Source organism: Bacillus sp. J33, assembly GCF_000518885.1.
Taxonomy (GTDB): domain Bacteria; phylum Bacillota; class Bacilli; order Bacillales; family Cytobacillaceae; genus Cytobacillus.
Map to the genome: position 1 here is coordinate 1 of NZ_JAEL01000008.1, position 57,671 is coordinate 57,671.

General features: G+C 38.9%; 50 protein-coding genes and 3 pseudogenes (1 of these 53 running past the window's edge). 12 read left to right on the plus strand and 41 right to left on the minus strand.

Features of this window, described 5'->3' with window-relative positions; translation table 11 throughout:
* Positions 1 to 114: 114 nt before the first annotated feature.
* The 10 genes from L634_RS0103515 to L634_RS0103565 all read right to left on the minus strand — a co-directional run bounded on the left by L634_RS0103515 (position 115) and on the right by L634_RS0103565 (position 10,048).
* Positions 115 to 687, minus strand: coding sequence for a hypothetical protein (locus tag L634_RS0103515; RefSeq protein ID WP_026581254.1), 573 nt, complete (start codon positions 685 to 687; stop codon positions 115 to 117).
* 44 nt (positions 688 to 731) lie between these two features.
* A complete protein-coding gene (locus tag L634_RS0103520) occupies positions 732 to 1,223 on the minus strand; it encodes a MarR family winged helix-turn-helix transcriptional regulator (protein WP_026581255.1) in 492 nt (163 codons plus the stop codon).
* A gap of 108 nt (positions 1,224 to 1,331) precedes the next feature.
* The gene (locus L634_RS0103525) at positions 1,332 to 1,556 is read right to left on the minus strand and encodes a hypothetical protein (protein ID WP_232233695.1); all 225 of its coding nucleotides are present in this window, start codon (positions 1,554 to 1,556) and stop codon (positions 1,332 to 1,334) included.
* 852 nt (positions 1,557 to 2,408) lie between these two features.
* On the minus strand, positions 2,409 to 3,521 hold the full coding sequence (locus L634_RS0103530; protein ID WP_026581257.1) for a GerAB/ArcD/ProY family transporter: 1,113 nt from the start codon (positions 3,519 to 3,521) through the stop codon (positions 2,409 to 2,411).
* Positions 3,522 to 3,541: 20 nt separating this feature from the next.
* A complete protein-coding gene (locus L634_RS30515; protein ID WP_034261886.1) occupies positions 3,542 to 3,757 on the minus strand; it encodes a hypothetical protein in 216 nt (71 codons plus the stop codon).
* A 3-nt stretch (positions 3,758 to 3,760) separates the two neighbouring features.
* Positions 3,761 to 5,029 carry a Ger(x)C family spore germination protein gene (locus L634_RS0103540; protein ID WP_026581258.1) on the minus strand — a complete coding sequence of 423 codons (1,269 nt, stop codon included), beginning with the start codon at positions 5,027 to 5,029 and terminating at the stop codon, positions 3,761 to 3,763.
* A complete protein-coding gene (locus L634_RS30520) occupies positions 5,019 to 6,209 on the minus strand; it encodes a spore germination protein (RefSeq protein WP_051428195.1) in 1,191 nt (396 codons plus the stop codon). Before L634_RS30520 ends, L634_RS0103540 begins: the two co-directional genes overlap by 11 nt.
* Positions 6,196 to 6,579: a spore germination protein gene (locus L634_RS32175; RefSeq protein WP_051428197.1), complete on the minus strand. Its 384-nt coding sequence runs from the start codon at positions 6,577 to 6,579 to the stop codon at positions 6,196 to 6,198. Before L634_RS32175 ends, L634_RS30520 begins: the two co-directional genes overlap by 14 nt.
* 966 nt (positions 6,580 to 7,545) lie before the next feature.
* Complete coding sequence (locus L634_RS0103560) at positions 7,546 to 8,385, minus strand: STAS domain-containing protein (protein WP_026581259.1); 840 nt, start codon at positions 8,383 to 8,385, stop codon at positions 7,546 to 7,548.
* Between the two features lie 550 nt (positions 8,386 to 8,935).
* The gene (locus L634_RS0103565; protein ID WP_026581260.1) at positions 8,936 to 10,048 is read right to left on the minus strand and encodes a hypothetical protein; all 1,113 of its coding nucleotides are present in this window, start codon (positions 10,046 to 10,048) and stop codon (positions 8,936 to 8,938) included.
* Between the two features lie 927 nt (positions 10,049 to 10,975).
* Here L634_RS0103565 and L634_RS0103575 point away from each other — a divergent pair.
* Positions 10,976 to 12,724, plus strand: coding sequence for a helix-turn-helix domain-containing protein (locus L634_RS0103575; RefSeq protein ID WP_026581261.1), 1,749 nt, complete (start codon positions 10,976 to 10,978; stop codon positions 12,722 to 12,724).
* A gap of 87 nt (positions 12,725 to 12,811) precedes the next feature.
* On the opposite strand, the pseudogene L634_RS34150 reads toward L634_RS0103575, so the two are convergent.
* Positions 12,812 to 12,889, minus strand: a pseudogene (locus L634_RS34150) (NAD(P)H:quinone oxidoreductase, type IV); the annotation flags it as partial.
* Positions 12,890 to 13,078: 189 nt separating this feature from the next.
* On the opposite strand from L634_RS34150, the gene glpT reads away from it, so the two are divergent.
* Positions 13,079 to 14,446, plus strand: coding sequence for a glycerol-3-phosphate transporter (gene glpT, locus L634_RS0103580; protein ID WP_026581262.1), 1,368 nt, complete (start codon positions 13,079 to 13,081; stop codon positions 14,444 to 14,446).
* Between the two features lie 314 nt (positions 14,447 to 14,760).
* Here the strand turns inward: glpT and L634_RS0103585 are convergent, their stop codons facing one another.
* Complete coding sequence (locus L634_RS0103585; protein ID WP_051428198.1) at positions 14,761 to 15,783, minus strand: serine hydrolase domain-containing protein; 1,023 nt, start codon at positions 15,781 to 15,783, stop codon at positions 14,761 to 14,763.
* A gap of 338 nt (positions 15,784 to 16,121) precedes the next feature.
* On the opposite strand from L634_RS0103585, the gene L634_RS0103590 reads away from it, so the two are divergent.
* Positions 16,122 to 16,937, plus strand: coding sequence for an MBL fold metallo-hydrolase (locus L634_RS0103590; protein ID WP_034261901.1), 816 nt, complete (start codon positions 16,122 to 16,124; stop codon positions 16,935 to 16,937).
* Between the two features lie 230 nt (positions 16,938 to 17,167).
* Here the strand turns inward: L634_RS0103590 and L634_RS0103595 are convergent, their stop codons facing one another.
* The 8 genes and pseudogenes from L634_RS0103595 to L634_RS0103630 all read right to left on the minus strand — a co-directional run bounded on the left by L634_RS0103595 (position 17,168) and on the right by L634_RS0103630 (position 25,011).
* Positions 17,168 to 17,944 (minus strand): TerC family protein, encoded by a 777-nt coding sequence (locus tag L634_RS0103595; RefSeq protein WP_026581265.1) that lies wholly within the window; start codon positions 17,942 to 17,944, stop codon positions 17,168 to 17,170.
* Positions 17,945 to 18,341: 397 nt separating this feature from the next.
* Positions 18,342 to 18,809, minus strand: a complete 468-nt coding sequence (locus L634_RS0103600; RefSeq protein WP_026581266.1) for a UPF0158 family protein — start codon at positions 18,807 to 18,809, stop codon at positions 18,342 to 18,344.
* Between the two features lie 163 nt (positions 18,810 to 18,972).
* Positions 18,973 to 19,314, minus strand: coding sequence for a membrane lipoprotein lipid attachment site-containing protein (locus L634_RS0103605; protein WP_026581267.1), 342 nt, complete (start codon positions 19,312 to 19,314; stop codon positions 18,973 to 18,975).
* 456 nt (positions 19,315 to 19,770) lie between these two features.
* Positions 19,771 to 21,492, minus strand: a pseudogene (locus L634_RS30525) (CocE/NonD family hydrolase).
* A gap of 79 nt (positions 21,493 to 21,571) precedes the next feature.
* On the minus strand, positions 21,572 to 22,252 hold the full coding sequence (locus tag L634_RS0103615) for an ABC transporter permease (RefSeq protein ID WP_026581268.1): 681 nt from the start codon (positions 22,250 to 22,252) through the stop codon (positions 21,572 to 21,574).
* Positions 22,253 to 22,264: 12 nt separating this feature from the next.
* Complete coding sequence (locus tag L634_RS0103620; RefSeq protein WP_442852681.1) at positions 22,265 to 23,185, minus strand: osmoprotectant ABC transporter substrate-binding protein; 921 nt, start codon at positions 23,183 to 23,185, stop codon at positions 22,265 to 22,267.
* 19 nt (positions 23,186 to 23,204) lie between these two features.
* Entirely contained in the window at positions 23,205 to 23,858 is a 654-nt protein-coding gene (locus L634_RS0103625) for an ABC transporter permease (RefSeq protein WP_026581270.1), read from the minus strand.
* A gap of 22 nt (positions 23,859 to 23,880) precedes the next feature.
* Positions 23,881 to 25,011 (minus strand): betaine/proline/choline family ABC transporter ATP-binding protein, encoded by a 1,131-nt coding sequence (locus L634_RS0103630; RefSeq protein ID WP_026581271.1) that lies wholly within the window; start codon positions 25,009 to 25,011, stop codon positions 23,881 to 23,883.
* Between the two features lie 250 nt (positions 25,012 to 25,261).
* Between L634_RS0103630 and L634_RS0103635 the strand changes: the two genes are divergently transcribed.
* The 4 genes from L634_RS0103635 to L634_RS0103650 all read left to right on the plus strand — a co-directional run bounded on the left by L634_RS0103635 (position 25,262) and on the right by L634_RS0103650 (position 28,456).
* The gene (locus L634_RS0103635; protein ID WP_442852682.1) at positions 25,262 to 25,843 is read left to right on the plus strand and encodes a GbsR/MarR family transcriptional regulator; all 582 of its coding nucleotides are present in this window, start codon (positions 25,262 to 25,264) and stop codon (positions 25,841 to 25,843) included.
* 259 nt (positions 25,844 to 26,102) lie between these two features.
* Positions 26,103 to 26,996: a 3-keto-5-aminohexanoate cleavage protein gene (locus L634_RS0103640; RefSeq protein WP_026581273.1), complete on the plus strand. Its 894-nt coding sequence runs from the start codon at positions 26,103 to 26,105 to the stop codon at positions 26,994 to 26,996.
* Position 26,997: 1 nt separating this feature from the next.
* A complete protein-coding gene (locus tag L634_RS0103645) occupies positions 26,998 to 27,960 on the plus strand; it encodes an L-carnitine dehydrogenase (protein ID WP_026581274.1) in 963 nt (320 codons plus the stop codon).
* A 19-nt stretch (positions 27,961 to 27,979) separates the two neighbouring features.
* On the plus strand, positions 27,980 to 28,456 hold the full coding sequence (locus L634_RS0103650) for a thioesterase family protein (protein WP_026581275.1): 477 nt from the start codon (positions 27,980 to 27,982) through the stop codon (positions 28,454 to 28,456).
* 272 nt (positions 28,457 to 28,728) lie between these two features.
* Here the strand turns inward: L634_RS0103650 and L634_RS34850 are convergent, their stop codons facing one another.
* The 7 genes and pseudogenes from L634_RS34850 to L634_RS0103685 all read right to left on the minus strand — a co-directional run bounded on the left by L634_RS34850 (position 28,729) and on the right by L634_RS0103685 (position 36,749).
* Positions 28,729 to 29,244 carry an ATP-binding protein gene (locus L634_RS34850; RefSeq protein ID WP_442852683.1) on the minus strand — a complete coding sequence of 172 codons (516 nt, stop codon included), beginning with the start codon at positions 29,242 to 29,244 and terminating at the stop codon, positions 28,729 to 28,731.
* Positions 29,233 to 31,734: pseudogene (locus L634_RS33760) on the minus strand (PAS domain S-box protein); the annotation flags it as partial. The gene L634_RS34850 and the pseudogene L634_RS33760, both read right to left, overlap by 12 nt.
* Positions 31,735 to 31,931: 197 nt before the next feature.
* Positions 31,932 to 32,456 (minus strand): PepSY-associated TM helix domain-containing protein, encoded by a 525-nt coding sequence (locus L634_RS0103665; protein WP_026581276.1) that lies wholly within the window; start codon positions 32,454 to 32,456, stop codon positions 31,932 to 31,934.
* Between the two features lie 843 nt (positions 32,457 to 33,299).
* On the minus strand, positions 33,300 to 34,670 hold the full coding sequence (locus L634_RS30535) for an FAD-dependent oxidoreductase (protein ID WP_084028816.1): 1,371 nt from the start codon (positions 34,668 to 34,670) through the stop codon (positions 33,300 to 33,302).
* Between the two features lie 169 nt (positions 34,671 to 34,839).
* Positions 34,840 to 35,580 (minus strand): DinB family protein, encoded by a 741-nt coding sequence (locus L634_RS0103675; protein ID WP_232233696.1) that lies wholly within the window; start codon positions 35,578 to 35,580, stop codon positions 34,840 to 34,842.
* Between the two features lie 127 nt (positions 35,581 to 35,707).
* Positions 35,708 to 36,223, minus strand: coding sequence for a DinB family protein (locus L634_RS0103680; RefSeq protein ID WP_026581278.1), 516 nt, complete (start codon positions 36,221 to 36,223; stop codon positions 35,708 to 35,710).
* Positions 36,224 to 36,428: 205 nt separating this feature from the next.
* Positions 36,429 to 36,749: a MazG nucleotide pyrophosphohydrolase domain-containing protein gene (locus L634_RS0103685; protein WP_026581279.1), complete on the minus strand. Its 321-nt coding sequence runs from the start codon at positions 36,747 to 36,749 to the stop codon at positions 36,429 to 36,431.
* A 90-nt stretch (positions 36,750 to 36,839) separates the two neighbouring features.
* On the opposite strand from L634_RS0103685, the gene L634_RS0103690 reads away from it, so the two are divergent.
* The gene (locus tag L634_RS0103690; RefSeq protein WP_026581280.1) at positions 36,840 to 37,421 is read left to right on the plus strand and encodes a TIGR00730 family Rossman fold protein; all 582 of its coding nucleotides are present in this window, start codon (positions 36,840 to 36,842) and stop codon (positions 37,419 to 37,421) included.
* Between the two features lie 132 nt (positions 37,422 to 37,553).
* Here L634_RS0103690 and L634_RS0103695 read toward each other — a convergent pair whose 3' ends face one another.
* From L634_RS0103695 to L634_RS33265, 3 genes are all read right to left on the minus strand, one after another.
* Positions 37,554 to 37,880 carry a hypothetical protein gene (locus tag L634_RS0103695; RefSeq protein ID WP_026581281.1) on the minus strand — a complete coding sequence of 109 codons (327 nt, stop codon included), beginning with the start codon at positions 37,878 to 37,880 and terminating at the stop codon, positions 37,554 to 37,556.
* 416 nt (positions 37,881 to 38,296) lie between these two features.
* Positions 38,297 to 38,509 (minus strand): hypothetical protein, encoded by a 213-nt coding sequence (locus tag L634_RS0103700; RefSeq protein ID WP_026581282.1) that lies wholly within the window; start codon positions 38,507 to 38,509, stop codon positions 38,297 to 38,299.
* 151 nt (positions 38,510 to 38,660) lie between these two features.
* A complete protein-coding gene (locus tag L634_RS33265) occupies positions 38,661 to 38,813 on the minus strand; it encodes a hypothetical protein (RefSeq protein ID WP_157452341.1) in 153 nt (50 codons plus the stop codon).
* 123 nt (positions 38,814 to 38,936) lie between these two features.
* Between L634_RS33265 and L634_RS0103710 the strand changes: the two genes are divergently transcribed.
* From L634_RS0103710 to L634_RS0103725, 4 genes are read left to right on the plus strand one after another with little or no spacing between them, the layout of a single operon-like run.
* Positions 38,937 to 40,115, plus strand: a complete 1,179-nt coding sequence (locus tag L634_RS0103710) for a galactokinase (RefSeq protein WP_026581283.1) — start codon at positions 38,937 to 38,939, stop codon at positions 40,113 to 40,115.
* A gap of 5 nt (positions 40,116 to 40,120) precedes the next feature.
* Positions 40,121 to 41,122 (plus strand): UDP-glucose 4-epimerase GalE, encoded by a 1,002-nt coding sequence (galE, locus tag L634_RS0103715; RefSeq protein ID WP_026581284.1) that lies wholly within the window; start codon positions 40,121 to 40,123, stop codon positions 41,120 to 41,122.
* The gene (galT, locus tag L634_RS0103720; RefSeq protein WP_026581285.1) at positions 41,119 to 42,612 is read left to right on the plus strand and encodes a UDP-glucose--hexose-1-phosphate uridylyltransferase; all 1,494 of its coding nucleotides are present in this window, start codon (positions 41,119 to 41,121) and stop codon (positions 42,610 to 42,612) included. The genes galE and galT overlap by 4 nt, the downstream gene beginning before the upstream one ends.
* The gene (locus L634_RS0103725) at positions 42,609 to 43,646 is read left to right on the plus strand and encodes an aldose epimerase family protein (protein ID WP_026581286.1); all 1,038 of its coding nucleotides are present in this window, start codon (positions 42,609 to 42,611) and stop codon (positions 43,644 to 43,646) included. The genes galT and L634_RS0103725 overlap by 4 nt, the downstream gene beginning before the upstream one ends.
* Positions 43,647 to 43,676: 30 nt before the next feature.
* Here the strand turns inward: L634_RS0103725 and L634_RS0103730 are convergent, their stop codons facing one another.
* The 11 genes from L634_RS0103730 to L634_RS30545 all read right to left on the minus strand — a co-directional run.
* A complete protein-coding gene (locus L634_RS0103730) occupies positions 43,677 to 44,855 on the minus strand; it encodes an ROK family transcriptional regulator (RefSeq protein WP_026581287.1) in 1,179 nt (392 codons plus the stop codon).
* A gap of 465 nt (positions 44,856 to 45,320) precedes the next feature.
* Complete coding sequence (kduD, locus tag L634_RS0103735; protein WP_026581288.1) at positions 45,321 to 46,103, minus strand: 2-dehydro-3-deoxy-D-gluconate 5-dehydrogenase KduD; 783 nt, start codon at positions 46,101 to 46,103, stop codon at positions 45,321 to 45,323.
* Positions 46,104 to 46,133: 30 nt separating this feature from the next.
* Positions 46,134 to 46,964, minus strand: a complete 831-nt coding sequence (gene kduI / locus L634_RS0103740) for a 5-dehydro-4-deoxy-D-glucuronate isomerase (RefSeq protein WP_026581289.1) — start codon at positions 46,962 to 46,964, stop codon at positions 46,134 to 46,136.
* Positions 46,965 to 47,254: 290 nt separating this feature from the next.
* Entirely contained in the window at positions 47,255 to 48,268 is a 1,014-nt protein-coding gene (locus tag L634_RS0103745) for a sugar kinase (protein ID WP_026581290.1), read from the minus strand.
* Positions 48,265 to 48,918 (minus strand): bifunctional 4-hydroxy-2-oxoglutarate aldolase/2-dehydro-3-deoxy-phosphogluconate aldolase, encoded by a 654-nt coding sequence (locus L634_RS0103750; protein WP_026581291.1) that lies wholly within the window; start codon positions 48,916 to 48,918, stop codon positions 48,265 to 48,267. The genes L634_RS0103745 and L634_RS0103750 overlap by 4 nt, the downstream gene beginning before the upstream one ends.
* Before the next feature lie 79 nt (positions 48,919 to 48,997).
* Positions 48,998 to 51,586 carry a beta-galactosidase gene (locus tag L634_RS0103755; protein ID WP_026581292.1) on the minus strand — a complete coding sequence of 863 codons (2,589 nt, stop codon included), beginning with the start codon at positions 51,584 to 51,586 and terminating at the stop codon, positions 48,998 to 49,000.
* On the minus strand, positions 51,567 to 52,226 hold the full coding sequence (locus L634_RS0103760) for a YesL family protein (RefSeq protein WP_026581293.1): 660 nt from the start codon (positions 52,224 to 52,226) through the stop codon (positions 51,567 to 51,569). The genes L634_RS0103755 and L634_RS0103760 overlap by 20 nt, the downstream gene beginning before the upstream one ends.
* 48 nt (positions 52,227 to 52,274) lie before the next feature.
* A complete protein-coding gene (locus L634_RS32185) occupies positions 52,275 to 52,553 on the minus strand; it encodes a hypothetical protein (protein ID WP_026581294.1) in 279 nt (92 codons plus the stop codon).
* Positions 52,553 to 54,403, minus strand: coding sequence for an alginate lyase family protein (locus L634_RS30540; protein ID WP_084028817.1), 1,851 nt, complete (start codon positions 54,401 to 54,403; stop codon positions 52,553 to 52,555). Before L634_RS30540 ends, L634_RS32185 begins: the two co-directional genes overlap by 1 nt.
* A gap of 32 nt (positions 54,404 to 54,435) precedes the next feature.
* On the minus strand, positions 54,436 to 55,557 hold the full coding sequence (locus tag L634_RS0103775) for a glycoside hydrolase family 88 protein (protein ID WP_026581295.1): 1,122 nt from the start codon (positions 55,555 to 55,557) through the stop codon (positions 54,436 to 54,438).
* A gap of 195 nt (positions 55,558 to 55,752) precedes the next feature.
* Positions 55,753 to 57,671: the 3' portion of a polysaccharide lyase family 8 super-sandwich domain-containing protein gene (locus tag L634_RS30545; RefSeq protein ID WP_051428207.1), read on the minus strand. It continues 1,006 nt past the right edge of the window; 1,919 of the gene's 2,925 nt are visible here — the last part of the coding sequence; its start codon lies off the right edge, out of view — the gene reads right to left on this strand; it ends in the stop codon at positions 55,753 to 55,755.

The following is a 57,671-nucleotide window of genomic DNA, read 5'->3' on the forward strand; positions in this document are numbered from 1 at the left end:
TCAGTCGTTTCATCGAAATGACGTCTCTGTCGGATAAAGAAAAGAAGAGCGTTAGCTCAGCCAACACTCTATGCGACTGCCCGTCGCACAAAAAGCCGCCAGTCCGGCAGCAACCTACTCCTCGATCGGTTCATTGCTTCGCATTTTTTTAATGAATTTGGTGAAGAAATAGGCAGTATAAGTAATCACTATATCAATTAAGAATAAATACAATTGGTTCATGCCTTTATGAAATTCAAGCATTCCCATCATTGCTTCAATGCTTGCAATCCCAAATGCAAAAACGGCACTTAAGTACAGAGTGTATATCAGAAAATTCTTCCCCCGATTCAAACAATATTGGTACAGGAGCAAATAGCCGACAGGCAGCGCTGAAGCGGTCATGTTCAGTGCATTCGGGAAGATTGGTGAAAAAAAGTATGTGTGAACGAAAAAACTATAACGCTGCAGGGTTAGGTCCGTATAGGCCCATAGCAGATGAACCGTATAGCCAAAGAAAAACAATTCAAATATTCTTCTTCGGTCCACAGTAAAATAAACCAGAACCAGAGGAAGAATCAATAAGGAAATAACTACCCAAAACTGCCATGTTCCCATATGGGAATACTCATGCCAGTAAGAAGTAATCAAGGAATTCATATCATTATTCTGTTTGAAAATTTTATCCCAGTACTCTCTGTAGTTCATAAAATGACCTCCTCCTGCTCGACTGCTGGTTGTTCCAATGGCGGCTATGCATAATTATAGTTTTCTACACGCGCATCCATCAGCAGCTTTATAAATTGATCTCCTTTATTTAAACCAATAATCTTTTGGCCATATTCAAAAAAAGTGTTCATCTCTTCCTCTGTTAAACCGCTCAAATTAAAAGGAAATTGTTCCAGGTCTTTGACAGCATCCATAATTTTATTAAGGGTTTCGGTTCCCTTGGCGGTAATCGAAACTCTTTTATATCTTCGCTTCTCTTCATTAACACTTATTTTTATAAATCCCTTTTCAAGCAATGGCTTCAATAACCGGGTCACAGTTGAAATATGCCAGCATCCTAATTGACTAATTTGGGTTGGGCAAAGTTCATTCTTTTGTGTTGCCAGTAAAAATAAGATATGCTGCTGAGCTGTTGAAAGGCTGAAATCCCTCTCCAGTTCCGACCACTTCTTTTCCATGCAAAAGTACAGTGCCCTTACCACTAAAACCGTTTGCTGTTTAAGCAATATATCCAACAATCATCACCCTCACTTGCAAGTACAGTTGTATTTACAAGTATTTTTTGATTATCGGATTAATTTATGCAAAAAAAATAGAGGCGTATATCTCGCCTCTTTCTCCAGCTAAATTCGCTTTTTCACATCTTCCCTAATGGATTCAATCACTTGTTGGGATAAATTTGCCGGCAATGATGCTGCATCCTCAAACACCCAAGCATTGATAATCTCGAGGTCTGCTTTTTTAAACGTGATGCTGTAATGTTTATCTTGCTGCCTAAACTCGGCAGTCACATACTCTTCCCCGTCAAATTCATCATCAATAATCATGTTGGTTATTTCATAAGACACCACAGCTAATCTCCTTTATCAATCTTTTTTATATAGTTCACTTTATAAGGTCGTTTATTCATTTTCTAACTAAAGTTAGAGCAGCTTTATTTCCATCAGTATTAACATGCCGAACTGCCAACTGATAAAACTTCGATTGGCATGCTCTCCATCAAAAAGACCTGCAAGTGCTTATGATGTTACAACATTGCCCCGCGAAAGAAGCATCTTCTAAAAATATCCGACACTTCAAAGAAAAATATTCATGTGGCTATTTTATGTCGATCGTATCTTTGCGAATAAACTTGTACTTTTTTCTTTAAAAATTTTCCAATAGATGCTAATTTAAACTTAAGCTCTCAACCATGTTCTCAGGAGGTATTACCATTAAGATTGGGGCAAAGGTTGTTTATAAATCTGACATGTACACTGTTATTTGGGTATATGAAAGTGGTTTCTGTGAAATCAAAAAGGCTTTTAGAACAAAATTAGTTCAACAATCAGAACTTACCCTTCTATAAATTAGTCTTTTATCTATTGCATGGTTGAGAGCCATTTCAATAACGGCTTTTGGAGCTGCCTTCCTGATCTTTACTGCTCAAATTCCTACTAATATCAATAAAACTCAGCAAAATGGATCATACTTAATTTCCCCTGCTTGCCAGCTTATTAAGTGCTGAAATCAACAGGCAAATTTAACAGAGCAAAAAAAATAAAAGCCAATAGAAAAAAGACGTTCCAATAGGAATACGCCTTTACTTCAATAAAATATCTCCTCCCCTTTGTCAGCATTGCGACAGAAAATCAATATAGTGCCAATGTGTATGAAAATAGTGAGGAGCTGTAATATTGCAGGTGCCGATCTACTTAAGTCTATCCATTCACGTTTTGTTTTGGTTTCCCCAGCTTTTTAATTTTTATAATTCCCCAAATTACAAGTACTAGGGGGAGAATGGCACCCATTATTATATTTAGTGGAACATATGTCTCGAAGAGAAATTCATTTAACTCCTCATAATTCTTGGCAAATAGAATAGACCCCATCCCTATAAACCAAGCCAGCGGAATGACCAGGGGCTGATAGGTCGTTAATCTGAAAGCTTGAGCTGTACCTAAGCTTAATCCATAAAAAAATAATGAAATCCGAATCATTAAGCCGACGGTCCAAAAAAGAACGGCAATCACATCGAATCGATTAATCACCGCGCCGGCTTGGATGTAACGAACCTCTGAAAAAGTCGGAAATACCATTTTTGCAGCCTCTGCCGGTCCAAATAAAGCGATTGGCCCAGTGATGGGTCCAAGGAAAAAGACTAGAGTAATGATCGCTGCCCAAATACCCGTCTTCATAAGTTTTTTTGGACGCTGAACATATGGAAGGATCATTCCCAAAATGACAAATTCACCAAACCATCCCATCACGGATAGAGATCCTATACCAACTGGGGCAATTCCATTACCCAGAATTGGCAATAAGTTCGTGTAATCTTTATTTTCGCCCATTGTTAAGAAAACCACTGCGACTGCAATAATCACTAACACCGGCAACATGATTTGATTGACCCGTGCCAACGTTTCTAATCCTAAATAAACGATGAAAGTCGTCAGAAGAAGAATAATGGCGACGAATGCCCATTCTGGCGTTTCGACCATGATTCTTTTATACTCTTCTGCATATAATCTTACTGCCAAAATAACCATTACATAAAAATATAGCAGATAAAGAATTCCAATTATTTTCCCGATCCATGAGAAATGATTAAATAAAATTTCAATTAATGTTAGGCCTGGAAAGTGCTGAGATAGTTTTACCAATGAGATTATTCCAATTAGCCCCAATATGGTTCCAGCGATTCCGGCCAGCCATCCATCCTGTCGGCTTTGTGTAATAACTACTGTTAATATAATTAAGTGTCCCATAATCGTTAAGGACATGATCGCTAGCATGGCCGTCTGAATATTGCTGATTCGACCCTTTTCAATCATAATACGTACGTACCTCCGTTTCATTTTTCAAGGGGGCTTATCGTATTGAGTATTTTGGAAATAGATAGATACGAAAGGTCGGTAATGATTACGATTCCCGCAAGTATGGCCAAACCTGCGATCCCTATTTGGATCATTAATGTTTTAAAATCTTTCTTTCTCCAGACAAAATAGATATGCGTGCCTGCAGTAAGGACAACTAAAATAACTAATAGTAAACTCAATAATATTTTCATACGTTACCTCGAGTCATTTGCTTCGCTTTTTTCTTTTTGAAGACCATACCGGGAAATATTGGATTCAACATGCAGGTTTACATTCATCTTTTTCAAGTTTCCACTCCTCCATTCAGGAGCCAATTGGTCCCACTCCTTAGGGCTGTTCCGGTAAATCGATTCACCGAAACCGAAAATATCAGTTTCCCATTGTTTTTGTGCCTTCCCCAATACACTTAAAGAATCTTGTTTAATAAGGTCTTCAAGCTGTTTGTTTAATTGCTCAATTTCATCAGTATCTAACTGCAGATTGGAACAGGTGATTTCCCCAATGTCAGCTTCAACCTGAATATTAACATCCATTTTCAGGTTTTGGCCGGAAATGCGGGGGTTAAATTGGGATCGGGTATCCTTTATCATTAAACCAACCGTTCCATTATCATGGCCTCCACAATTTAACATGATAATTTCATTTTGGAGCTTACCCTGTATGGATAAAAGTCCACGGGTTTCCCGCTCATCCAGAAATCCTTTTAAATTTCCGCCTCTAAAGACAGCTGTTCCTTGCAGACTTAGAGCTTTGGGTGTTTCATTTCCATTTACACTCATATTGTCTGTGTCTTGTTTATCATCTTGAGATTCCCTTTTTTCACCTTCTGCCTCTATTCCCATATTATTTGCTGGGACTATTACTCCCGTGATTGGATCGGTTGTATTGCTTGATAGGTCTTTCAAAAATTGACTAAGATCATTAACCATTTTCGTAGCAGAGAATTGATCCGATGTAACCATGTCGTTGATTTCCAGTCCGAGAGTCGAGTTAAGTTCAGGTGAAGTTTTAATGATTTCGGATGCGAGGCCCTTTGTAACTAATAATAATAAGCCTGGCCGAGACTCATTATCTCTCCTAAAGAAGTCCAAAGAGGATTCCATCTTTTCACGTGCTGCCTTCTCTCCAAATATAACGACATTTGCATGCCCTAAATAAATTCGTTCAGAAATGGATTTTGATAACTTTCCCATGGCTTCAAATATGCTTTTCCCGGTGGCTGTCTGAATGAGAAATTTATTTGTTTCATTTCCTTGTCCTCCTGAATTAGCTTGAGTAAAAAGCGCATCCGGCTTTGCCAGTAAGGTTGAAACTTCTATTTCACCATTATCAGTTTGATCAATTCCTATAATATTTATAATGGCTAGGTCATTAACGTTCTTAGCACTCCAGCATCCCGTGAGAGAAAGGATTGCTAAAAACAAAATAAAAGTTCGCATCCATATAAAAAATCTATTCCTCATCACGACCCTCCTTATATACCGGAGGCTTAGCCATATTGCCTTTGTCAGCACGGCTCATATGATCGATGCCCAATCCAGGTGTTCTGGTCTCCATGGCCCACCATGGTGCCCGTATAAATACGTCCTTCCACCCTTCTTTTCTTGAAGGAGAAACAGGAGAAAAGTAAGGTACACCAAAAGAGCGTAAACTTACCAAGTGAGCTAAGCCAAACATGAGAACAATGAGTATCCCCATAAAACCAAAGAATCCTGATGCCAATAACAGCGGAATTCCGCAGAATCGTATAATTTGGTGAAAAGCGTAATTCGGTAAAATAAACGACGTCAGAGCTGTTACTGAGACAACAATCATTAATAGCGGCCCAATAATTCCAGCCTGAACGGCTGCCTGACCGATAAGGACAAGCCCTAAAATAGTAATAACGGCTCCACCAAATGTTTTGGGCATTCGTAAACCGGCTTCCCGGATTAGTTCAAATGTGATCAGCATAAATATAGCCTCCACCAAAACGGGATAAGGCAGGTCTTCACGGCCTGCGCCAAGACGCATTAATAATGGAGTTTGTAATAAATCCTGATGAAAGCTTGTCAACCCAACATAGAATGCAGGAAGTATTAATGTTACAAAAAGCCCTAAAAAACGTACCCAGCGTATTGTTGTGGCTACTAAAGAACCGTCATAATAATCCTCGGCAGAATGAAGAAATTCAACAAACATAGCCGGTACTGTTAATACAAAAGGGGTCCCGTCGACTAGAATAGCCACTTTTCCATCTAATAATGCGCCACAAACACGATCCGGCCGCTCTGTGCTGAATACCGTTGGAAAAGGAGACTTCGGGGAATCTTTTATCATTGATTCAATGTAATGGCTTTCTAAAATTCCATCAATTTTAATTCTGGACAACCGTTGTCGAACTTCCTCTACGACTCCCTGGTCAGCAATTCCCTTCATATAAACAATATTAATCTGTGTATTCGTTTGTTTGCCTAGTATGAAGGACTCCACTTTTAAAGATGGGTTCTTAATTTTCCGCCGTATGAGCAGCAGATTTTGATGAATATCTTCAACAAAACCTTCACGCGGACCTCTTACTGTTCGTTCCGTATTGGGCTCCCCGACCGTTCGTCCTATTGGATTACGTGAATGGAATACATACACAACATCAATTCCGTTCAACGAATAGAGCAGTGTTCCCTGTTAGGATTTGATCTGCAGCAGATTGTATTGTATTCATTTCCTTTAAATTGCTGTATGAGAATCGTTTACGGATAAAAGCAGACACGGACTGTTTCGAATCCCCCGTATCTGCAAAAGAAGACAACCCTGTTTCTATATCAACCATCGTTTGGTTATGGACCATTTCAGATAGATAAATCAGACATCCAGGCCGGTTGTTAAACTCTGTATAGTGATATACGATGTCATCACATGCTTCAAAAATTTTTTTAACACTGCTGATGTTTTCTTTAAGAGAAGATGAGACCGGATTTTGGAAACCTTCTTCTGCATTTTGTTCTTGTCTGGACTCACTGTTTTGTCCTATCATCTACCGACCCTCCTTTAAAGAGTAACTTCTCCTAAAAAAAATATTACTATTCGTTCCTGCCATAAAATACTTTGCAAAAAAACGTATAAAACTTAGGGAAAAGGATCATAGACACGAATATTGAATTTAAATCCTGACAAATATTTTGGAGGTTTTTAGATGAATGGAAACAAAATTTATTTAACATCGGCACAAATTGCTGTCTTTCGCCTTGATATATTAACAGTATGTCTATATGTATCTTAGGATTTTTGCTAAAGGCACTTTTTTCATAAATTGTTGTTTTTATTTATATTTTTGCACGTTGATTTCCGCTACGAACACTTGCTTTCCGCGGGGAGGAATGAGAGCCTCCTCGGCTCCGCCTGTGGGGTCTCCCACTTCCCTCACTTCCCGCAGGAGTCAAGTGTCCTCCGCTACAATCAACTCAGCTGGTTAACCTTAGTTAGCCCTGAAATACAACAATTTATGAAAACAGCGTTACTAAAAGACATAAAGTCTTAGAATGGCATCAAGTAACTTGGATCAATTAATATGTAGTTTTGATTAAGAACAATATGTGCCGTACAAATGGTTTTCCCGAACAAGAAATAAAAAAATGCTCCTTCGCTTTCTTTAACGTTATCTGATTAAAAATGGTAGTGCTGCTACTGCAGAGATGTTTCTAAGAGGACATAAGAGGAACTTGGAAAAAATATTGAAATGCTAGTTGATACTAAGACTTTTGCATAAGGTATACATACCGGACATCGATATTGAGGTTCCAGAAGAGGTAAAAGCAGAAAATATTTAAGAGGATTACATCCGTTTGCCTGCAAACTTCCCATAAATCCAGAAGAAAGATCACATTAGGATATAACATGGGAGTCCGTTAGCTATGGCTTTATTTGAAATCGGGATAGTGAAAGCACCTGGTACAGCTCATGGATAGGATCCAGCAGCTTGTACCAAGTACTAATACCCGTATTATTGTTCTGGTTTAAGCACTAAATATTCCCGCAATGTCTGCTGCAGAGTTCCCTTTGTTTCCGCTTGGGTCTCAATAGTCACGCCTGCTTGGATCATTTTTCGGACAAGTTCGGCACGTAAGCCGGTTAGGACTGCCTCACAACCCATCATTTTAATTCCGCTCAGGATCTTTTTAAAGTGGACAATCACATCGATTTCCATATCTGCAATACCGGAAAGGTCCATAATCAAGGTCTGGATCTTAATTGAAGAGATTTCCATCAGGACTTTTTCTTCAATCGTCTGAATCCGGTAAGAATCAATCATGCCAATCAGCGGCAGTACTGCGACAGAAGAGCTGATCGGAATAATCGGCACGGACAAATGTTCCACCAAATTCCGCTGGGACTTAAGCATTTCGTCTTTATAATCAGAGTAGCTGATGAAGAAGTTATTCAGAAATTCGTCAACATGGTCATTGACTTCTTTTTCCTGTCTATAAAAGCTTTCGCGTGTTGAGTTTGCATCATTCAACTTGTCATACTCATAGAGAAAATGCCATAGTGTGCGTCTGATGGCCTGAACCCATTCCAATTTAAATGAAAGAGTCAGGGAATGCTCCGCCCATGCCACACCTTCCTGCTTAGCAAAATCAATAAGCTCTTCTTCTCTTCTTTCCACTACATATAGAGCTAGTCTTTCTGCATTTTTTAAAAGATCGATATTCCCTCTCTGCAGGATTTCATTAATTTTAGAGGCCACATTTACCGCCTCAGACAATAGCTTTTGCTGAAAATTCTCGCGATTATCAATGATAAATTCAGCTATATCATTGTTCCCCCTGTAAGTTCTTTCCATTTCAAGCATACGCCCCTTTTTCTTTTATATATAAATTCTCCCTTAAATGTGGATGTTTTTAATGACATTTTGCTAAAACAATATTTTATTACCCTTCATTTGTATTCCATAAACCTATACTTTCATTTTTTTTCAATAATTTCTAATGATAATAAGTCATCTTTTGATAAAAGTTCCATACAGATAATAAATGAATAGAATTAATAAAATGACAAATATAAATAACCTCTTTTTGCCCAGCCCCTTCCTTCCTTTCTCCCCCAATGCTTCCCTAACCATTAAAAGAAGACCTTTATCAAACTTTTAAGAAATTAACAGAGATAAAATAAAAGAAATCACAAATAAACAGCTAATTAAATAAGGAATTAACATAAACACAGGCTGTACCATGATATATTAAGATATCCACAGGTTTAGATTCGGAAGAATAGAGGAAATAAAAAAAGCAGCTCTTTAAAAGAGACCGCTTTTTCTTGCAGGTGCATTTTAAATTATAAGAAGGCAGAAACACGAAAAGCCCTGTAAAACTTTCATTTTTTTACAAGGCTGTTTATATATTAAATTTTGCAAAGTCCGGTTTTTCTCCTGTTAATAGAAATTGTTCCACTTTTGCATCATGAATTAATTCATAAGGTATTTTCTTAAGTAAAGAAATGAAATCCTTTCGGAATGCTTTTCTAAATAGTGCTCCCAGGGAATGGATTCTAAAAGTTGATCTGAGAGCTCTCTGTTCATTTATGTAGGTGCCAATGCTGTCTATACAGTCAAGAAAATACCTTTTTATTGATTTTTCAAGATTGAAAGAATCATTATTCTTTATGAATTTAACCTTATCATAAACCTCTTGTTTAAAAGATATCATAATATCAAACTGATCACGTGGCCTGTATTTTAGCTTATGGCCGTCGAGAAAATAGGTTAATTCATGTGAAAGCATCGCTATAAGGTTATCTACCTTAAATTCCTCGCTGCTTTGCTCCTTAACACATTCCTCTTTCAAGGTAATCCAAACTTTCCTTATCCAAACCTGATTCCCGCGGTACTGAAGTCCCTCATATTGAATGTGGAACAGAGGTTCAAGAAGAGCCAATACTTCCCTTACCCTCTTTGCATTTTTATTTAACTGCTTCTTTAATGTAGACATATTTCGGGATTGTCTGAGTATCTTTAAGTCTATATCTTCTCTTTTAGACATGGCTGTGCGGAATTGGTTAAATAAGGACAACATTAGCTCAATTGCCTCTGGGTTTGAAGTTCGAACCAATTCTGCAAAAATATTTGTTTCAAAGAGTGAATGAGGAATTAGAAGGTAATTTAACTTACCTTCTTCCGCACCAGGGTTATTATGCTTTTCAATGTCCTTTAGAACTAAGACAGCAGCGCCATTTTGGATTTCCTCTTTTACAAAATGGTATTTCTCTAAATATAACTTCCCGGAATATAAAGAGGAATAAGGAATTTGAAGCTTTTTTGCCCAGTAGGAAAGGTTGAATTCTTTCAAAACTCCCCTCTGGTTTTTCTCCATGGCCAGCTGCTTGAGCATAGTTAAGTAAACGACGTAAGCAGAAGCTGGTGGCCGTTCGAATGATTGATCTCTTAGGAAATGAAATTCTTTTAAAATAGATTGGTGCATTCTAAATCCGTCAATCTTAACCTTTTTCATGCCAAAGCTCATTTCTTTAAATTATTGGGGTATCGCTGCAGATTAAACTGCGCAATACATTCTTTGGTGCATTTATTAAAATACTTCTTCGGAATACGGCTTGCCTCACTCATTTTGCAGACTAACCGCTGAGGGATGTTCCCCCAATATATATAAGGGTCCCATTAAACTTATATGTTGAAATTAGTATATCTCAATCGAATTTTGGAATTTGTACCTCTCTAGAGAAAATGCACCACTGATAAAATCTTAAATAAACATTGATATAAAAGGGTTTAAAAAAATTTTATAATTTTTTTCTTATACAGTTTCCGCTAAGTTTTGCACCAATCATTTTAAAATGCACCACTAATCAAGAATGCGATAAATAGGCATGAACTATTGGTATTGTTAGGTTTTACTATTAAAAATAGATAAATATAGCATACAGGTTCCGCTAGAAATTTATTTGGCTGGTGCATTTTTAGATGTACAGGTTCCGCAGGAATAGTTATCCAAATTTTTGTTCTGTAACACGCATTATGTATTGGAAAACTATTTTTATTGGTAAATCAACATTTTTTACCCAAACAGTTTCCGCTAGAAACTAAAAAAATGGTGCATTTTAATGGTGCGTTTTTTTATTTTTCCATACAGGTTCCGCTAGAAAATAGAATAGGCTGCCTCCTTACCCATACACCTTCCGCAGAAAACATTCTTGCTTCAACCGGCTGCAAAACGCTGAAACTATTGAAATATAAGGGTTTTTGGAGTTTTTTTATTTAGGGAATATAAATGAAGTGGTGCATTTTTTGCTGTTTGTGGTGCATTTTCTTCTATTTCTTCAAGCAGGTTGGTGCATTTGAAGCTTTTATTTACCTTGGCCTGGTGCATTTTGTTATTATTAAGAGGTTGAAAATCACCCCTTTCATTAAGGAGGTTCAAAGAATGAAATATGAAGAAATACCCGAACATTTAATATTAAATTATGAAGCTTTGAAAATTGTTCTTTTTGAGGAAATCAAAGCGCTTTTTATAAATCGGCCCCATGTTTTATCTAAGTGGAGCAAATTTGCTTATCAAATGACAAAAGAAGAAATTTTAACTCAAAAACCCACTGAGGAAATGCGGTCGTTTGGAGTGCTCATTTCTCTCTTCACAGAAGCGTTTTTTCACCAGAAGCCTATAACAAAGGAAATGGTCAAAGAAGTTGTATCTACATCTGGAGATACAATTAAAGCCTTCTTAGCAGGCCATCTCTATCAGGAGTTTCCGAATGTAGAGGTTAAATACAGCGTTAATGATACCAAGATAGAGGAAGTACTCGAAAAGGATTACATAGTGTCCAGCACAAATATGGATTTTCATCTGATGAGAGACATGGTCACAAAAAAGAATGGCTTTAAAGAGGGAGAAACAGGATATTTAGCAACAGAAATAATTGATAACCGCGGTAATGTCAAGGGTGTAGCTGAGCTGCGGCCCCATGAAATGCAGACCGAATTGACCATTGAACAGCAGATGTGGCTGGAAAGCTTAGGTGAAACGCTAAACTCATTAGACGATCTAACTGCCGATTTATTTGATTTAATATCCTATTTGTGGCTTACACAGCCAAAATCAAGTGATGGATACATAGAATTTCATAGTAATGACGCCTTGCGATTGAGAAATATAAAAAAGAGAAGCTTTGCTGGTAAAGAATTTGATTACCGGGAGGAAGATCGTTTTAATATCATGAGAAGGGTAGCAGCTCTTTCAAGTATTTGGGTTTCCCTGGGAGATCAAACCATTAAAATAGTGAATACTGCAGGCCTTCAGGATAGTGAACTCTATAAATTTAAGGACTTTCAAAAAATGTTTGAAATCGGCAAGATCCGTGTAGCTTATGATAAGGATACTGGAGAGGCAAAAGGAATTTATGCGGTTCAGGTTCGCCCTACTTCTATTCTAACCCCTTATTTAGAAGGTCCAAAAAAGACGCTTGGAATATTAGACTTAAAGGTCTTTAAATATAATCACTCTACACAAAGGGCTCATAAGCGCCTGACAAGATATTTGAATTTACAATGGAGAATCAGAACAGCCAGAAATACATTAGGACAGCCTTTTAAAGTCAGTACCCTCCTCAAAGAAATGGATTTCTCTTCGCGCTATAATGGAGTGGCGCTTAGGGATAAGTTTGAAAACACGCTGGATGACTTGCAAGCGGATGGAATTATAAAAAAATGGCTGTATATAGACGAGATAAATGAAGAAATGGTGGGAAAAAGAAATTGGGTTAAGGAATATTGGGGGAAGCTCAATGTTCATATCATGCCTGCCGATTATATAGTAAAGGAAAATAAAAAAATCCTTTCTTCTCAGTCTGATTTAAGCCATAAACGAATTGGGGCACCCCTAAATCAAACCGCAGCAGCTAAAGAAGTTATAAGGACTTCAGCTGGAATGGCTCATGATCAAGAAGAAAATTTAACGAAGTTCCAGCCGGAAAATAGTTCAAAACAGCCGATTACCTTAACCCCTGAAAAAATGAAAGAAGCGCTGGACTATCTAAACATCAGTATTAGGCAAGCTGCAGAAGAAATTGGAGTAGCTCACACCACCCTCTCCCGTTACATAAAGAGAGAAAATAAAAGGCAGAACAAGAAAAATGATGAAAAAATGCTGAATTGGTTAAAGGAGAAATTTCTTTGAGATCACATAGCCATGTGATCTCATTTTTTATCGGAGGAGAAGCTCTTCAAGCAACAGAAATTTATATTAGATAACAGCCTTTATCGATTATTGATTGGCTTTCTTTACCCGCTCAGCCACTGTTACTGTACGTTTCGCTTGATGTTTTACAGCTGCTGAAACATCTCAAAATCAGGATTTCTAGGTATTGACTCCGCTTCCGCATGAATGTAATATAAACCTCATGACAAGTTAAGGATGATGGAGATTTGGAGACTCATACTTTGTACGCCTTTTTTTTGAAAGGGTGTATTTAGTATGAGTTTTTTTGTGCTTCTCATCTTAATTGGTCAAAGAATAATAGGAGGGTTACGAATGTTAAGTTTTTTTAGGCCTGCACCAGCAGTTGAAAGGCTGCCTGATGAGAAAATAGATTCTGAGTATAAAAAACTTAGAATGCAAGTTTTCCTCGGAATCTTTATTGGCTATGCTGCGTATTATTTACTTCGTAAAAACTTTTCGATTGCCATGCCATATCTAATTGAAGAGGGTTTTACCAAGACGCAATTAGGGTTCGCCCTATCAGCAATCTCCGTTTCTTACGGAATTAGCAAGTTTGTAATGGGGACGGTATCAGATAGGAGTAATCCCAGATATTTTATGACAGCTGGGCTGCTCATGTCCGCTGCTGTTAGTTTACTTATGGGTTTTGTACCGTTTTTTACATCTTCTGTAGCTATTATGTTTATTATGTTATTTTTAAATGGCTGGGTCCAGGGGATGGGCTGGCCGCCAGCAGGCCGTACGCTTGTTCACTGGTTTAGTGTGAGTGAAAGAGGGAGCAAAACGGCATTATGGAACGTTGCTCATAATGTTGGAGGCGGATTAATGGCTCCACTTGCTGTAGCAGGTGCTGCGATATTTGCATCATTTATAGGCCCTTCTGCTTCGGGCTATGAAGGTATATTTATTTTGCCTGCTTTTGTTGCAATTGGTATTGCCATTATTACATTCATGCTGGTTCGTGATACACCGCAGTCAGTAGGTCTTCCGCCCATTGAAGAATACCGTAATGACTACCCATCAAAAGATAAAAAAACGTTTGAAACGGAACTGACCACAAAAGAAATTCTTTTTAAATATGTATTAAACAATAAATGGGTATGGGCAATTGCAATAGCCAACATATTTGTTTATTTCGTTCGATACGGTGTGCTTGATTGGGCGCCGACTTACTTAAGTGAAGAAAAAGAATTTAATATGGACAAATCCAGCTTTGCCTATTTTTTATATGAGTGGGCTGGTATTCCAGGCACACTATTAGCTGGATACATTTCTGATAAGGTATTTAAAGGCCGTCGAGGTCCTGCAGGTTTTGTATTTATGCTGGGAGTATTGGTTGCAGTACTAGTTTACTGGTTTAACCCGCCCGGAAATTCTGTTATTGATATGATCTCACTTATTGCAATTGGTTTCTTAATTTATGGGCCAGTCATGTTAATTGGGCTGCAGGCACTTGATTATGTTCCGAAAAAAGCGGCAGGTACTGCTGCAGGTTTAACCGGATTATTTGGGTATTTAGGCGGCACAGTTGCTGCTAATGCTTTAATGGGTATTGTTGTTGACTATGCTGGATGGAATGCAGGTTTTATTTTATTAACAGCTTCCAGTCTGCTGGCTGCTTTGATTTTCGTGTTGACGTGGAATGTACGTGGTCAAGAGGTCGTACGCTCTTCCAACTAAAAGCGATATATTTTTATATATAGAACGTTTGCCTCGAATTTGTTCATTGACCGGAGGGTGTCCAAAAGATTTTTTGGACACCCTCTTTTATGTTGTGCTTCTTCAAAAGCCCATACTAACCTTTTTCTCAAAAGCTCTTTTCTCATAGGTTGTTATTTTTACTTAAAAATTTTGTCCGTTGATTAAACTTAGTTTGCCACCCAAAAAGCAACAAACTTTACGAAAACAGCCTTCTCTAAAGAGTTAAATTCGTCTGGATCGGCAGCTGGCCTTGAACTTTAGCACCTGTTAAGTGTATATCAACTGTTCACCTTTTATAAGCAACTCATTACAGTATCTCCAAATGACCTAACATCAGACAAATAATCATATCCCTCCGGTGAACCAAAACTATTAAACATACGGACTGCTACCAAACTTTCCTGTGGAATAACTAACAATGTTACACCTGTATAACCGAGTATTTGAAATGAACCTTTAGGTACTTTCTCACCAATCTCGGTTTTCTTTGCAGGTAAATCTTTAACAAACCATAAGAAGCCATTTTGCGGCAGGTCCCTATCTATACTTGCTGGGCTTTGAATAGAAGCAGCCATCTGTATCAATTTCTTTGGAACCATTTGTTTTCCATTAATGTTCCCTTTTTTTAAATGTAAATAACCCCAATAAGCTAATTCTCTTGCCGAAACGTACATATTCATTTTGTCGCCTTCTGTACTATCACTTGTTTTCCAATTTACATCTCCCTCCTGTCTTAGAATTACATCAACCAATTTTTCATGCTTGTTTGCATACCAATTCGATTCAGTTAAGCCTAAAGGATTAAAAACTTGCTCATGTATAATTTCAGAAATGGTTTTATTCGTTGTTCGTCTTACTATATTGGTTAAAGCATTTATTCCGGCTTGTCTATATGACCAATTTTCCCCTGCTGGATACTCGCGATAAATAATGCCATCCTTTTCATCCAAACCGTGTGTATGTGTTACTAAATGCCTTATCGTTGTGTCCTTCCAAATTTCTTCTTCAAGTTCTGGCAAATATTTTAATACTAAGTCATCTATATCGTGGATGTGACCATAATGTACAGCGTATGTCGCTGCAAAACCAATATAGCTTTTTCTTACAGATGCTGCGTGGAATTGAGTATCTTCCTGTACTGTCCTTGCATTGCTTTTGTTGGATTGCTTTCCGATATACTCTTCCAAAACAATTAAATCATTATGAATAACAAAAGCGGAAGCTCCGGAACAAATGACACGGTCAAATGTGTCTTTAACGTGATTTAATATAGGTGAAAAACGACTGTCACGTTTATACTCGAGAAACAAATTCATTACCTCCAAATGGATGTAGAGTGGATAATTAATAAATTCCATGCAGTTTTATATTTATCCTTTATTATCATCACTGAATAGTGAATGTTCTTCCTTTAACCTGCCTTATATACCTCATCCTGTTGAATCTAGTTTAATTTTTCCTAAAAGGTTACCTCCTTGTATATACTTTCATTTTTTCTATTTTCGGTTGATAAAATATCGGGTGAAATAGCTAAAGCTAAATAATGTAAGAGATCATGTTATGGTTATATAATGAGAGAAAAAACATGTAAATGGAATGGCAGAAGCAACATGAAGCTGCACGATGTATAACTTGGTTAAAGGAGCTGAATGAATTGCTTGTGAAGAAAAAGTCCTCCAGGGGAGAAAAAAATGGTGTTTGCTATTTAAATGGGGAGATCAGATTCGGTCGTGTAGCATTAAATGTCTACAGTTACTTATTGGATGGAGTATTAATCGATACTGGAGCTCAATCCTTACATAAATATTTTAAAGCCTTTATTGATGAAGCTGATTTTGACCAAGTTATGATCACTCATTTTCATGAAGACCATACAGGCTGTGCCGCATATGTTGAACAATCCAAGAAACTGCCAATATATTTGCATGCAAAAACAATTCATTATTGTGCACAATGGGCAGATTATCCCTTATACAGACAATTCTTTTGGGGAAGGCGAAAGCCATTTCATGCTCTAACAATGCCTGAATCGTTAGCTTCGAGAAATGCGAGGTGGGATGTCATTGATACTCCAGGACATGCTTTTGACCACAAAGCTTTTCTTAATCGGAATACTGGTCAATTATTTACAGGTGATTTATTTGTCAGCGAGCGTACAAAAGTTGTTTTAGCAGAAGAAAGCATACCTGACATTATTCGCTCATTGGAACGGGTTTTAGCTTATGATTTCCAGGATGTATTTTGCAGCCACGCAGGATTTGTGGAAGGTGGACGCGGGGCTCTTGAGCGAAAACGGGACTACTTAGTATCGATTCAGCATGATGTACTGACACTGCAAAGAAACGGGTACTCAGCTGAGGCAATCACCAATCAGCTCTTTCCGAAAAAATACCCTATTATAAAACTTTCTGGCGGAGAATGGGATTCCCTGCACATTGTCACATCGATACTAAATGAAGGAAATACATAATGTTGTTAGGCTGCCATAAGTATCCGATTCTTAGTTAACTGCCTGTTTAGCGGAAAAAAAAAAGAACTGCCGCAATGACAGCTCTAATTAGAGTGGAAAGGGGCCAATCCCCTGTTCCCTGCTATTAAAATATGGCCAGGATGATAATAAATGCTGCTGCTCCAAAGAGGTACGATTACAATAATGTCTTTTATTTGCCCTAGTGCTAACTGATTAACATGTTCTGCTCCTCACGCGGGATCATCATTCGGAACTGCCCTTTTACCGGGTGCGAACCAGCCAAATAGTGCAATACCCACCAACACCCCATAGAAAATCAAAGTCCACCCTGTACTATGGGGAAAATGATGGTCCAGGATACCAATATCCTCATGGGCAAGAGTAATGACCGCAAGTTTAACACCTACCCATGCAACAATGGCATAGGCTGTTGTTTCTAATGCCGGGCGTTTTGCCAGGAGCTTTACAAACCAGGTTGCCGCAAATTTAATCAAAATAAGCCCCGCTATCCCTCCAAGTACAACAACAATAAACTGTCCCCCATCCATGCCGCCGAAGTCATCAAGCGGTGAGTCCGGAAGACCAAGTGCAAGGGCAACAGCAGCGAGAATCGAGTCGATGGCAAAAGCAAGATCTGCCAGTGCAATCTTCCCTACAGTTGGCCAAAATCCTTTCCCGGCTGATTCCTCTTTAACATCCTCGCGAATATTCTCATTTTCCTTTCCGAACCTGGCTTTAATGACATGCTTCAATCCCAGATATAGCAAATAAGCCGCTCCAATCGCCTGGATCTGCCAGACGTTTGCAATAAAAGAAATGGCAAAAAGCGCTATAAATCGGAAAGCAAAGGCCATAATGATTCCATAATTTATTGCTTTTTTCTTTTGATCTTCCGGTAAATGCTTTGCTATAACAGCCAGCACAAGGGCGTTGTCTGCCGATAGCAAGCCTTCCAGTCCAATTAAGATCAGCAGTGCCCAGGCATACTCTAGCCATATAGATTCCATCTGCCTCTCTCCTTCCGAAATTCATTATGTTTATAAATGTATGCTAACTATAGAATTTCCGAAAATGCTGCAAGAAATCCACAAGAATTTTTGTCATAAGGAAAGGGAACACTATATGCAGAGTTCCCTTGAATTAGATGAGCACTATTAACAGTGTTTTTGCTGAGTGAATTCAACCCTATGATATAATGAATCCTGTCAGATACCTCAAGGAAAGCCACGGAATTTCTTCCGTGTAATTTATATCAATAATTCAGGCATTTATTCAGAAATTCTAAGCTTCTTCACTATCAGCCTATCAGCGAATTGCAATAACTACTCCAACATCATTACAGGAATGCTTCCCTGGCAGTTTAAGACAAAGCGATTACTAATTAGAAATGGCTCAATGTCTTAACTATTCAATATAAATTAGATTATTATCCTGGCACCATTCTATGGCTATTTTTTTAAAGCGATCATCACGGTAGGAATACCATTGATCTTCCATTTCAAATTCTATTATTTTGTCCTTAAATCTTCTAAAAGCCCCCTTTCCCTTAATGGCTCTTAATAAAGTATCCTGTTTAAGCTGATCACTAATGGTTAAGCAAAAGTCTTCCATGATTTCGTATTCATTCACTTCATATTTAGTAGGTAACTCTATGTAGTCTTCAAAGTTTTCTACAACATCAATAGCAGCCATTCTATTTTCTTGTTCCCATTCAGGCAAATGATCAAATGGACTTTCATCTTCAGCAGCTCTTAAATCCTCCGAGGTTATCAACACTATTTCACCGGTTTTATTGTTTAATAAGGAGTGTGACTCTTCAAACTGCATTTCCATTTCTTCAATTATATCTTTAAGCTTTACTTGTATACCCATAGCATTAATCACCCTCTATATTCTAATTATTTTACCCGTTTGTTTAACCAACATTTCTTTATTTCTTAGTTTGAAAATTGTTGTTTTACTTATAAATACTGCCCGTAGGTTAAAGTTAGTTAGCCGCCTGAAAAGCAACAAACTTTACGAAAACAGCCTAGTATTAAGCTGAAATTATGTATGGTCCTGGAGACTTTTGCAGTAGAAAGAGGTCCCCCTTAGTATCTTCAATGATGATAAAATCAGTTTCATTTTTTACTGAATAAATAACCGATCCTTTTTCAAAAAAGTTAGATTGATTGTTACTTGGAAATTGACCTGCATCTACTTGCCCAATAATTGTACCAATGGTCTTTTCTATTTTATAATCACTTACATTTTCTTCCGTTCCATTATATTCAATGTTATTAACGACAACAATCATTGCGTAGCTTCTGCCAGAGGTAGATTGACTGCAAGCAGTGAGAAGCATAACAATAAATATTATTATTAATGTTTTTTTCATATTCTCCCCCTTTTGTTCAATCATTTCCTTAAAAAAAGCGATTATCCTTCCAAGGTGAACACATTTTTCGGACAAATTCAGCCCTAAATTGTTGCACCTGCGATTTTTTTGTCTTTCAAAAAGGCTCTGTTATCAAATATTGATGGAAGTTACCTATAAATTTTACCCATTGATTTTCACTGCGGCACTCAAGCTTTCCCGTGGGAAGGAATGAGACTCTTCTCGGCTTCGCCTGTGGGGTCTCCCACTCCCTCTTTGGAGCAGGACAATGGAAAAGCATCCTTGAATTAACACCTCGTCGTAAAAAAATGCGATTGCATTTTCGAGGAGTCAAGTGCCCTCCGTTCCAATCAACTCAGTTGGTTAACCTTAGTTAGGCCTGAAAAGCAACAAACTTTACGAAAACAGCGTTCAAAAAAAGACTGTCACAAAAGTTGAGACAGCCTACATTTTTCATCATTTGATTACTGGTAACAATATATGCGAGGGATATTCGCTTTGATGATAGATCGTTTGTTTTGCTTTCTTCATTTCCTTACTAATAAGCATCGTTTTTCCTGTATTTAGGTTCATATCGTAACGCGGGAAATTGCTTGATGAAATTTCCACTCTAATACAGTGTCCAGGCAGGAATACATTACTGGTTGCCCAAAGGTCAATTTCGTATTCGTTAATAGTGTCTTTTATTGCGTCTTCTTGCTTAATCTCATTTGAATAGGTTGCCCGAACGATGCCATCTGTTAAATTGTAAGCTTTTCCATTCGGCATGACATCGACTAATTTGGCTGTAAAATCTGTATCTATGGCATCGGTTTTTGCCCAAAGCTTAACTTTAATCGGCCCTGTTACCTCAAGGGGCTCTGTTAAAGGTTCAGAGGTGTAAACTAATACATCTTCTCTTGATTCGATTTCACGCTGATCACGAGGTCCCATCGTGTTGACGCCAGCAAACAAAGTGCCTCCTCCATTTGTTGGAACTGGGTTAGAGGGATCATATACAAATGTATCGTATGGTTCGCTCCCAGCTGGCTCAACGCTTAAACGGCCATCTCCATAACATGTATTAGCACGGCCACCACTATGAAAATAATAAGGAGTATAGTTTGTTCGGGCAAGCGGCCATTCATATTCATCTCTCCATACATTTGTCCCCATAACAAATAGTTTAATCGGGGCTTCCTCAGCAGCTGATGATACTTTTTCTTTTAACATCGCATCAAACCAGCGGATATGCAGACTTGTTAAATCTTTCTCGTAATCGATCCAGTCACCAGATGCGTGAATGCCAAAAGACCTTTCACCCAATGTTGAACTGAATACACCATGTCCCCAAGGGCCAATGATTAATCTTTGTCCATTCGTTTTTTCATTTAATTGGGTATAGTTTCGAAGGGTGGCCTGTAAAAAGTTATCATACCAGCCAGCGATATGATAGGCAGGAATGTCTACTTTATCATATTTGTGCTGGATACTCATTCGCTCCAGATCTTCTTCACTTAATTTGTTATCGATAAAGTCATAGAAAAAATCTGCCACTCCCAGCTCCTGAAGCGGAGGCCATTTTTCAATTGGCATGTATGAATACCATTCCTCAATGTTATTATAATACTCGGCTAATTTCAGCATCATGGAAGAATATTCTTCTTCGTTTTTGTACTTTCTTTTTATTTGATCTGGAGCAATGGATTCAAGAGCCTAAGTCTCAGATGTGCCTACTAAAAATTTTCCTTTATCTTTAACAGCATCTGTCTGCCAATTGCTTAAAGTCATAGCTGGTACGATTGCATGTAAATGCGGTGGCCTTTCGGCAGCAGCAAGTAATTGTGTGAATCCATAATAGGATAATCCAAACATACCCACTTTTCCTGAAGAATAAGGCAACTGTGCTGCCCATTCTACAGTGTCATAGCCATCTTCTGCTTCATATAGTAGCGGATAAAACTCCCCTTCAGATGCGAACCGTCCTCTAACATCCTGGATCTTTACGGCGTACCCATTTTGCACAAGGCGATTTGTATCCAGATATCGATGAGAAAACATCGGCAAGTCTTTTTTATAGGGCAGGCGCGTCAATAATACCGGAAATTCACTATCTATATTTGGCCGATAAATATCCGAATATAGGATCGTACCGTCTCTCATAGTACAAGATACATTTTTTTCTAATATGATCTCCATTGATTCCACTCCTCAAAAGAATGCTTTCCTTTTAAAAAAATCCACCCTGGTATGTAACCGGATGGATTTTTTTCATCATCTATACAGCCTGCTCCTCAGCTTTTTTCCAAGAACCTTTCTTTTTCACTGGCGAGAGTTTGCGTTCGAACCATGCCATGACCAGATCGGCAATAACGGCCATCAGCGCTGTAGGGATAGCACCTGCCAGGATAATGGCTGTCCCGTCCGTAGCATTTGTACCGCGGAGGATAATGTCTCCTAATCCACCTGCGCCAATAAAAGTGCCAATTGTTGCAATTCCGATTGTAATGACGAGAGCTGTTCGGAGCCCAGCCATAATCACGGACAATGCTAAGGGCAGTTCCACCATACGAAGCACCTGAAATTTCGTCATCCCCATTGCTTTTCCTGATTCTAGCAGGGCATGATCAACATTGCGAACCCCTGTATAAGTATTTTTTATAATAGGCAAAAGTGAATAGAGAAAGAGAGCAAACACGACGGTATTCGTTCCAAGTCCCATAACCAGCATAAGAACAGCCAGCATCGCCAAGGCAGGAATCGTTTGAATAATATTAGCAAGTGACATTACCCATGGACTTAACCGATGATAACGAGAGATTAGTATCCCGACCGGAATTGCCACGATTGCTGCAAGCAGCACGCCATAAGCGGACATTAAAAAGTGCCGATAGAATTGTTCCCATACATAACTTGCATTTTGCGAATAATAATACAAAACGTCTTGGATCGTTTCCAAAATGGACACCCCCTATTTATCTTCAAAGTAATTGTTTTCTTCTAAAAATTCTTTCGCAATGACGGACGGTTCTTTCATTTTTCCATCTGCTTCATAGTTCATTTCCTGCATTTTTTCCGTATCAATGGTACCTGCGAGCTTTTGAAGAATATCCCGAAGCTCAGGATGTTCCCTTAAGACCTCATTACGCGCCACTAATGATGTATCATATGGCGGGAAAAATTGCTTGTCATCTTCTAATACTTTTAAATCATATGCTTTTATGCGACCATCTGTTGTATAGGCAAGCACGACATCCATTTTTCCGTTTGCTGCCGCCTGATAGACTAAACCAATCTGCATTGGATACGTTTTACCGAACTCAAATCCATATTCGTTGACAAATCCTTCATAGCCGTCTCCTTTTCTTTTTAGCCATGCATTATCAACTCCTAATTTCAATCCAGAAACAATTGGTTCTAAATCTGAAACCGTGTTCAAGTTTTCTTCTTCAGCCATTTCTCTCGTAACGGTAAATGCGTATGAATTGGCAAAACCATAGGAATCAAACCATGTTTGATCGAATCGTTTTTCAAATTCACGCTGGACCATTTCAAGCGCTTTTTCTGGATCTTTGACAGGCTCCATACCTAATGCTCCCGCCAAATCTGTTCCTGTATAGCGCGTTGCTGTAATATCAACATCCTCGTTCATCATTGCTTTATGCTGGACAATCGATGAACCTAAGTTATTGACCATTTCCACTTGAACATCTGAATAATGTTCAATCAATAGACGGACAATATTTCCCATAATCTGTGATTCTGACGTGCTCAACGTTCCAACCGCAACTGTATCCTTAGATGGTCCACTCAACCCAGGAAGAGAACAGCCGCTAATAAGAATAGACAGTGATACCGTTAACAAAAATAGTAATCGATTTATTTTTAGCACTTTTCTATTTACCTCCTTCCTATGCCGCTTCTTTCATCTTACGCATTCCTTTAGGCGTTACTGATTTTTCAATACGTCCTAAAAGCAGGTCAATTAATAAGGCTAGAATTGTAACCGGGATCGCCCCAGCAATAATAAATTCAGATTGATACAAGGTTAACCCGCTAAAAATATAATCACCAAGGCCGCCTGCTCCAATATAGGCTGCTAAGGTAGCCCAGCCGATTAAATAAACAGTTGACAGGCGAATTCCCGCCATAATAACAGGGATTGCAAGCGGGATTTCCACATAGCGGATCCGTTCCCATCCAGTCATACCCATCCCGCGCCCTGCTTCTAATAAACTGCGTTTCACACCATTAACACCTGTGTACGTGTTTCTCAAGATGGGTAGGACTGAATAGAAAAATAACGCAATAATCGCAGGTGTTTTTCCAACACCTAAAATGGGAATAAAAAAAGCCAGGATCGCAAAACTCGGAAAGGTCTGAATAACTCCTAATATCCCCATGACAATTCCTGCTCCCTTCGGGAAACGTGTTAACGCGATGCCAAGCGGTACCGCAACAATAATCCCCAATAAAGCAGCAATCACTGATATATATAAATGCTCCAAGGTTTTAACGATCATTTCACTTCCATTAGTACTTAAAAATTGTATAAACGTATTCATCTCATCTCCCTCCTCTTCATGTTTACTGTGTGATTTCCTCTTCTCCCCATATCGAATCGTAAACAATATCCACAAGGCTTGCTCTTGTTACGATCCCAACAAGCCGATGGTCTTGATCGACAACCGGGACATATTTCATTCCTTTTTTCAAAATTTTGCGAATCGTATCCCGCACTAGATTATCTTTATTTACTGTCAGCTCTGTTTCAATTACATCACCTACGAGATTGGCTTTTTTACGTTTCTGGTCAATAATTTCAATGTCAATATATCCTTGAAGGATTTGTGCTTTATCAACAACAAGCAATGAATCTACACGTTGTTCCTTCATTAGTTGAATGGCTTCAGATAACGTTTTTTCCGGTGAAATGGTAATTGGTTTTGGATTCATAATTTGCTCAACCGTCTGAATAGTAGGTTTTACCTGTACAAGACGATCTTTTCCAATAAATTCTTCAACAAATTCATCAGCCGGGTTTCGCAGGATCTCATCTGGTGATGCGCATTGCACTAACTGGCCATCACGCATAATGACAATACGATCAGCCAGCTTTAGCGCCTCATCCATATCATGAGTAACAAACACGATGGTTTTGCCCAATTTTTGTTGGAGATTTTTGAATTCTTCCTGCAAAGAATCTCTTGTAATTGGGTCAAGTGCTCCAAATGGTTCATCCATTAAAATCAATGACTGGTCTGCTGCCAATGCACGCAGCACGCCAATCCTTTGCTGCTGCCCTCCACTAAGCTCGTGCGGATAACGATCCAAGTACTCAGGCGTCATGTCTACTAAATCCAATAACTCTCTAGCACGAGCACGGCGTTTTTCTTCTGGCCATTTTAGTAATTTAGGAACAAGCGAAATGTTTTCCTGAATCGTCATATGCGGAAACAAACCGATTTGCTGGATCACATACCCAATTTCTCTTCTCAGCTGAACCGGATCCTTCTCAATAATATTTTCTCCATTAATATAAATGCTTCCGTCAGAAGGTTCGATTAAACGGTTAATCATTTTCATTGTCGTTGTTTTACCACAGCCACTTGGTCCGATAAAACAGATAAATTCACCTTTATCAAATTCTAATGACAAATTGTTAACCGCTTTTTTTCCTCCTTTATAAACCTTTGAAACATGGTCGAATTTCAGCAAAATGCAGGCACCTCCATAAAATTTTTGCAATCGTAAATATAAATGCGCATATTTAACAGCTGCATTTTTTAGTATAGAGTAAAGTTTGTAAAATAAAAAGTTTATAAACTTTACATATTGTATAAAATTCACGTAAAATATTTCTTGTATAAAGTTTATATGGTGTTTTTCTTAAGATTCCTTGCTGTTCTTTTTCTTTCCTGGCATTTCCTCATTTTTGGTTTTATAAATAAATATGGTACATTGACTTATGAAGCTGGCTATTGGAAGGGTGTTCCACGTGGATGAAAAACCATTATTAAAAGTGAAACAGGTTGAAGATCAATTTGCGGAAAAAATTGCAGATAATATGCGCACATTCGGAGTCTCAACGACAGTCGGGAGAGTGCTGGGGATTATTTATATGAATCGAAAACCAATGACTCTTGATGAATTGTCGGAAGCTACTGGGATGAGCAAGACCCGGATGAGTCAGGTTATGCGAGAAATGCTCGATCTTAACATTGCGGAAAAGGTTTTTGAAAAAGGAGTCCGTAAAGACTTATATAATGTCGAGCAGGACTATTATCAAACCTTTATTTCGCTGTTCACATCCAATTGGCAAAAAGTCATCAATAAAAACAAACTTTTCGAGAAAAAGCTATCTGCTGAATTAAGGGACGTGCTCCAAAATGAGGATATTAATGAAGAAACTGAGCAGAAGATAAATGAGCTGCTGCAGGAAACAAAGGAATGGCTAAATTACTACCAATGGTTAGGAAATTTAGTCGAGTTCTTCGATAGTGGAGAAATATTCAAACATGTTCCGAAGCCTGAGAATTCCCAACACTAATTAAGTGGAAATTGTCTTGGCAAATATGAAAAATCATGCAATACCTTGAAAAAAGAGAAAATGGAAGCTTACCCATTTTCTCTTTTTTATTTACAAAGTGAAACTTCCATCAGTGGCGAGTTTTTATTCCCTCTAATGGTTAGTTGAACGAGCCGGGTACTTTCTGATGAATATTTCCCCTTTCCTCTCATGAAATCTCTAAATTTTATTGCAGGAGTATTAGTGCCAGTTCATTCGGAATAAAAAAGGAGGAGACATTATGAATAAAAATGTAATCGTAACATGTGCTGTAACAGGGGCAGGAGAAACGGCAAAAAAAAGCTCACACGTGCCAGTAACCCCTGAAGAGATAGCGAAATCTTCCATTGAAGCAGCGAAGGCAGGTGCCACAATCGCTCATATCCATGTGCGTGATCCCAAAACGGGAGCACTTAGCCATGACCCTGCCCTATTTAAAGAAGTCGTTGAAAGAATACGAGAATCAGATACAGATGTTATTCTAAATATTACTGCTGGCGGAGGCGGGGATTGGATTCCAAGCAAAGAGAATCCAGCAATTGGGGGTCCTGGAACGGACATGCAAACACCAGAAGAGCGCCATGAACCTGTGGGAGCTTTATTGCCTGAAATCTGTACATTAGATTGCGGGAGTCTTAATTTCGGCGACCAACTTTACGTCAGTCCAACAGATTGGCTGCGCAAGCAAGCTCGCCTCATTCAGGAAAGCGGTGTGAAGCCTGAATTGGAATGCTTTGATACCGGTCATGTTCGCTTTGCTAAACAATTAATTGAAGAAGGCCTTATTGATGGTGATCCGATGTTCCAATTTTGCCTTGGAATCCCATGGGGAGCAGAAGCGGATGCAGAAACCATGCTGTATATGCGCGATAAACTTCCGGAAAATGCTCACTGGTCAGCATTTGGAATTGGTCGAATGCAAATGCCAATGGCGATCCAATCTATGCTTCTAGGCGGAAATGTTCGTGTAGGCTTGGAGGATAATCTTTACCTGGATAAAGGCGTTTTGGCAACAAATGCACAGTTGGTAGATCGAGTGGTTACAACCATGAACGGATTAGGTGCTAAACCAATGACACCTCAAGAAGCACGAAAACACCTGGGATTAAGAAATCCTCATGGAAAGGCTGAATAAAATGGGAACAAATACGATTAAAAAAGTTGCGGTTGTTGGAACAGGTGTGATTGGAAACGGATGGATTTCTCGTTTTCTATCACAAGGCTATGATGTCGTTGCAACAGACCCGGCAGAAAATGCAGAAGTACGTATAAGAGAAAGTATAGAGAATGCTTGGCCAGCACTCGAAAAGCAAGGATTAGCTGAAGGTGCTTCCAAGGACAGGCTAAAGTTCGAACCAGACTTGGCAAAAGCCGTAGCAGATGCTGATCTTATTCAGGAAAATGTTCCTGAGCGGGAAGAGTTAAAAAGAAAGATCCTGGCAGAAATTGACCGCTTCTCTAAACCGGAAGCGATTATTGCCTCAAGTACTTCAGGCCTAAAGCCAAGTACATTACAGGAAGATTGCGAACGTCCTGAACGTGTAATCGTTGCGCATCCGTTCAATCCCGTTTATTTAATTCCACTGGTAGAATTGGTTGGCGGAAAAGACACTTCTCCTGAAACTATAAAAATGGCAGAGCAATTTTATCAATCTATTAAAATGAAGTCGCTTGTAATTTCAACCGAAGTGGAAGGCCATGTTGCTGACCGTCTTATGGAAGCTATTTGGCGCGAAGCACTTCACCTTGTAAATGACGGAGTCGCCTCAACTGAAGAAGTAGACGCAGCTATCATCTACGGTCCTGGATTGCGCTGGGCGCTTATGGGGCCATTTTTGACCCTTCATCTTGCAGGCGGTGAACAAGGGATGAGACACATGCTTGAACAATTTGGTCCAGCCTTAAAACTGCCATGGACTAAATTAGTTGCACCCGACCTTACTGAGGAACTGACAAACCGGGTTGTTGAAGGGTGTGAAGCTCAAACTGCTGGACATTCTATCACAGAACTTGAACAGCGACGTGATGAATTCTTGATTGAGCTTATGCAATTGCTTGAAAAATATTGGCCGGGAGCAAGCTTAAACGGAAAGCTCTAACATGGAAGGAGGAAGTCAATTGGCTCAGATTGAAAACCCGCTCTTAAAGGAAAACGTCCGAAAAGATTGGATCGATTATAATGGGCATATGACAGATTCGGCCTATGCTGCCGTCTTCAGTATGGCAGTAGACCAATTAATGGTGGAATTAGGAATTGATGCCGATTTTCGTGATAAACATCAATATTCTATTTACACATTAGAAACGCACCTTTGCTATATAGCTGAGGCTCATGAAGGACAAGCACTTCAAGTCAAAATTCAGCTGTTAGATTATGATGCAAAACGATTACATGTCTTTTTTACTATGGAAAATGAGAAAGGCGATCCACTCGCAACTAGTGAGCAAATGCTAATGGGCATGGATATGAACGAAGGACGGCCTGCTCCTTTCCCAACTGAGATCCACACACGTGTTAAAAGTCTTGGCAACTTGCATAAAAGCCTGCAAATGCCTAAACAAGCTGGCAGAACAATTGGTATTCGGAAGAAATAAGAATATACTAAAAGCTCCTTGTGCAAGAAAAAAGACTTAAATAATGATCCGTATTTATTATGAAGGCCTGCCTCAATTGATTTATGGGGCAGGCCTTATTCTTAAGTTCATTTTAGAAACTGCCAGCAATTAAATATGATCAATACATGAAGAGACACGTTTCCAATAAACGCGTCCTATAATAGAAACATTGGGCAGCTTCTAATAGATGGGTTTACTTAATAAAAAATATCCCCTGCATGATCTAAATTCCCTATGTAAACGCTGCAATATTAAATGGCTTCTGTTGAATTTGAAATCACTTTTTCTGCAGATGAATGGATAGGCAAAATGACGTCGACGGTTGTTCCCTTATGGATTTCACTTTTAATCGAGATCTTTCCTTGATGCTCTTCAATAATTTTATAACACATCATTAACCCTAAGCCGGTTCCTTTTTCTTTAAGACTATAAAAAGGTTCGCCGAGATGTGGAATACGCTCTTTTGGAATCCCGCAGCCCTGATCTATACAACGTATTAAAACGTGATTGTGGCCCAGTTTCTTTACTTGAATGACTATTTTCCCATCCCTGTCCATCGCTTCAATCGAATTTTTTAAGATATTAATAAGTACTTGTTTTAATTGGTTCACTTCGCATTGAATCAATGGGATGTCTTCTTCCTCTTCTATGATTACTTTTATATTGCTGCTGATTGCTTCAGGATAAACAACAGCTAAAGCCTGTTCAATTAACATTCGCAAATCCTGAAGTTGAATCGTGGTTGCCTGTGGCTTGGCTACTGCCATAAATTGATTGGTAATTAATTCAATTTGATTAACCTCAGCTTGCATCACATCGATATATCCTTTATTGCTTTCATCTATTGAAGATTGCAGTAAACTTAGAAATCCTTTGAGAGAAGTCAAGGGATTTCGAATTTCGTGAGCAATTCCTGCTGATAATTGACCGACCACAGCAAGCTTCTCCGATTTTCTTAGTAATTCTTCCGCTTGCTTCAGTTCTGTAATATCCCGTCCAATGATTACAAGTCCTTTACGTTGCCGATCAGAATTAAAAACTGGCACCTTAATAACTTCAAAAATAATTGATTCGCCATCAGGCTGTGGGATCACTTCTTCACTTCTGGTGATATGGCCATTTTCCCATGTTTTTTCATCTGATTCCTCGCAGCAATAAAAAGTATCTCTACAGAGGTCATTGTAGGCAGCCAGTTCGCTATCACTTTTACCATGATATGGGACATTCTCGAATTGAAAATAAGAAAGTGCTGTATCGTTTACTTCAAGCCATTTTCCTTCACCATCTTTAAATACAATTACGTCAGGCATGGCATTTATTAATGTGCGTAAACGTTTCTCGCTTTCTTTCAATGCTTCTTCCATTCGTTTATGTTCCGTAATATCCCTTAAGATGGATACGAAAGCTGACACATTCCCCTTCTCATTTACAATTGGGGAGACGAAGCTGCTTACATCAATGAAACTTCCATCTTTTCTCTGCCTAATTGTTTCATATGACATAACATGTCTGTTATTTAATATTTTTTGAAAGATTTCGGTACACTGATCAAACAGGAAATTAGGGATAATAGGCAGCTGTCTTCCTATTACCTCCTGTTCAGTCCAGCCAAATACTTCTTCAAAAGCTTTATTTACTTTAATGACATTAAAGTGTAAGTCGAAAATAATAATAGAATCCACTGTGTTTTTAAGAAACAAGTCCAATTGCTGTTTCGTTGATTGGAGTTCTTTTTCCATCTGTTTATTTTTAGTAATATCTTTTACAATTCCATAAACTCCAACAATCTCATTGTCTATAAAAGTGGGGAAACTTTTCACTTTAAAATCTACACGGTGCCCATTTTTGTGCTTAATCGCGATCTCATATTCCTGCTGTTTTCCTTTTATTGTTTTTTCCAAATATTTCAATCCATCTTCTAGATGTTCTGGAAGAATTAACGATTTAAGATCTATCTTTTGAAGCTCTTCAACCGTATATCCCACCATTCTCTCCATTGCTGGATTCGCATCCAATAAATTCCCCTGTAAATCACAAGAATAGATTCCGTCAGGGTTATGATCAAAAAGGGATTTATAAAATTCTGTAGATTTAATTGATTTTTTTACGGCAGGTTGTTCTCTGTTGTTGATATTTGGAATGATATCCCCTCTATTCATATTTGATAAATACTTCTTATCTATACCATCGGGCGAAGAACTTGGAGCAAGCAACATGTCCTTAAAACTTGTTAAGATCGGAGGAATAACGTGAACAACTGCACCGATAGTGATTCCCCCATAAATAAAAGGGGTTAGCTCAAATCTCCAAATTCCTTTTAAATGTTCAATTTCCCAATAAGTCCTGGAAGCTAAGGATAATGATAGAGAAGGAGTATTGATCAAAAAATTGTTCGAATTAATTAATCCCTGTTCATATAAAATAGGAGATGCTTTAATCACATTCCATCCACGATCTAAAACTGCTAAATAGCACTTGGACTGCTGTGAGATACTTAGGCTTTGGTAATATTCAGATAGCTTAAAGCGTTCCAGTTTTAATTGGTTACGCAGCATTCCAGTTACATTTTGTGCCGCTGCTGTAACGACTGATAAAAAATATGGATGATTGACTGTCCATAGCCCAGTCAAATCAATGACTCCCAACATTTTTTTGGTGGCAGGATCATGAATGGGAGCAGCTGAGCATGTCCATTTTTGTACCTCTTGGCAAAAGTGTTCTCCAGCAAACACTTGAATCGGAGAACCGGTAGCAATTGCCAATCCAATGCCATTCGTGCCTGCATTGCTTTCTTTCCATGATGAGCCAGCAACCAAATTCATATCCTCAGCCTTGAGCATTAGCGACAAATCTCCATCTATATAAACGATATCTCCGGAAGGATTACAATACGTTATCAAATGGCCGGAATCCATATACATGTCCTTTAATTTCGTAAGAACCGGTTTTATCATATAAAATAAGGTATCTGTTGATACATATTCCTTAATTTGTTCTTCACTAAGGCTGATAGAAGTCTTACTTTGAAGTGGACTGATTCCTTGTTCCAAACAGCGCTTCCATGAATCATACATTAAAGGGCGGATTGTTGGAGTTTTGTTGTTGCCAGAAACAAACTTTTCCCATTCACGTTCCAGCTTTAGTTTTAGGTTATTCATTACTATAGCTATACCCCCTAAAATAAATGATTGTAAATATCCCGCTTTTACAATATTAGAAAATTCTGGGCTATTGATGTTCGCCTCCTTAAAAATCATATTGCTTTTAAATTATATATTAAAAGTTTGACTCTTTTCTCATAGATTAGTGTTATTGTTTGTAAATTTTGCGCTTTGGTAAAACTAAGTTTTCCTTCAAAAAGCAGCAAATTTCACGAAAAGAGCTTGGAACTAACCAAAAGTATTTTAAAATCGTTAAAACATAGTCTATTTTATTTTTATTAAGAGTTATGTTATTAAACTTGCAAATCTTTTGGCTTTTTTCTAGCCTTTAAACGCTTATACAGCGGAAATCCAACCATATAATACCCTGAAAAGGATAGCAGAATCAGGGATAAACCTGCCATTGTCAATAGACTGTATCTATACCAATTTCCAAAGAAGGAACCATCATGCAAAGTAATGAGGAAGGTTGAGTAATCTGGATTTGTCGATAAAACTTTTCCTGTACTCGCATCGATCTGAACACTTTGACTATTATTAAAGCGAACCTGGTAAACATTGGCACTTGGCCTATACTCAATTCTGAATATATCTTCTGCCGAGGATGCATCTGGGAGTTCCTGAGACGTGGCAATAGTCACGACCTTATCGATTGGCAGTGACTGACTTGGACTCGCCTCTTTCCCCATCCTTAACTCATCAGCCACTCCGAAGGGTATCATATAAACAAGCAAGAGGCCTGTGACAGCAACGAACATAAAAACAAAAGATAATATCAATCCTGACCATTTATGTACTTTTCGGCTAAATTGGTACAAACTCATAGCTCTTGACAAATTACCACCACACCCTTTGTCTTATTTTTAGGCTCTTTTCTCATGAATTGTTGTTTTTACTTATTAATTTTGCCCGTTGATTTCCACTACGGGCACTCAAGCTTTCCCGGGGAAGGAATGGGAGCCTCCTCGGCTTCGCCTGTGGTGTCTCCCACTCCCTCTTTTCCGCAGGAGTCAAGTGCCCTCCGTTCCAATCAGCTCAGTTGGTTAAACTAAGTTCGTTCGTCTTCAAAAAGCAACAAACTTTACGAAAAGAGCATTAATAAATCATCACCGTTTATGCCAAACCGTCGGTGATTCCGTTATTTGCTCTTTCCTTAGCAGAAACGGTTCAGCAGCCTCAAATATTCTCCAAAATCACCTCCTTTTTACCATGTCCCCACAAAAATATAAAACGCTTCCATTAAAGACACGGAATATTTAAAAAATTCATAATTCTATGGTGGCTTAATGTGATTTTACGTGGATAAATTAGGTTTGTCAATTATATTTTACTATATTAGTAAAATAGTAAATTACTAAATTAATAAGGGAATATACTAAAGTTTTATTCTGAAAATAAAATAATACGAACAAGTAAAACCTTTTTCTAATCAGCAATTCCATAAAAATACAAATGAAAAAATAAAAAGAAAAGGTGACCGCCTTAAGTGACCCTTGAATAAAATCACACCCGATAAAATTATGTACAAAAAAATAACTCCCCAAAAAAAGGGAGCTCTAAAATGGCTAATCATCCAAAGGAATCGCGGGCTGCATTCGCATTGGCTCAATATGTTTGGTCAAAAGCATTTAATAAGAGCAAGAGGCTCCAACATTTACAGATTATCTTTCAAAGGATGGCGGATTCTTTACATTTTTTTGTTTCTTAATCTTTTTCTTCTGATTGGTTAATACAGCAAACACTACTTTAGAGTGGAAAAGGTGCAAGGGAGACCGAATTAAATTCATTACTCTGCCTAATCTAAGATATACTTCCGGATCAAAAGCCGAAAGCTTATATACCTCTTTGCTATACCACTGTTTAATCGGCTGTATGAGAGGCCTGTCTCCTTTAATATCTGGATTCCGGAATGCCTCTGTAATGGCCATCTCCCAAGGAGTAGCAATCAAATGCGAAATTCTCTTGTGAAATGTTTTGGTAAACCCTTTATCTGGATAGGCAAAATGTTTCAAATAACTCTGTAGCTCTAAGGCTTCCATAGCTGCGACAGAAATACCTTGCCCAAATACAGGATCAAAGCGGCAATGCGCATCTCCAACTATCAGGAAACCTTCCGGGACATCCGCCAGGTCAAAACGCCGGCGCACCTGATAAGGAATCTTATGTATTTTTATCTCTGATATTGGCTCCACTTGTTCGAGAAAATGAAGTACATCAGGGACGGGTAACTTTTGGGCATAAGCAAAAAATTCCTCATTGGTAATTGGCGCGGGTTCATTGGCATAACCGCTAAAGGTAACAGAGAAACGATTCTCTTCAATCGTTTGAATAAAAGCACCATACGGGTTTTCAGGGAAGCTGGGAGAAATCAGAAGATTACACCAGTCTGGACGTTCCTGATTTTTAAGACGAAAAAATCTGGTGGCATAGAAAAGCTGAATCCACACCTTTTCTTCCTTTATCCCTATTCCATATGATCTTAGCCACTCAACACTTTTTGAACCAAACCCGCTAGCATCAACAACCAGATCTGCATAAAGTTCTTCTTCTCTTCCTGTCTTAAGGGAGCGTACCTGCACACCGGATATTTTATTATGTTGGCGATCTAATAACAGCCGCTCGGCCTTCGTTTCGTACTTGGCTTCAATATTGGATACTTGGTCAATACGGTTTTGCAAATGCCACTCTAACATAGGCCAGCTTTGTTGAACCATAACTAATTCTCCTGGAAACCGCTGTTTCCAGAAACCAAAATGATGCCATTTCAAATCTCTTGTAAAATTATTTACAATACTCCCATCTTCTATTAATTGATCAAGGAAATGCGGAAACAATTTCTCAATTGCTTCTTCACCGCCTTTTAATAAAACATGAGGATGATAGCTTTGCGGCACTCTCTTCCTTGGGGCTTTTTCTTCCCATCTTTGATCGGCTTCCAAGATGATTACCTTTCGAAAGGAATGTGACAGGGCTTTAGCAGCTAATTTCCCAGCGATGCTTCCTCCGATAACAATTGCTTTCTCCAATAGGATACTTCCTCCAATCTTTCAGCAAATATTGTCGGGATTTTATTTCTATCTATTGTTTTTTAAAAACCTTACATCCGACAAACCGCTGACACAGCCCCCTCTGCTATTCATTATAAATTGATTTATTTTTACTTCATGTGTGGCCCATTTCCGGTATAATCACAAACCGTTATCATTTAAAGAGGAAATATACATAATCCGTGGGTACGCCGCATTCACCTTGTTGTCTTAGCATGGCTGTTACATTGCCTCGATGGTAGGTTCCATGGTTTACTACATGATGAATGAGATCAGCTAGTATGAATTCACAGCGGCCATACCTGGGGTGCTCGGTAATGATAACTCGTTCTGAATCTTGCTGCTCTGCAAAAAAACTGTAAAATTCCTTTGATAGTGCAGCATATAACGCTTCAAGTTCATCTATTTCGGCTCCTGCCGCTTCTGACTTTCGATGCTCAACTTCTTTGACTGTTTCATGGAAACTGCTTCCCTTCATCGTCTCCAGCCAGGTAATGTCTGTTGCATAAAGGTGAATCAAAACTTCTGAAATCGATGAGAAAACACTTTTAATTGTCTTTTTTGAAACGCTATCAGGCAGTTGTTTTAAGTGCTGGAACACTTGTTGGTTAGCCCAAACGTGGTAATCGTACATTTTTATGGCCCGGTTATTTTCCATTAGCTTATGCCCCTCTCTTTTTGTCACATTTTTGAATAAGGATCTTTTCTCATAAAATGTTGTTTTTACTAATAAATTCTGCCCGTTGATTTCAGCACGGCGCACTTGCTTTCCGCGGGGAGGAATGAGAACGCCTGCGGGGTCTCCCACTTCCCTCACTTCCCGCAGGACATTGGAAAAGCATCCTTGAATAAACACCTCGTCGTAAGAAAATGCGAATGCATTTTTGAGGATCAAGTGCCCTCCGCTTTAATCAACTCAGTTGGTTAAACTAAGTTTTCCGCCCGAAAAGCAACAAACTTTACAAAAACAGCCTTGTATAAATAAGAAATCAATTAAAACCACATACACTGCTGCTTTAAAGTTATTCAAATAATGATGGTCTCGGTTCAGCCATGCCAAAATGTGCCCATTCTTCCTTTGAAGGACCGTATATACCAGGAACATGAAGTCCTGCCTGCCTCATAAGAATAGTCATTTGTCCTCGATGATGAGTTTGGTGCTGATTTAAAAATAGTAAAAGATTTCCCTTTGCCATTTTTTGACCAAAGAAATCAATCTGTTCAGATAAGTTCTCATCAGTCCATTGAGTTTTCAATGCCTCAACAAGTTGATTTGAAGATTTAATATAGCTTTCAGCAATAAAATTAGCCGAAGAAGGGACGGACCAGTCTTCACTTGGTGCTTCAAATCTTAAACCTGCCTGTGAGCTAATCACTTTAATGGATGTAACCGTATGCCATGCAATACGTCCTAAAGACCAGTGCTGTGAAGAAACCTCCTGTTTCAAAGATTCATCAGTAAGAGTTTTAAGAAGCTTACTTGTAGCTCCGGCTTCAAATTCCCAAGATTTCAAAAAATCGTTTAAGCTTTGATACATCCAAAGCCTCCTCTCCATAGATAGTCACTTTAACATTCTCCCTTTTATGGAAATTTCCTCCTGAATCTTTTAAAAATAATTCTTGTATAGGCTTTTTTATAAAGCATATAGTGCCAGTAACGGTTTAATTAGATGGCCCTATACATAAAAAAAAGGGCACATTTCTTATTCCAGAAATGTGCCTTGCTGCTGAAAAAACTTTTTCCTAATTGTTAGAATAGCGTTCTGATAGTTTCTTTTTATGTGACTGAAACACCTCTTCCAGCGGAATATTGTACTTGTTTGCAATCACAATTATATTGCCTAATACATCCCCTAATTCTTCAGTTAATTCCTGTTTATTTTCCTCATAAGTTCCCATTGCTTCATCAGGTCTATCCCTGCCTATCTCAAGAGCTCTTATTGCTCGGGCAACCTCACCTGTTTCTTCTGCTAAAAAGCCAATCCGAATAAAAATATCTAACTCAGACCAGCCTCTGCTTTCATAATAGTCCTTAACCCATTGCTGAAATTCAGTGACAATCATTTTTTTCAACCTCCAATTCATATATTCAGTTTAACAAAAAATTGAAAGTTTTATATAATCGTTAATGGTGAATATTAGGAGGGGATATATTTGAAAAGGATAGCTGTTTTTTGCGGATCAAGTAATGGAGCATCTGAGGTTTATATCGAAGGGGCAAAAAAACTAGGTAAAGAACTAGCGAAACGAAATATCGAACTTGTTTATGGAGGAGCCAGTGTTGGTATTATGGGCGCAGTTGCAGATTCAGTATTAGAAGAAGGAGGATATGTAATTGGTGTTATGCCAAGGTTTTTAGAAAATAGGGAGATATCCCATAAGAACTTATCAGAGTTGATTATAGTAGATTCTATGCATGAAAGAAAGGCGAAAATGTCGGAATTGGCAGATGGATTTATCGCTATGCCCGGCGGGCCAGGCACGCTGGAAGAGTTCTTTGAAACATTTACTTGGGCTCAATTAGGACTCCATCAAAAACCATGCGGACTGTTAAATATTAATCAGTATTTTGATCCTATTGCCACATTATTTAATCATATGTCAAAGGAACAGTTTTTACATGAAAAGTATCAAACTATGGCATTAATCGATAATGAGCCAAATGATTTACTTGATAAATTTACTGCATATGAACCACCAGCCGTAAAAACATACATCACTGAAAAGCAGATTTGATAGGCAAATGGGTCATTTATTTTAAAAAGGCAGCAAAATAACCTAAATTTAATTCAATAAAAAAAGCTGCCTGGATCTTCTCCGGGCGGCCTAAGAGTATATTAGTTCATTTTTTGTCCCCTTTAAAATTGATCAAATTTTTATATGCGATGAAATCAATTCCCCATCATCACATGCATCGAACACTTCAAAAAATTTGAACGATGGTTTCTTTTTTGTAAAACTTTGCAGTTTCTCCATCAATATTGGATATAACTGAGCATGTGCTCTTTCTGCGTCTTCCTTTGTATCCCAGTAATTCAACGCTCTATATTCACCTGCCGAATCGTCAAAAAAATAAACATTGCCGCGAAATCCGCTTAGCTTTCTGCTGGCAGAGTCGAATTCCCTTGTCAGTTTTTCGGCTACACTTCTCTGTCCTGCTTCAAGTTTATATTTTACGAGCCGTGCGTAATACATTGGGTTCCCCCCTATTGTAAAAATTGGCTTACTCATCAATATATGAAAATTTAAACAAAAAGATGCTTGAAAACAGCCCCACTTTTGTGGATACGAATCATTACTTAAATAAGAAATCTTTTATAAGGGACCCTTCCCTTTTTTTAATCATTAAAGCAGCAATATTTTTTTACCATTTTATTAGGGCTCTTTTATCTTAAATTGTTGTTTTTACCCGTTCCAATCAACTCAGTTGGTTAAACTAAGTTCGCCTTCAAAAAGAAACAGACTTTACGAAAAGTGCCTTTTATTATTACCTTAACCTGCTCCTATGTGTAAAAACACCAGCAAAATATTTCCCATATGAAAATCCCCTGGTTAAAATGGCCAGGGGATTCTCATAATTAATTTTCTTATTTATATTTGTTAATCCTATTTTATATTTCTGCAGAGTCTGTTATAGATCCCTTTTGTACTTGAGTTACGGCAGTTAAGGCAGACGAAATTTCGTTAGATGCCTGTTTAATCGCTTCTTGGGCAAGTGTAGGATCTGAATTCGCTTTTTCAATTGCTTTTGTTAGCAATTCTTGCGTAAGTGATACATTTGCTTTTGCTTGATTTAGCTGATTTACATCAATTTGTTGAGGCATAATGATCTCTCCTTTTATTGAATTACTCTTATATCATGACCCTATATTTTCTTTTTATTAGGGTAAAAATTACCTTGAAGTTGCTAAACTCCCCGGTAGTCGAAGAAGGAAAATTGCTGCCAATTAATAATTGGTTTAGAATCATTCCACCTTATACATTAAATAATCTGAGCTGACATGCAGCCCCCTCCTTATCCATCACATCATGATGCCCGCCAATGAGGCCGTCTTCATAATTTGACAAACGATTAACTGGTTTCGCTGAAGAATGCTCAAATAAAGAACCTGATCTATTAGGAGTCATTTTAATGATTGCTTCCCATGCAAAATTATAGTAAACTCGATTTAACTTAATTAAATTAATTAACTAAGTTGCAGTCTTTATTTTCCACCAGATTTTCATTATAAAACTTTTCAGGAGGCAATTATGAGTATTACAGCCAATTTAACCTGCCAATTCAAATCCATCTTCAATACTGCTGCGGCTCCAAGGATCTTTTTTGCACCTGGGAGAATCAATCTAATTGGTGAACATACAGACTACAATGGTGGCCATGTCTTCCCTGCCTCCATTTCATATGGAACTTATGCTTTAGGAAGAAAACGGGACGACCAGAAACTGCGCTTCTATAGCATGAATTTTCCCGATACCGGCATTATTGAGTGCGACCTGTCAGATCTGGCATTTGATGAATTACACTACTGGGCAAATTACCCTAAGGGCATTATTCTTTACTTACAAGAAGCTGGTCATAAGATTCCTTTTGGAGCCGATATTTTATTTTACGGAAATATCCCAAATGGAGCCGGACTTTCTTCGTCCGCTTCGATCGAGCTCGCAACAGGAGTTCTCGTAAACGAACTATTTAATTTAAATCTGGAACGGATTCCAATGATCAAACTTGGGCAGAAAGTCGAAAATAATTATATTGGTATTAACAGCGGCATTATGGACCAGTTTGCCATCGGAATGGGCAGAAAGGATCATGCCATCCTATTGAATTGCCAGACACTTGATTACAAATACGCACCAATAGCTTTAGATGATTACGTCATTATGATCATTAACACGAACAAACAGCGGACATTGGCAAAGTCAAAATATAATGAGCGCCGTGCTCAATGTGAGCAGGCATTAAGCGATCTGCAGAAGGAAAATTCCATCAGCAGTTTAGGTGAGCTGACGGTATCAGAATTCGAGAAAAACAAACATCTTATCAAAGATGAAATAAACCGAAAACGCGCCAAACACGCCGTTTATGAAAATGCACGAACCTTGGAAGCGCTCGAAAAGCTGCAGCAGGAGAATCTTCAGGGCTTCGGGGAATTAATGATTAAATCTCATGTATCCTTAAGGGACGACTATGAGGTTACTGGCCTTGAATTGGATACGATTGTCCATGCTGCATGGGAGCATGACGGTGTTTTAGGCGCCCGTATGACCGGAGCAGGATTCGGCGGCTGTGCGATCGCCATTGTTGCGAAGGACAAAGTAACTGATTTAAAAGAAACGATTAACACCATTTATCGCGATACAGTTGGCTATGATGCATCATTTTATATTGCAGCCATCGGTGACGGGGCAAAAGAACTTATTGAGGAGTGAAGACAATGAGTGTATTAGTTTTAGGCGGGGCGGGTTATATTGGTTCACACGCTGTCTATCAATTAATTGACCAAAATGAAAGGGTTGTCATCATTGATAATCTTGAAACTGGCCACATGGAAGCCATTCATACTGATGCGAAATTTTATAAAGGGGATATACGGAACATCGACTTCCTTCGCTCTGTCTTTGAAAAAGAGGCGATTGATGCCGTCATCCACTTTGCCGCCAATTCACTTGTCGGCGAGTCAATGGAAAACCCAATCAAGTATTTTGATAACAATGTGTATGGGACACAGGTCTTGCTTAAAGTAATGGTTGAACACAATGTGAATAAAATTGTCTTCTCTTCGACTGCCGCAGCATATGGCGAGCCTGAAACCGTCCCGATTACTGAGACAGCCCCAACAAACCCGACCAATGCTTACGGCGAAACGAAGCTCACAATGGAAAAATTAATGAAGTGGACTGAGCATGCCTATGGGATTAATTACGTCTCACTCCGTTATTTCAATGTGGCTGGGGCAAGGGAAACTGCAGAAATCGGGGAAGACCATTGCCCTGAAACTCATCTTATCCCAATCATCCTGCAGACAGCTTTAGGCCAAAGAACGCATATCACCATTTTCGGCGAGGATTATGACACTCCTGATGGCACTTGTATCCGGGATTATATCCATGTTGAAGATCTGATCGATGCCCATCTCCTGGCATTAAACTATTTAAGAAAAGACGGAAAAAGCAACATCTTCAACCTTGGCAGCAGCCAGGGATTTTCGGTAAAGGAAATGATCGAAACAGCAAGAAGCATAACCGGCAAAGAGATTCCGGCTGAAATCGGCCCCCGCAGGGCTGGTGATCCAGGCATTTTAATAGCAAGCTCGGAGAAAGCAAAACAAGTATTAGGCTGGAGGCCAGCTCGTACCTCCATTACGAAAATCATCAAGGATGCATGGAAGTGGCATTCTTCCCATCCAGAAGGCTACAAGAAGGAGGTGTCATCATGATTTACCAGGATATAGCAGGACTCATTCAAAAAGCATTGGAAATTGAACTGATTGAACCTGCTGACCGAATTTATATACGGAACCAGGTAATGAGCTTAATCGGGCTGGAAGTTTTTCCAGATGAAGAAATCCAGCCAGTCAATGACACAATCCCAAACCTCGTGGAAAAAATCACTGCTTATGCAGTTGAACAGGGTGTCATAGAAAATGTCTTTGATGGAAAAGAAATTATAGCAGCTAATATCATGAATTGCTTTGTGCCGATGCCCTCCATCGTCAACAAGATCTTCAATATGAAGTATCAGGAATCACCGAAAGCGGCTACTGATTACTTTTATAATCTCAGTAAAAACAATAATTATATCCAGCTGAACAGAATTGCAAAAAATATTTCCTATAAAGTCAATACAGCTTACGGCCAGATGGATATTACCATTAATTTATCCAAGCCTGAAAAGGATCCTGAACAAATTAAACGGGAACGTGCAATGAAACAGACTGGGAACTACCCTAAGTGTCTATTGTGTGTTGAGAACGAAGGATACAAAGGGCGAACCGGTTACCCTGCACGTGCCAACCATAGGATTATCAACATCCCTCTTGAAGGAGAAAACTGGTATTTTCAGTATTCGCCATATGTTTATTATAATGAACATTCTGTCCTGCTGTCTGAGGAGCATCGCATGATGAAAATAGACAAGGCGACATTCCAGAGATTACTCAGCTTTACGGATAAATTCCCGCATTACTTCATTGGTTCGAATGCTGACCTTCCCATTGTGGGGGGCTCGATTTTAAGCCACGACCACTATCAGGGCGGGAACTATGAATTTGCGATGACCCGGGCTGGGGATGCATTCTCTTTTCAGCTGAAGGCCTATCCGGAAATAAAAGCATCAGTTGTAAAATGGCCGATGTCGGTCATCCGTTTAAAAGGAACTGACAGGAAAGCAATTGCCAGCGCAGCTGATCATATTCTGCACACCTGGAAAGGCTACTCGGATGAAGCGGCAGGTGTATTGGCCTTTACCGGCGATACACCACATAATACCATTACGCCAATTGCCAGGAAACGGGATGGCCTCTTTGAACTGGACCTCGTCCTGCGGAACAACCGGACATCAGATGAACATCCACTGGGCATTTTCCACCCGCATGCTGATGTTCATCATATAAAAAAGGAAAACATTGGCTTGATTGAAGTCATGGGTCTGGCTGTTTTGCCTCCAAGGTTAAAAGAGGAATTAACTGAAATCCAGGAATATCTTTTAGGCAATCCAAACAGCGTTGAAGCGTACCATCAACAATGGGCATTAGAGATAAAAGCGGCATATGGAGATATTGCTGACCGGGAACAGGCAGCATCCATTTTACAGGCGGAACTAGGAAAGAAGTTTGTCAGATGCCTGGAAGATGCAGGCGTATTAAAGGGACAAAATGCTTTTGAAAAATTAATAGACTCTCTAAATAAATTGGTGAAAATGACATGAATATAGTCACGAATAAAATTCTTGGTAAATGGACGGAGTATACGATTTCGAATGACCATGGCATCAGCGTAAGTGCACTGGACTTCGGCGGGATTATTACGAAAATCATGGCCCCTGATAAAAATGGCAAGCTGGAGAATATCGTCTTAGGCTATAAGGATTATCAGGATTATGAGTCAAATCCCCATTATTTTGGTGCCATTATTGGTCGTGTTGCAGGCAGAATCAAAGGAGCTTCCTTTGAACTTGATGGCAGAACATATAACCTTGAAGCAAACAACGGGGAAAACCATCTGCATGGCGGATCGGGAGGCTTTCACCAAATCATCTGGAAGGTCTTTCCCTTTAAAACGGATTCTGAGGCTGGTTTAAAGCTTACTTATAAAAGCGCTGACGGGGCCGGCGGTTATCCAGGCAATCTTGACATAACCGTTATCTATACTCTGAACAATGAGCAGCTTATAATCGATTACCTGGCAACCACTGACCAAACAACTCCAATCTCGTTAACGAATCATTCTTACTTTAATTTAAGCGGGAATTTAAAGAATACGATCCATGATCACCGTGTTACGATTGACAGCAGCAGGTTTGTTGAATTCGACAAGGACTTAATTCCAACCGGAAAATTGGCTGATGTGGAAGGAACTCCATTTGATTTTCGCAGCGGCCGTATTCTCCGCACCGGATTTGACCACTGCTTTGAGCAGAACCTGATTGTTGGGAATGGCTATGACCATTATTTCCTTTTTGATCATACTTCAGAATTCCAGGCAATCATTGAAGAGCCTGACAGCGGACGCATGATATCAGTTAAAACAAATCAGCCAGGTTTGGTCATGTATACCGCAAATGCTCTTGAGAACGGATTGCAGCTGACAGAAAGCATATCCCGTAAACATCATGGTGTCTGCCTTGAAACCCAAGGCTCACCCGCTTCATTGTACAATGATAATTTCCCGGGTATCCTGCTAAATGCCGGAGATCGTTATGAGAAACAGACTATCTTTACCTTTCAGGTACTAAAAAAGTAACATAAAAGGCTGAGCCTTTATAAAAAAGGTTCAGCCTATTTTTGCAACTGGATCAAACAGTTCAACCAGCAGCAATGATACAGCACCTAATAATGTGGCATCATCCCCCAGTCTTGTGAACGATATATCCGTTTCTCTTGCTTCATCTGTTAATACTTTTTGATGGATCATTTCTAGCAGAGGCGGCTTAATGAATCTTTCGCTCTTCATTACCCCTCCGCCTAATACGATTTTTCCCGGGTTAACCAAATGAATTAAATTTGTTATACCGATTCCGAGAATCTTGCCAGTTTCCTGAAGCAGCTCGATACATGGTTCATTGCCTTTTTCAGCCATCTCAAATATTTCCTTGCCTGTCAGTTTTCCAGATATCCCTTTTATCTGTTTTGCTGCCCGCTCTGCGATTGCCTCGCCGCTCACTAAAGTCTGGAGGCAGCCACGGTTCCCGCATTCACATATCTCACCGTTCATATCAATGGTCATATGCCCTAATTCACCGGCAATCCCCTGTGCACCATGATATAAATTACCGTTCATCACTACACCAGCACCTACACCACGCCCGACATTGACAGCGACCATGCTGTCGACATCACCATGTCCCCCGAACCGCGATTCTCCAAGTGCCATAGCTCGTGCATCATTTTCTACCTTTACAGTTAAGTTAAATTCTTTCTCTAAAACTTCTTTAATAGGAATATTTTTCAACTTCAAAATCGGCGCCACAAGTGAGGTTCCTGTTTCGACATCCACTACCCCGTGCATCGCAATGCCAATCCCAATGATTTTTTCCTGATCTGTCTTGGATATATTCAAAATTTTATATATGATATCCTTTAAAGCAGAAACGAACTGCTCATTTGTTAACGGCTTTGCAAGCAAGCTCGAAGTCCGCTGAAGAATTTCACCTGTCAAATCACTAAGTATACATTCCACTCTTTCGGGCCCGGCATCGACACCAATTACATAAAAAGCTCCTGCATTGATATGCAGCATTGTAGGTTTACGTCCCCCGCTTGAATGGCCAAGCGTGCTTTCCTTTACCAAACCCTGGTCGATCAGTTCCTTCACTATGCTGCTGACTGTCGGAGGGGTCAAACTGGTTTCTTTCGCAATCTGCGCCCGTGATATAGGCTCAGATGTACGGATTTTATTTAAGATGATTGATTTATTAACAGACTTCATTAACTGAAATGTTCCGCGCTGCATAGAAAATCCTCCAAAAATTAATTCATATGTGTTATTATATCACACGGAAACTTAATTAAATTAATTAATAAAATAATATAATGAAGGTAGAGGAGTCACGTGAGCACATCACAGATGTTTTTAATAGGCATTCATGCATCCTGAGGTTTAGCCAGCACTATGGCAGGCTTGTTCTTACATCTTTGTGAAGACTTTCAAAAGATGTAACAATAAACGATAAGCATTATTATTCCTTTCTTTATAATAGGCCAAAAGTATATAGACTTATTTCTCATCACGAAAAGCGCTAAAGTTGTTTTACTTTAACGCTCTTCTTTTTATCTAAACGCACTAAAAATTGAAGTATTTTTATTAATTCCTCTGCCAAATCCACAGGAAATTCTTTTAGGAAATCTCTCAAAAGTTGTTTTCTTTAATCTTTTTTAACTGAACAAAATCCTTTTATTTAAGCGGATAAACTTAATCTTACCTTGCCAGCCAACCGCCGTCAATCGCTAAAATATGCCCGTTCATATAATCAGAGGCTCTGCTTGCTAAGAATACGGCAACACCCATTAAGTCAGATGGGTCCGCCCATCGGCCGGCTGGAATTCTGGATAGAATTTCTGCATTACGCTTTTCATCCGCACGGATAGGTGCCGTGTTAGCGGTTGCAACATATCCAGGGGCGATGGCATTGATTTGAATATTATATTCCGCCAATTCATTTGCAAAGGCTTTGGTTAGACCCGCAACGGCATGCTTACTGGCTGTATACGGAGGTACAAATTTTCCTCCCTGAAAAGATAGCATCGAAGCAATATTGATGATTTTCCCGCTCTTCTGCTTAACCATCACTTTTGCTACTTCCTGGCTCAATAGATATAAAGAATTCAAGTTGGTCTCTATGACCGCATCCCAGTCTTCTTCGTTATATTCCAAGAGTGGAGCGCGACGGATGGTTCCAGCATTGTTTACTAAAATATCTATCTTACCGTATACTTCTAAGCACTTATCTGTAACTGCTTTTAGTGCTTCTCTCTTCGTCAGATCCGCCTGGAAAAACTCTGCTCTGCGCCCTGTTTCTTCAATTAATTGCTTAGTCTGAGCCCAATTGTCGTTCCGAGCTACAATAAATATGTCAGCGCCAGCTTTAGCCAGAGCTACCGCATACCCTTGACCTAATCCTGAATTACCTCCTGTAACAATGGCCACTTTATCTTTTAGGCTAAAAAAATCCAGTGAAAATGATTGAAGATCGTTTCCCATCGGTTATAACCTCCCCTTTTAATAGGATTCTTATCTCAATTCTTCCATCTTAATATGATCCATGTCACTATACGTGATGTTTTCGCCGCACATTCCCCAAATAAAGGTGTAGTTGCTTGTTGCTGTTCCAGTGTGGATTGACCAGCTGGGAGAGATTGCTGCTTGTTCATTTTTCATTACTAAATGTCTTGTTTCATCTGGCTTGCCCATAAAATGGAATACACGTGTTTCTGGCTCCATATCAAAGTACAAATAAACTTCCATACGGCGTTCGTGGGTATGACAAGGCATTGTATTCCAAACACTTCCCGGAGCAAGCATCGTTAACCCCATTTGCAGCTGACAGCTCTGACAAACATTCGGGTGAACATATTGATAGATTTTCCGCTCATTTAATGTAGAGGAGTCGCCCAACTGTAATGGGTCAATTTTGTTAATATCAATTTTGACCGTTGGATAGGTGTGGTGCGCCGGAGTTGAATTAATATAAAATTTTGCCGGATTATTAGCATTCTTGGAACGAAATAGCACTTCCTTTGTTCCTTTTCCCACGTATAAACCGTCACGCATCTGCATATCGTATTCGGTTCCATCAAGAATCACAGAACCTTCACCGCCAATATTAATGATTCCCAATTCGCGGCGTTCTAAGAAATATTCAACGCCCAATTCTTTATCCAGCTTTATAGTTAGTTCTTTATATGCAGGGGTGACACCGCCAAAAATCATTCGATCATTATGGGTATAGGTCAAGTGCACTTGACCTGATTCAAAAAGTGTTTCAACCAGAAATTCCCTTCTTAAATCATCTGTTGTATATTTTTTAATATCTTCGGGGTGTGTAGCATAGCGAGTTTCCATTATTCCCATCTCCTTTTTATAATTAGGCTCTGTTAAATTTGGCTGTTGATTTCCGCTCCAGGTACTCGCTTTCCGCGGGCGGTCCGACGCTCCTCGGTGCATTCGCACCTGCGGGGTCTCCCTTTGATCCGCACGCCCGCAGGACATTGAATAAGCTTCCCCGAATTAATACCTCTTCGTAAGGAAATGCGGTAGCATTTTCGAGGAGCTCGTACCTTCCGCTCCAATCAACAGGGTGCTAAAATCATCATTGGGCTTTAACATAGCCTATAATTAAAATATTAAAAATATTATCTAGCAATTTTTCCTTGTTCACTTACAAGAAATTGGTGTACTTCTTCTTTCGTAAAGCAATTGCAATCACCATGAACTGTGTGCTTTAAGGCTGATGCTGCAGTTGCAAAAGCAATCATTTCCTGCGGGGGGAGGTCTTCTAAAAAGCCAGATAAAGCTCCAGCAGCAAATGCGTCTCCGCCTCCAACACGATCAACAATTGGCTCAATACCGTGAATTTTGGATTGATAAAGCTCTCCGGCTACAAACAAATTCCCTTGCAGTTTATTGCTTGAAGCCGAGATGGATGTCCGAAATGTTGAACAGATATATTCAATATTAGGGTATTTTTCTCGTATTCTTTGATAATAGTATTTCAATCTTTCATCCGCGGGAATGGAAGCATCAGCCTTATCAAATCCAAGGATGTGAATCGCGTCCAATTCTCCGCAAAAACAAAAATCGGCATATGGCAGCAATGGTTTGATTGCCTCAGAAGCTTCTTGATGACTCCAGAGTTTTGCCCGATAATTAAAATCAAAGCTAATTTTCACACCCAATTCCTTTGCCTTTTTTATCGCAAGAAAAGTGAGTTCTCTTAAATTAGAGGATAGTGCAAGGGTTATTCCAGACACATGAAACAGTGCTGCCCCTTTTAACATTTCTTCAATTTGAGCCTCTTCCAATGATAACTGTGAAAAACTGGAGTACTTACGGTCGTAAATGACTTGCGGCCCTCTTTCACCAACCCCAGTTTCCAAATAATAAGTTCCTAAACGCTCTCCGCCTTTTTGTAAAAAATCAGTACGAACGCCATTGGATTGTAAATGCTTCTTTACAGCTTCTCCCAACGGATTATTCGGAACTTTACTTATAAAATAAGTCTCATAGCCAAAATGCGCTAAAGACACTGCAACATTGGCCTCAGCACCGCCATAATGAACGGTAAGGATATCGGCTTGATTTAAACGTATTCCTGATTGTGTAGAAAAGCGCAGTAAAATTTCTCCCAGTGTAACGACCTTTTTCATTTTAAAGCCTCTCTTGCTTCCTGGACTTTTTTAACATATTGGCTGGCATAATAGGTGATTTTTCCATAATCACCTGTTTTTGCAGGTGCGACAAGGCTGCCTCCTACTCCAACAGCAGCACAGCCATTTTTGATCCATTGATCCACATTATCAAGATTGACTCCACCGGTAGGCATAATGTTTACCTGTGGAAGCGGAGGTTTAATTGCCTTGATAAACTCAGGAGCAAATGTATTACTGGGGAATAATTTAATCATTTCGGCCCCAAATTGTAACGCGTTTTTCATTTCCGTTATGGTCATACATCCAGGCATATATGGAACCTGATACAAATTGCAGAGTTTGGCTGATTCCTCATCAAAGCATGGGCTTACGATAAATTTCGCACCGGCTAAAATGGCAATCCTCGCGGTAGCTGCATCTAGAACAGTCCCCGCTCCAATCACTATCTCTTGGTGGCCAGCATAGTTAGAAGCCAATGCTTTGATAACCTCATCAGCATTTTGGGTGGTAAAGGTGATCTCTATTCCAGTAACTCCCCCCTTTATACAAGCTTCAGAGATTTGTAAGGCCTCCCCGGCGGAATCGGCCCTGACAACGGCAACCACTCCACATCCAGTAATCCTATTTAACACCTCTTGTTTGTTCATAAAATCCCTCCCTGCTTAAATACTGCACTATTATTCTTTAAAAACTGCCATCCTTTAAATAAATGGATAAGAATTCAAATTAAATCACTTCTATTTTTACTTGCTCCGGTGAGCAGCCTTCCTCATCATAGATAATCAGTTCGTTTTCCTGCTTTAAAATACTTGCAGGGATTTTATATTCTTCTTGTGGTCCAATTTGCCAGTATCGACCTAAACAAAAATCATTCACCCAAAAAGTTCCTTTCGATAACCCATCTAAACGTATTTTTACTTTTACAGCATCAATAGATTGTAATGACGTTGAAAAGGCGGTTTTATACCAACATGGTTCAACCTTGTCCTTGGTAAATATATGATCAATCTTTTGCCAGTCCTTCGGCTCGTTTAAAAGCGCAGCACTTTGTATTGTCCAATTTTCAATCTGATTTGCTTCCTTATATAAATAAAGCTTTAATTTCGAAATTCCTTTGAGCCCCTGCCCATCAAATTCAAATTCATTAAAGCCATCATTTAAGAGATGACTTACCTCAGCCACTCCATATGGTGCATCAAAACGGTTCCAGGCTGTTTCGTTAGTTGCGAGCATGAGTGGCGCCCCGTTATTCACTCGTATTCTATGGAGTCCTTCCCCAACGATGATGGCTTTATCAAAGCTTTGATCATTGACAAACTCTAGCAATAACGAAATACGTCCTTCGATATCCGGAATATTTCTTAAGGAATGCGTCTTGCCAATGCCTTCTACTTTCCAGTTGTCCAATAAATCAACAACCTGTCCATCAAGACTAGGAGACTCACTTACTCCCTTAGGTTCTCCTAAAGCTTGTGTGAAATTATATCGTCCCATGTTCTGAACCAAGAGACGAATAGAATTTTTACCTTTTTCAATTGGAAGTTCTATCGAAGCTGCCCCTAAATCATTTACCAGGCCGATATATTCATTGTTAAGAAAAACTCTTGCTGGATCTTCAATTCTCGGCAAAATTAATACTTTTTGACAGCTTTCAGCTGATTCAAATTGTGCAGTATAAGATAAATAACCGCTCCATTGTCCAAATGAACTAAAGTCCAACGGTTTAACTGATTTCTTACTCAAAGAAAAATCGGGGTTTTCGGGTGCTCGATACCAATCCGATAATGGAAACTCAATCTGTTTTTCTGCTTTAGAATTGATTATTTCATTATTTTTCTCCATAGATTCTCTATCATAAACGAGAATTTCAAAGCACTCATTTTTCCGGTCATTAATTGAAATAACCTGCGGCTTTGACCCGTGAAATAGAGTAAAGTGCAATTCTCCATTGCTATGTTTTTCATATCTCTGCGGGAATGGGCAAGAAATAGTAAGTTCATCAAGATCTTTCACCTGTAATACTAGTGAGGATTGCTGCCCAGTCTCATGGTAGACAATACCTGAATTATTTGAAAATCCTGTTGAATACGCTGTTAGTGCAGAAATCTTCACTGTTTTGCCAGCTATTTTTCCTGCTTTCATATTCTTGACTATTGGTAATATCCCATCCGGCTCAACTGTAATAATGAGTTGATGCCGGTCATCACTGTATAGCTTTTGAATCGCCCGCTCAGATTTCAAATTTGCAAGAAACGTAATGCTCCCTGCTTTATTCTGTAATGTTTTGCCCTGAAAACCATCAGGCAGATGGGAACAAACATCCATTGTAGAAGGATTTGTTAATATCGGTTCGACCCAATCAATAAAGCTGTGAACTCGTTTAATTACTTTATACTTTGGTGTTTCTTGTAAGTACTCAGTCAAGGGTGCATCATAATCATAAGATGTGATCATAAATGTATGTTCACCAATTGTACGTCCGCCCCAATGGTCAAAATTCGTTCCGCCGAAAAACATATAATAATTAATCGCTGTAAAACCTTCCATTAACAGCTCAAATAAAGCTTTTTCTAACATACTGGCTGTTTTTTGATTTGCTTTTGATCCGCCCCACTGTTCAAACCAGCCAATCCAAAATTCAAGAACTCCTTTTGGCTGGCCCCCGAATCTCTCATCTAATATTTTTGCATGTTCACTTGCATGAGACCAAAAATTCCGGAACTCAACGGCTCCTTCAACACCGCCATAACAAGTTACTAATGGAACATTAATCCCTCTAGTAATGAGTCCATCACGTAAATATTCCATATACTTTTTATCTGGTTTTCCAAGTGCTTGAAACTCATTTTCAACTTGAACCATGATCACTGTACCTGTATTAGTGATCAAATGCGGAAGAATCCGAGGCACTAATTCGTCAAAATACCGATCTACATAGTGTAAAAATGGTTCATGATAGCAGCGGTATTTCATGTTTTCCTTGGAACTCAGCCACCATGGCAGTCCGCCGAAATCCCATTCCGCACAAATGTATGGCCCTGGCCGGAGAATTACATATAGGTTTCTTTGTTCACATTTCTTTAAGAAAGCTTCCAAATCTTTATCGTTTGCAAAGTCCCAAACACCTTCAGTCTCTTCATGCCAATTCCAAGGAATATAGGTTTCAATACAATTACAGCCTGCTTTTTTTACTTTATCTAGCAGTTCATCCCATTCTGCACGGGGCAAGCGGAAATAGTGAACAGCTGCTGACTTGATGAAAACTCGATTCCCGTCAATCATCCAGCTATTTTTATCAAAATGAATACTCGCCATACTGACTCCCCCCTTCTAATAGCTCTTTTTGTCCTTCTACATGAGCAAATACCTTCAAAGCTGTTTTCATTACAATAAAACAATACAAGCTTCCGCTAAAGAAAAATAATGAGCCGGGAAGCAGCAATAAGATGAACAGGATGACCGCACCGGAAGAAATCATGATCATGGTTTGGATTGGGTGAGATATAGATAATAAAAATGCTGTTTTAATATATTGCAAAAGTGTTAAGTCATAATGGACAAACAGTGGGATAAAATATAGGATAACGATTAAAAATAACATTAGTAATCCGGCAGAAATGATAGATAATAGCATAAATGGCCATCCATCTAACGATTGAAATAACAAGACATCCAGCAAAAAAATAGTGCCGGCAATCAATATTAGGTAACCGTAAAGATTAGCTTTCACAAATTCTTCCTTATATTTATTCCAAAACAAGCTAAAAATCGGTACCTGTTCCTCTTCTAAAATCAGTTTGCGAGTGACCGCGAACATGGCTATCGTTGCAGGCATGATACCAACAAATACAAAGCCGAGCAGTGAAAACAGGATCCATAAAATGTTTGTATAAGCAATCAGCATGACTTTCTCTGAAATTCGGTAAATCCCTGAAAGCATCCCCTTTGTTTCCATCACTATTCTCCTATCCTATTCGGTGAAATCTGTCTCTCTTGCCAGCAGCTACTTAATAAGAATAACTTCTTCCTCTGCACCTTTTCTTTTAATGAGAACAATCTCGCCAAAAATCTGAGTCCCATCAATGCAATATGACATTCGGTGCAGGGATGGCTTTTTATGACAAACTATAATGAAATGCTCCTCTTTCAGAAAAGGCATATAAATTTTAATTGCTTGTGCGTCTTTACGGTCAACGATCTCTCCAAATAAATCATAAACCTCAACTGTTGTCACAGTCGGGATATCTTTTTCTCCTGGTCTCTGCGGATATATAAGCTGCATCAAAGCTGTTGGGCCAGTAGCTTTGGCTTCATAGTGAACACTTTTGTTTTTTTAATCTGATTGTATTCATACGAGATATTCCCCTCCTTAATGACAGCTGTAAAAGGAGTTGAGTTAATAGGAATGAGATGGAGATTCGCCTCATTCCCATTTTTAGTAAAGCAGCTTTTTGTTAATTCATTAAACTCAATTTCACCAGGTGAAAAATGAAAGTTCTGCGAAAAGATATGTTCACCTTTACATTCAAACTCATCCACAAGGAGCCAGTAATAAGGCTTTATAAAGACAATTCTTCTTCGGGTATAAACCGGATCGTCTAAATGCAGGTAACCATCATGACTGCCTTCAACATAATCAAACTGTTCATTGCTGGTCCACTTCGTCATCAGCGGGGCTGCAATCCTGCCAAAGCCCCATGTGTCTATACATTCCGTAAATTCGATGCCATCCACGAGGGAGGTATTATGTGCCTTTGCACTTTTTAATTCTCTTCTTAACGGATCATTATCGCTGTAATTATATCTGCCGAGGTCTGTTAAAAATTCTTTTCCGCAGGCATGAACGTCAATATGAAAAAGATCCGCGTGCCCATGGCCGCCACCTAACTGTCCACAATGAAAGTATAGATAAAGGTCTTCTTTTTCCCATCCAGAGCGCATAAAATAGTTCCCTGAATCCTCAAAGCCAGCTGACAGTTTCTTTGGTTTCTCTGCGTGAAGATTATGGTAAATGTCGATACCCTCTAATCCAAATTCCCATAAGTTTTCAAAATCGATTGTTGAGTAGCCTCTAAACTTTAAACTGGGATCTCTTAAAAGGATAGCCGCCCGAGTAAGGATATCCCTCAGGTCGAAGCTGTCACTGTCCCCCTTCATCGGCTGATGATGATTTGGCTTAGCCATGAATACATCGGCATAAGCCATTTTTCTTGCTGTATCTATTAGTAAGGGATCTATTTCAATTCCATTGTTTTGACTAAGGTGAATCGTTTTTAAATAACATAAAAGAACCTCGTTATGATACAATGGTGATTGCTCCCAGTGTATTCCATCTTTCATAATTTGAAGACGCGCAGTCTTCTTTAATCGCTGCAAACTTAAGGTTTGCCAAATGCCGGCCTGATTAAATTCGTTTAAAAAAATGGATAATTCTAATAGAGCTTTGTTCTCAATGACACCCCAATTACTAATCGCTTTCCAATTCGAAAAATCACTTGCTAAAAATTGCCCATGTTCATATAAAGAAAGCAGCATTTTTTCAAAAATCTCCATTGTGAAATGGGGACTATTCTTAAAATAATCATAGGCTTTTATCCAGTTGCTGCTCCTTATGCCGGCATCAATGGTTCTCCATGCCAGCGATACGGAATTTGATTGTTCAGAATTGGAATGAATCCAGTCCGATAGCAGTTCACAGAATGCTTTAGCATACCTTTCATCCCCAGTTAACAGGTATGCTTGACCAAGCGGGATAAAAAAACGATGCCTGTTTAACATATACGTCCATTCCGGGTCTTCAAATGGGATATAGGTCCAATCGATTTTTCCATTGAATGTGACAGGAATATTTGTCCGTTCCATATCCCATGCTTCTTGAAATACAAACACCCGATTGACAATTTGTTCAGCTACAGCTAATACCCGTTCAACATCTTCCCGATAATGCTTATATGCCTGCTTCACAAGCAGTTCTTTTTCATAATTGTGATAATAAAACTTGGGATTGACTCTTTTAAGAAAATAACTATGATAGAAACGAAGAGAGTCACCGAGTTTGTTCTCCTTAAATGCCTGCTTTACAGGCAGAAGTTGAGGTTTGTCTAAATTAAGTAAGTTTATCAGTGTGCTCATTCGTTTTATCCCCTGTCTTCGTGGTCAAATAGTTATTCGTACCAGTAACCTTTATGATTTTTCTCTAAACGCATTAAAGCCTCCAGATAAAAGTAATCACCCCAAATCATATAATCATCGATTGAGAGATTACCCAGAACATGATAAGAACCATGCTTTAGAAGCCCTTCCGCATCTTTGTCATTGATGGTTGAATAATTTTCTACAAGGGATTGCATCATTTTTTGCACTGCATCTTCAAAATATGTTCGTTCCAAGTCTCCGTCATTTAAGTGGCTGATTATTTCAAGCAGTCCACAAGCTGCAATTGCAGTTGCTGAACTGTCACGAGGTGTATTTTCATCTACTGGTGCATTAAAGTCCCAATAGGAGACATAGTCATCTGGTAAATGTTCAATAAAATACTTCGCTGCTCTTTTTGCTGTTTCTAAATAAACTGATTTTTTTGTGTAGCGATAGGAAAGGGCAAATCCATAGATTCCCCACGCCTGGCCTCGTGTCCATGTCGATCCATTTGTATATCCTTGATGGGTTGCCCCGCCAATAGGCTCGCCTGTTTCTTGGTTAAAGAAAAACGTATGATAGGAACTGTCATCACCACGCATAAGATAACGCCTGCTTTTTTCCGCCTGAGCTGCAGCGATATTCCGATATTTTGGATCGTCCGTTTGTTCACTTGCCCAATAGAGAATCGGGAGATTAAGAAGACAATCGATAATAATTCTTCCGCCTTCTTTTTCATCGCATCTCGGCCCCCACGCTTGCAGATAATGGCCTTTTTCACGCCAGCGGCAAAGTAATTTATCTGCAGCCTGCAATGTTAGTTTTCTTGCTGCGTCGTTTTTTTCAATCATCCATTGGGCTTTAGAAGATAGTGAATACAAAAATCCAATGTCGTGATGGTCGAGAACGATATTTTTATTTAGGCGATTTTGAAAGCTTTCAACCGTTTTTTGGGCCTTTCCTTTAAAAATAGGATCATTAGAATATTCATAGCACAGCCATAACAAGCCTGACCAAAAACCATTCGTCCAGTCGTCATTATCGTTCAGCTCATATTTGCCATTCATGCTGACATGCGGGAATAACTCACCGAAACGGTTAATATTGCTCCTAGTTTTTTCGACTGCATCTTCAATCGCTACATTCCACATGAATACATTCTCCTAATCATTAGTTAAATCTAGCCTTATGTAGTAAGTGTAATGGGAAACAATGCTTTGGAATATGTGATATTTACAGAAAAATGTGCACTTTTTTTACCTATAAACTGATAAGGATGTTTTTAGCAAAAAAAAGAAAGAGGGATACACAAGATAAAAAATTCTTGTCTCCCTCTTTTCTTGTAATTAATGTTCCTTATTTTTGATAAATTTAGCTGTATATGTTTTTCCTTGTGAGTTCTTCACATTGATTTGAACTTTAATTGTTGGTGAAGTTTGAATGACTCTTACGTTTTCATCATTACTTTCAACCATATAGTCTTGCTTATCAAGTTCCAAAGTTAGACTGTCTTGTGTTTGAGTTGGATCTGAAACAGCAAGCGTAAGAACCCCTTTTTCTTCTTTTAACAGCATGGATAGAGGATTACTGGCATTAATAAACATTACAGTATCCGGATTCCAAAAGTTAGCAGCTAAAATTCCGAGTTCTCTCTCTTTTACAGCATGAACATCCTCTGTATTCTTAATAATCTTAATATCAGGGTTTTTGCCATATTCTTCTGTTGCTTTTAGATTCTTACTTGGTAAAAGGACGTAAGAATAGGATGCCTTTATTGGATTTACACCGTGAGAGAGGGCTAAACTTAAATAGTTGTTCGTAACTAATTCTTTACTCCCACCCGAATTCACTTGATTCCATGAACCCGTTCTTACTTCTCGCAGTCCTTCAATTGTCATCTTCTTTGGAAAATAGTAGCCGATATCAGAATCTTTAACATTTCCTTCTAAATGTGCCCAGTTTACTTTATCAATACTTTCTTTCCAGCCAAGCTGATCTGACATTTTTGTTCCGTTAATCGTTAATTGATTCGTACCTTGATTGTTAAGTTTACGGTTTTCAATCACCGTTTCTGTATATCGGTTATCGCTTCCGGAAATGTCAGAACCTACTGCAACAATCTCATCATCAAACATAAACCAGGATTTCTTGCCCGACAATGAGGTTCCTGTTACTTTTTCCAGTGAGAAATTCATGCCTGCTGCACCGTATAAACCGTCGATTGAAGAACCGCCGACCCAATTTTTAGTATTTGCATACTTATACCAGGCTTTTGGAGTTGTTTGAATTGCACCGTCTGTAGTTGTTCCAGGTAAACGGAACATATCAACAGTGGCCCAGTAATGATCACTAAATTGGGTTAGGTCATTATTATATAAACTAGTCATCCCAATACCTGTGAACCAGCCTTTTAAATTTTCTCCATTCCCAGCTTCAAAAGCGGTGATTCTGTCAGAAAACATACTTACCCCAAATCCATACCCTTTTTGAAGATGGACAACACGGTCCATAGCAGCATATACTTTATGCGTTATTAATTCATCATGAGGTACAATAGAACTATTATTTAACAACTCCTTAAAACGAATCACATCACTGATGGCTAATTTTTCAAAATAATTCTCAAACGATATATCTTCCATCACCCATTTTTTAACGATACCTTTAAAATACTCCGCTTCTTCTTTTGGTGCAACTTCTGATAAACGAAGGATATTTTTAATCATTCCCCGTCCGCTAATATGGTCTTGCTCCTGTTGTCTTGAAATGGCTCTTCCCCTTACCATATCCATCATTGCACCCTTATAAATTAGAGGCACTATTGATTCATTGACCCATCGATAAACATTTTTAACATTTGGATCTGTTACGGCCCACCTTGAATCATTCAATACATTTAGTAGATCAGCCATTCGGTTAATTAATACTCCGCCATATGAGCCGGTATAAGCGACGTATGTATGCTGAATAAATGAACCGTCATCATAAAAACCGTCGCCGCTATTCACATATAAGAAGATTTGACTTAGTGCTTCTTGGCCCTGGCGGATTTTTTCACTATTTTTACTAATGACACCACTAATAACTGACACAAGTGCTTTATCTGCACGGTTTGCGCCTTTTTCTTCATATCCGCCTAATGTTCGAACAGTTGGGTCAGGTACAAAACGTTGAACCGCTTTCATATAATTTGTTCGTTGTTCTTGTGACAAATAATCATACATAAGAATAACAATGTCATTTAAAGCCTGTGGAGAACCAATCT

What these genes read in the sequence shown, in the direction of transcription:
- L634_RS0103515 (WP_026581254.1), bottom strand. Translation starts at nt 687, where the DNA reads ATGAACTACAGAGAGTACTGGGATAAAATTTTCAAACAGAATAATGAT.
- L634_RS0103530 (WP_026581257.1), bottom strand. Translation starts at nt 3,521, where the DNA reads ATGATTGAAAAGGGTCGAATCAGCAATATTCAGACGGCCATGCTAGCG.
- L634_RS30515 (WP_034261886.1), bottom strand. Translation starts at nt 3,757, where the DNA reads ATGAAAATATTATTGAGTTTACTATTAGTTATTTTAGTTGTCCTTACT.
- L634_RS0103540 (WP_026581258.1), bottom strand. Translation starts at nt 5,029, where the DNA reads ATGAGGAATAGATTTTTTATATGGATGCGAACTTTTATTTTGTTTTTA.
- L634_RS32175 (WP_051428197.1), bottom strand. Translation starts at nt 6,579, where the DNA reads ATGATAGGACAAAACAGTGAGTCCAGACAAGAACAAAATGCAGAAGAA.
- L634_RS0103560 (WP_026581259.1), bottom strand. Translation starts at nt 8,385, where the DNA reads ATGGAAAGAACTTACAGGGGGAACAATGATATAGCTGAATTTATCATT.
- L634_RS0103565 (WP_026581260.1), bottom strand. Translation starts at nt 10,048, where the DNA reads ATGAAAAAGGTTAAGATTGACGGATTTAGAATGCACCAATCTATTTTA.
- L634_RS0103575 (WP_026581261.1), top strand. Translation starts at nt 10,976, where the DNA reads ATGAAATATGAAGAAATACCCGAACATTTAATATTAAATTATGAAGCT.
- glpT (WP_026581262.1), top strand. Translation starts at nt 13,079, where the DNA reads ATGTTAAGTTTTTTTAGGCCTGCACCAGCAGTTGAAAGGCTGCCTGAT.
- L634_RS0103585 (WP_051428198.1), bottom strand. Translation starts at nt 15,783, where the DNA reads ATGAATTTGTTTCTCGAGTATAAACGTGACAGTCGTTTTTCACCTATA.
- L634_RS0103595 (WP_026581265.1), bottom strand. Translation starts at nt 17,944, where the DNA reads ATGGAATCTATATGGCTAGAGTATGCCTGGGCACTGCTGATCTTAATT.
- L634_RS0103600 (WP_026581266.1), bottom strand. Translation starts at nt 18,809, where the DNA reads ATGGGTATACAAGTAAAGCTTAAAGATATAATTGAAGAAATGGAAATG.
- L634_RS0103605 (WP_026581267.1), bottom strand. Translation starts at nt 19,314, where the DNA reads ATGAAAAAAACATTAATAATAATATTTATTGTTATGCTTCTCACTGCT.
- L634_RS0103625 (WP_026581270.1), bottom strand. Translation starts at nt 23,858, where the DNA reads ATGAATACGTTTATACAATTTTTAAGTACTAATGGAAGTGAAATGATC.
- L634_RS0103635 (WP_442852682.1), top strand. Translation starts at nt 25,262, where the DNA reads ATGAAGCTGGCTATTGGAAGGGTGTTCCACGTGGATGAAAAACCATTA.
- L634_RS0103640 (WP_026581273.1), top strand. Translation starts at nt 26,103, where the DNA reads ATGAATAAAAATGTAATCGTAACATGTGCTGTAACAGGGGCAGGAGAA.
- L634_RS0103645 (WP_026581274.1), top strand. Translation starts at nt 26,998, where the DNA reads ATGGGAACAAATACGATTAAAAAAGTTGCGGTTGTTGGAACAGGTGTG.
- L634_RS34850 (WP_442852683.1), bottom strand. Translation starts at nt 29,244, where the DNA reads ATGGCAGTAGCCAAGCCACAGGCAACCACGATTCAACTTCAGGATTTG.
- L634_RS0103680 (WP_026581278.1), bottom strand. Translation starts at nt 36,223, where the DNA reads ATGTATCAAAGCTTAAACGATTTTTTGAAATCTTGGGAATTTGAAGCC.
- L634_RS0103685 (WP_026581279.1), bottom strand. Translation starts at nt 36,749, where the DNA reads ATGATTGTCACTGAATTTCAGCAATGGGTTAAGGACTATTATGAAAGC.
- L634_RS0103695 (WP_026581281.1), bottom strand. Translation starts at nt 37,880, where the DNA reads ATGTATTACGCACGGCTCGTAAAATATAAACTTGAAGCAGGACAGAGA.
- L634_RS0103700 (WP_026581282.1), bottom strand. Translation starts at nt 38,509, where the DNA reads ATGCCTCAACAAATTGATGTAAATCAGCTAAATCAAGCAAAAGCAAAT.
- L634_RS33265 (WP_157452341.1), bottom strand. Translation starts at nt 38,813, where the DNA reads ATGACTCCTAATAGATCAGGTTCTTTATTTGAGCATTCTTCAGCGAAA.
- L634_RS0103710 (WP_026581283.1), top strand. Translation starts at nt 38,937, where the DNA reads ATGAGTATTACAGCCAATTTAACCTGCCAATTCAAATCCATCTTCAAT.
- galE (WP_026581284.1), top strand. Translation starts at nt 40,121, where the DNA reads ATGAGTGTATTAGTTTTAGGCGGGGCGGGTTATATTGGTTCACACGCT.
- galT (WP_026581285.1), top strand. Translation starts at nt 41,119, where the DNA reads ATGATTTACCAGGATATAGCAGGACTCATTCAAAAAGCATTGGAAATT.
- L634_RS0103725 (WP_026581286.1), top strand. Translation starts at nt 42,609, where the DNA reads ATGAATATAGTCACGAATAAAATTCTTGGTAAATGGACGGAGTATACG.
- L634_RS0103730 (WP_026581287.1), bottom strand. Translation starts at nt 44,855, where the DNA reads ATGCAGCGCGGAACATTTCAGTTAATGAAGTCTGTTAATAAATCAATC.
- kduD (WP_026581288.1), bottom strand. Translation starts at nt 46,103, where the DNA reads ATGGGAAACGATCTTCAATCATTTTCACTGGATTTTTTTAGCCTAAAA.
- kduI (WP_026581289.1), bottom strand. Translation starts at nt 46,964, where the DNA reads ATGGAAACTCGCTATGCTACACACCCCGAAGATATTAAAAAATATACA.
- L634_RS0103745 (WP_026581290.1), bottom strand. Translation starts at nt 48,268, where the DNA reads ATGAAAAAGGTCGTTACACTGGGAGAAATTTTACTGCGCTTTTCTACA.
- L634_RS0103750 (WP_026581291.1), bottom strand. Translation starts at nt 48,918, where the DNA reads ATGAACAAACAAGAGGTGTTAAATAGGATTACTGGATGTGGAGTGGTT.
- L634_RS0103755 (WP_026581292.1), bottom strand. Translation starts at nt 51,586, where the DNA reads ATGGCGAGTATTCATTTTGATAAAAATAGCTGGATGATTGACGGGAAT.
- L634_RS0103760 (WP_026581293.1), bottom strand. Translation starts at nt 52,226, where the DNA reads ATGGAAACAAAGGGGATGCTTTCAGGGATTTACCGAATTTCAGAGAAA.
- L634_RS32185 (WP_026581294.1), bottom strand. Translation starts at nt 52,553, where the DNA reads ATGCAGCTTATATATCCGCAGAGACCAGGAGAAAAAGATATCCCGACT.
- L634_RS30540 (WP_084028817.1), bottom strand. Translation starts at nt 54,403, where the DNA reads ATGAGCACACTGATAAACTTACTTAATTTAGACAAACCTCAACTTCTG.
- L634_RS0103775 (WP_026581295.1), bottom strand. Translation starts at nt 55,557, where the DNA reads ATGTGGAATGTAGCGATTGAAGATGCAGTCGAAAAAACTAGGAGCAAT.